The following is a 57,671-nucleotide window of genomic DNA, read 5'->3' on the forward strand; positions in this document are numbered from 1 at the left end:
AGCAGTTGGAAACATTGTTTGGTACAACGCGCAAACAGGCGGAACAGCGATTGCAACAACCACAGCGTTGACAAGCGGCAGTTATTTTGCAGCGATTTTTGATCCAGCAACAAACTGTGAAAGTGCAACAAGATTAGAAATCATAATTAATGTATCTGATCCAGGGACACCTACAACAACAGACAATACGCAAGATTTCTGTTTAGTTGATGCGCCAACAGTTGCCAATATTCAAGTAAATGCACCAGCAGCTGGAAATATAGTTTGGTACACAGCTTCAACAGGTGGAACAGCAATAGCTTCAACAACAGCATTAGCAAACGGCAGTTATTTTGCATCAATTTTTGATCCAGCAACAAACTGCGAAAGCGCTTCAAGATTAGAAGTTGCAGTTACTGTTTCTGATCCAGGAACACCAACAACTACGGATAATACGCAAGATTTCTGTTTGATTACCGCACCAACGATTGCTAGCATCCAAGTAAATGAAGCAAATGTGGTTTGGTACAGCACTTCAACAGGCGGAACAGCAATTGCTTCAACAACAGCTTTAGCGAGCGGTGATTATTATGCAGCAATAAAAGATCCAGTAACAAATTGTGAAAGTTCAGTTCGTTTGTTGGTTACGGTTACGGTATCTGATCCGGGAACTCCGTCTACAGCAGACAATACACAAGATTTCTGTTTAGTTGATGCGCCGACAGTTTCTAATATTCAAATAAATGCTCCAGTAGTTGGAAACATTGTTTGGTACAATGCGCAAACAGGCGGAACAGCGATTGCTTCAACAACAGCGTTGACAAGCGGCAGTTATTTTGCAGCGATTTTTGATCCAGCAACAAACTGTGAAAGTGCAACAAGATTAGAAATCGTAATTAATGTATCTGATCCAGGGACACCTACAACAACAGACAATACGCAAGATTTCTGTTTAGTAAATGCACCAACTTTTGCAAGTATACAGGTGAATGAAGCAAATGTAGTTTGGTACACAGCTTCAACTGGAGGAACAGCAATTGCATCAACAACAGCCTTAACAAGCGGTACTTATTTTGGAGCAATAAAAGATCCAGCAACAAATTGTGAAAGCGCAACGCGTTTACAAGTTGCAGTTTCAGTAACGGATCCAGCGACACCAACAACGACTAATAATGCTCAAGTTTTCTGTTCTGGAAATGCGCCAACAGTGGCAAGTATCCAAGTAAATGAAGCAAATGTTGTTTGGTACAATGTTGCAACAGGCGGAACGGCAATTTCAGCAACTACAGCTTTAACGACAGGTGTTTATTATGGAGCTATAAAAGATCCAGTTACAGGTTGTGAAAGCAGTGTAAGATTACTAGTTAATGTAACAGTAGGAAATACAATAAATCCAACTACAAATAATGCTTCACAGAATTTCTGCTCTACTGCGGCACCAACTATTGCAAGTATTCAAGTAAATGAAGTAAATGTGGTTTGGTACAATGCTGCAACAGGCGGAACTGCAATTCCATCAACAACTGCATTGACTACAGGAATTTACTACGGAAATATTATAGATGCTGCGACAGGCTGTGAAAGTTCAACTCGTTTGCAAGTAACGGTTACGGTAACTAGTCCAAGTCCGACGCCAACTACAAATAATGCGACGCAAAACTTCTGTACGCTGAATTCACCTACAGTTGCAAATATTCAAGTAAATCAAGCAAATGTGGTTTGGTACAGCACAGCAACTGGAGGAACAGCTATTCCAGCAACAACAGCATTAGTTACAGGAACGTACTACGGCGCTGTTTCGAGTGCAATAGGATGTGAGAATCCAGTTCGTTTGGCAGTTGTGGTAAATGTAAATACTCCGGGAGTAGTTACTACACCACGAACAAACCAAACATTCTGTTTATCAAAATTGCCAACAATTGCGAATATCTTGGTTAATGAGCCAAATGTAGTTTGGTATTCTACTGCAACAGGAGGAACACCTTTAGCTGCAAACACGCAACTGGTGGCTGGAACTTATTATGCGGCAGCGCTTAATAATACCACAAATGGATGTGAAAGCGCAACGAGACTAGGAGTAACAATTGCATTTGAAAACGATGCTTTGGTTCCAATAACATCAAGCGATGATACTCCATGTGTTTTCCAAGGTGTGACTTATTCAATTGCAAATGGCAAATCAAATTATGTGTGGTCAGTTACCAACGGAACAATTATCTCTGGCGGAGGAACTGCTGACGGAAATGTAACCATTTCATGGTCTGATATTGGTTCTGGTCAAGTAAAAGTTACCTACATCAACACTTGCGATGAAACAACAACCAAAACATTGAATGTAACGGTAGCAACTTGTTCAGATTTAACAATTACAAATACAGTAAGTAATCCAACTCCAAATTTTGGTGAGCAGATAACATTTACAGTAACAGTAAATAATGTTGGACAAGGAAACTTTATAAATACACTTGTAAGCGACTTATTGCCTAACGGCTATGAATTGATCAGTTCAAGCACAACTCAAGGAACATTTGACCCAACAACACAGCTTTGGACAATCCCAACGCTAAATGCAGGTCAGAGCGTAGTGCTTACAATTGTTGCCGAAGTTGTTCATGGAAGCGACTATCTATCTGTTGCAACTATTGAAATTTCAACTCCTTTAGATGTTTCTGCAGCAAACAACACGGCTTCAGTTTCTGTTGACCCAATTTGTTTGACAGTTTATAATGAGTTTACGCCAAATAATGATGGAGCGAATGACTTATTCAGAATTGACTGTATCGAATCTTATCCAAACAATGAGTTGAAAGTTTACAACAGATATGGTGCATTAGTTTACAGCAAACAGCATTATGAAAATGATTGGAACGGAACTGCCAATGTATCAGGAGTTATTAGTAGAGGAGATATGCTGCCAACAGGTACTTATTTTTATGTGATAGACATTGGAGACGGAACGGTTAAAAAAGGATGGTTATCTATAATGAGATAAGCAGACGATGTTAATCATCTAATTAATTAAACTAAATAAGTATCGTTATGAAACTATATATAAAATCACTGAAGAAAACATATTTTCTCTTAATATGTTCTTTTATTACATTCTGTGCCAGTGCACAGCAAGACCCTGAGTACACGCAGTATATGTATAATACTATGGCGGTAAATCCAGCTTATGCTGGGTCTACCGGTACTTTAGAAGCAACACTTTTGTACCGTTCTCAATGGATTGGAATTGATGGAGCTCCAGAAACTCAGTCTTTTTCTATTCATGCACCACTTCGAAATGAGAAAGTTGGTTTGGGACTTAGCGTCGTTAACGACAAAATTGGCCCATCAAACGAACTTTATCTTGACGGAAACTTTTCTTATTCAATTCCGTTAGGATATGAAAAAAGATTGGCTTTTGGTTTAAAAGCAGGTATGAGAATGTTAAACGTAGATTGGTCAAAAGGGAGATACTATGATCCAAATGATGTTTTGCTAAATCAAAATATCGATAATCAAGCAAAACTGGCAGTTGGAGCGGGAATCTATTATTATACTGATAAATGGTACGTAGGAGCATCAGTTCCAAGTTTTATCCAGAACACATATTACGATGATGTTCAGGAATCTATTGACTACGATCGTTTGCACTATTATTTCATGGGAGGTTATGTTTTTGATTTGAATCCAAATTTAAAATTCAAACCTGCATTTTTAGTCAAAGCAGTAAGCGGAGCTCCTCTTACTGCTGATATCTCGGCGAATTTTATGATTGCTGAAAAATTTGTGATCGGTGGATCTTACAGAACGGATGATTCTGTAAGCATCTTGGCTGGTTTCCAAATTTCTAAAAGTTTTTATGTCGGATACGCTTTCGATTACACCGTTAGTGATCTGAATAAATACAACGACGGATCGCATGAAATTATCTTGCGTTATCAGTTCAATAAAGGCGAAAGTAAAATCAAATCTCCTCGATTCTTCTAAATCAAAAACCTATGAAAAAAATCTATATCCTAAGTTTAGTCTTGAGCATTACGTTTAGTTTTGCTCAAAAGACTAATTTAAAAAAGGCCGATGCCTTGTTTAGAAATTATGCTTACGCAGATGCTTCAAAGGCATACGAAGAAATTTTGCAGAACAGTAAAAATCCTTCGGCACAAACTTTAAAGAATGCTGCCGACTCGTATTATTTTATTTCTGATGAAAGAAATGCCTTAAAATGGTATAAAAAATTGTACGAAGCGCAAGGCAATAATTTGACTGATATTTATTATCTGCGTTACATTCAGACGCTAAAAGGCGTAATGGATTATGATGATGCAGATAAAATGACAAAAGAATACTTGACTAAAAAAGGTGATCAAAAAGAAGTCAACCGATATCTTGCTCAAAAGAAGCAAATGGATAGTTTGTCTAAAGCAAAATCACTTTACGTGGTCAAAAATCTGGACATTAATACCAGTAAATCTGATTTTGGAGCAACTTATTTTCAAGACCGAATCGTATTTACTTCTGCCAGAGACACCACAAAGTTTAGTGAAAAGTTATATACATGGAACAATCAGCCTTTCTTAAATCTTTATTTGGCAGAAAGAAATCCTGCTGATGGAAGTTTGTTTAACGAAAAACTGTTTCTGCCAAATGTAATGACTAAATATCACGAAGCAACTGCATCTTTTGATGCCAGCGGAAAAACAATTTATTATTCTACAAACATTGTCAAAAAGAACAAATTGGTTATTGATGAAAGTAAAACCAATAATTTTCAGATTGTTAAAGGCGATATTGTAAATAATAAGTTAGAAAATCCACAGCAGGTTTTCTTTGATAATAAAGATTATTCTGTTGGGCATCCTGCTTTAAGCGAAGATGGAAAATGGCTTTTCTTTGCATCAGATATGCCGGGCGGAGCAGGTGAAACTGATTTATATTATGTGAAAATTGCTGCCGATGGTACAATGAGTTCTCCGGTAAATCTTGGCCCAAAAATCAATACGCTTGGAAATGAGGTTTTTCCATTCTTCCGAAACGGAAAACTTTATTTTTCTTCTGATGGACATTATGGTTATGGAGATTTAGATGTCTATGAAAGTAACCTTTTAGCTGACGGAACTTTTTCGGCACCAATAAATTTAGGTCCGCCAATTAACAGCAATAAAGATGATTTTTCTTTTATAATTGACAATGCAGATACTTATGGTTATGTTTCATCAAACAGAGCTGGCGGAAAAGGTGACGATGATATTTATTCTTTTGTTAAAGGAAAACCGGTTTGCAATCAGAGTATTTCGGGTATGGCAATAGATAAAAAGACAAGATTGCCTCTTACAGATGTTTCTATTATGGCTTATAATTCATATTCCGAAGTTCTTGCTGAAACAAAAACAAATTTTGAAGGTAAATATGCAATTGAAGTGCCTTGCGGAAAAATTGTCAAAATGATTGCTGCAAAACCAAATTATGCCAGCGACGAAAAAACCGTTGAAACTACAAAGGAAAATGGAGGCGAAATTAAAGACGTCAATTTTGAATTGAGTAATTATGATGATTTGGTAGTTAAAAATAAAGGCGTTGAAAAAGTAGATGTAAAACCAATCTACTTTGATTACGACAAGTATGATATTACGCCATTGGCAGTTGAAGAGCTGATAAAAGTAGTCTTTATCATGCAAAAATTTCCAAAAATCAAAATTAAAATTGAGTCGCATACAGACTCTCGCGGAAAGGATTCCTATAACCTAAAGCTTTCAGACAACAGAGCTAAATCAACTCGTGATTATATTATTTCTCAAGGGATTGACGCCTCTCGCATTGAAAGTGCAATAGGTTATGGCGAAAGCCGATTGATTAACAAATGTAAAAATGGTGTGAAATGTACCGAAGAAGAACATTTGTTAAATAGACGTTCTGACTTTATCATTATCCAAAAATAGTTTTATATTTGCGCGCTAATTATTTGATTATCAGTGTAAAAATATAAAACGTAGAAACCATTTGGAAGTTGGTTTTGTTTAATTCTTTTTTAAAGAATAGTGGACAAGAAGAAAATCAGGCTGCAATTCGTTGTCGCCTGATTTTTGATTTTTTAAAACTTTTGCTTTTTGATGTTTTTCAGCGAAAATAATTCTAATTTTGATCTTTCAGTTATTCTAAATTTATAGGCATTATTTTAATATCATATGAGCATTCAAGAAACAATTCAAACTTTAAGAGACGAACTTAACCAGCACAATTACAATTATTATGTGCTTGATAATGCGACAATTTCAGATTATGATTTTGATATTAAATTAAAAGAACTTCAGGATTTAGAAAACAAACACCCCGAATTTTTTGATGAATATTCACCATCGCAACGTGTAGGAGGAGCAATTACTAAAAATTTTAAAACAATTGCACATCGCTATCGTATGTATTCTTTGGATAATTCCTATTCTAAAGAAGATTTATTGGATTGGGAAAACAGAATTCAGAAGGTTTTAGGAAACGTAAAATTAGAATATACGTGTGAACTAAAATATGACGGCGCATCAATAAGTATTACTTACGAAAACGGAAAACTGGTTCAAGCTTTAACACGCGGAGACGGTTTTCAAGGTGATGAGGTTACGAATAATATTAAAACAATTAAGTCAGTTCCGCTTCAGTTAAAAGGAAATTATCCCGAAACATTTGATATTCGCGGGGAAATTATTTTGCCATTTGCGGGTTTCGAAAAAATGAATCAGGAATTGATCGAAATAGGCGAAACTCCCTATTCAAATCCTAGAAATACAGCTTCAGGAAGTTTAAAATTGCAAGACAGTACTGAAGTTGCTAAACGTCCGTTAGAATGTTTATTGTATTTTGTAACTGGAAATAATTTACCATTCTCTACTCAATATGAAGGACTAGAAGCAGCCAGAAAATGGGGATTTAAGGTTCCTAAAGAAGCAAAATTGGTTGGCAGTATGAATGAAGTCTTTGATTTTATTGATTATTGGGACACGCATCGTCATAATTTGCCTTATGAAACGGATGGTGTTGTGATAAAAGTTAATAGCATTCAGCATCAGGAAGAATTAGGCTATACAGCAAAATCACCACGCTGGGCAATTGCATATAAATTTAAATCAGAGCAAGTTTCAACCAAGTTAAAATCAATATCTTATCAAGTTGGGCGCACAGGAGCAATAACTCCGGTTGCAAATCTTGAGCCTGTGCAATTGGCAGGAACTATCGTAAAAAGAGCTTCTTTGCACAATGCAGACCAAATTGAAAAGCTAGATATCAGAATAAACGACACTGTTTTTGTTGAAAAAGGAGGAGAAATTATTCCGAAAATTATTGAAGTCGATTTAACTAAACGACCAGAAAATTCAGAAAAAACAGAATATATCACGCATTGCCCAGAATGTCAGACAGAGTTAGTAAGAAATGAAGGCGAAGCAAATCATTATTGTCCAAATTTCTATGGCTGTCCTCCGCAGATCATTGGCCGTGTACAGCATTATATTTCAAGAAAAGCAATGGATATTGAAGGGCTTGGAGGCGAAACTGTTGCGTTGCTTTTCAAAAATAATTTAGTACACAATTACGCCGATTTATATGAACTGAAGGTGGAAGATATTTTGCACTTGGAAAGAATGGCGCAAAAATCGGCAGAGAACTTAGTAAACGGAGTGGAAAAATCTAAAGAAATTCCTTTTGAAAGTGTTTTGTTTGCACTCGGAATTCGTTTTGTAGGCGAGACTGTTGCTAAAAAATTAGCCAAACATTATAAAAATATAGATGCTTTAAGTCAAGCTTCATTAATGGATTTGATTTTAGTTGATGAAATTGGAGAACGAATTGCAAAAAGTGTGATTGAGTTTTTTGAAAATGAAGAAAATAAAATAATAATTGAACGCTTAAAAAATTACGGTGTTCAATTTGAAATAGTTGAAAAAATTAACCCCAACGCTACAGAAAAATTCATCGGAAAAACATTTGTCGTTTCAGGAGTTTTTACTCAGTTTTCGCGAGATGAATTAAAGAAAACAATCGAAGATAATGGTGGAAAGGTAGGAAGTTCAATTTCTGCAAAAACTGATTTTGTTGTCGCAGGTGATAATATGGGGCCAGCGAAATTAGAAAAGGCTAATAAATTAAATATTCCTATATTGTCGGAGGAAGATTTTATAATTAAATTAAATGAAAGCGAATAAACCGTCTTTGATTTTATTCTTTGTAGCATTATTGTTTACAATTATTTTAGATAGCACAAAACAAGATATTTTGGCTATTTATGCAAAAGCCGTTGTATTGCCAGCAATTTTCTTTTATTTTATTATCAGCAGTGATTTTAAAATTGGAAAAACAGAAGGTTTTATTTTTTTCTTTTGCTTCGTGGGCCAGGTTTTTGACTTGATGGACGTCGAAATTTCAGAGATAGGTGGCGTGCTGAGCTTTTTAGTTGTTTACTTATTGATTATAAAGCTTTTTGTAATAGACCACGAAAAAATTAAATTAAGAAGAAAAGATGTTCTTCCAGTTTCTATCGTGGTCATATTTATTGTCTACTTGCTCGTTTCAGTGTTAAGCCTTCAGTTTGATAACATGAAAAAGTTTAATTTGCTCTATACTTTTTATGGAATAGTATTGAGTGTCATGAGTTATTATTCATTTGTAAGTTATATTACAAAAGGAACTCATTTGGCTCTTTTAATGTCGTTAATGGCTGTAAGTTATATCTTCTCGGATATTTTTTACATTTTCAATAATTACTTTTCATATTCAGTAGTTTTGGTTTTAATTCGTGATGTAACACAAATTTTAGCCTACTATTTTATGGTAGAATACTTTCTTGAAAAAACAAAAATGCAAAAGAAAATGTTATACAATAATTGATTTTCCTTGGTTTGTATGGTTTTTATTTTTGTCAAAATAAAAGTCAATACGTCCTAAATTGATTCCATAACAACCAACTTGATTAACTAAAACATTTTCACCAACTTTATTTTTTACAATAGTTGGTTTGTCAAGAAAAGTGTGCGTATGTCCGCCAATAATCAAATCAATATCTTGTGTTTGTTCAGCAAATTTTAAATCACTGATTTTTGTTGGTTCATCTTTATAATTGTAGCCAAGATGCGACAAGCAGATAACCAAATCACATTTTTCCTCTTTCTTTAATAGTTGAGTCATATCCTGAGCAATTTCTACAGGATTATTATATACAGTTTCCTTGTACATTTTTTTGTCTACTAAACCATCAAGCTCAATTCCTACACCAAAAACACCTACTTTAATTCCGTTTTTGTTGAAAATTTTATAAGGCTTTACATGTCCATTCATGACTGTGTTTTTAAAGTCATAATTAGAGTTGATAAAATCAAATTTTGCATGAGGTAATTGTGCATATAAACCATCTAAACCATTGTCAAAATCATGATTTCCAATTGTTGAAGCGTCATATTTCATCATGCTCATCAATTTAAATTCCAATTCTCCTCCGTAATAATTGAAATAAGGAGTTCCCTGAAAAATATCCCCTGCATCTAATAAAAGTACATTTGGATTTTCCTGACGGATAGTTTCAATAAGTGCTGCACGTCGAGATACGCCACCTTTATTTGCATTGCGAGGATCATCAGCAGGAAAAGGATCAATATGGCTGTGAACATCATTGGTATGCAAAATAGTCAAGTGCTTAATATCGTTAGTTTCAAAACTGCTCAACGACAAACCTAAACTTAATAGGGCAGTACTGGCAGCAGTTTTTTCGATAAATTCTCTTCTTTTCATGGGATATATTTTTTTGCGTAAACGCGGGTAATTTTAGTTTTAATGTTATTCTTCTGTAATTCTGATGTCTTTTGGAACCGGAATAGTGTCTACTTCTTTGAAATAATCAATTAATACATCTCGAAGTTTGTAATTTAGATCATATTTCTCAACGCTTTTACCAAAGAAGTTCATGTTGTCTCCTCGATTAGCAAGGTAATCGTTAGTGGCAACGTAATAAATTTTATTTAGATCAAGAGGTTTTCCTTGAACCATTATATTTTTAGCTGTTTTGTCTTTTGCAATTGTAAATGTCATTCCTGACAGTGGTTGAGGTTTTTTCTCCTTAATAATATAAGCAGTTATTTCTTGAATTTGCTCTCCTTTTAAACCTAGAACAACTAGATTGTTTTCAAAAGGCATAATTTCAAAAGCAGTTCTAGTAGTTACATTTCCTTTTGGTAGAATAGCACGGATACCTCCATGATTTAAAAGACATAAATCAATAGTTTTGTTTTCGCGCTTTTTGAAAACTAAATTTCCTCTTTGCACACAAACGTCCGCCATTAGACAGCCAATTGTTGTTTGCCATTTTCCAACACTTTTATCAAGAGTTTCAGGACAATAGGCTAAAACACTGTCTAAATCCTTATTGATATGGTCGCGATAAGGCTTTATAAAACTTTCGATTTCAGGAGTTTCTGCCCCTTTTTCAGTTATCGGAATTTGTTTTCCTTCTATCTTAGTTAAATTGTAGTTTTTCGGACTACAGGAATAAATAAAAAAAAGTGTTAAGAATATAACAAAAAGTTTTAAAAATCCGTTATACTTTTTTAGTTTTACCATTTTAAATGCGACTTAAATAATTAATTTTGTAATCTGGTAAAAATACTATGTTTTTAAATTATATAAAGGAATTATTTGTAAAAAAATCATTAAAAAATAATCTGAATAATGTCAAAAACGAAGTCTTTACTAGTAACGTACAAACAATTGGTTTATTGATAGATGAGAGCAATTTTCGCCATTCTAAAGAATTGGTAAAAGAGCTTGAACTGTATGGAATCGATGCTGAGAACATAAAAGTTGTTGCTTTCAGAAGTAAATTAAAGAAGAAAAAAACGTATTCAAGACCTACTTTTGGTAAAAAAGACATTAATTGGAAGGGAGAGGTTACAGCAGATTTTCTAAATGATTTTACTGAAACAGAATTTGATCTTTTGATTAGTTATTACAACAGCGAAAAAGCAATTTTGATGATGTTGACAAGCAAATCAAAAGCGAAGTTTAAAGTAGGATTTTCATCAGTAGATAAAAATTTAAACCGATGGATGATCGATACGGAAATGGAAAACTATAAAGTATTTGTTTCCGAATTATTTAGGTATTTAAAAAGTATAAAATAAATTATAATCAAAATATGCAATCATTAATAGGAACTGGTGTTGCGCTTGTAACTCCATTTAAAAAAGACTTCTCAGTTGATATCGAAGCTTTGCAACGTATCGTTAATTTTTCGATTGACGGAGGAGTTGAATATCTTGTAGTTATGGGAACAACAGCAGAAAACGCTACCTTGACTCAAGACGAAAAAGAGTTGGTTATCAATACAGTAATCGACGTAAATAAAGGAAGATTGCCTCTAGTTCTTGGAGTGGGAGGAAATAATACAATGGAGATTGTAAAAGAATTAAAAACTAGAGATTTTTCAGCTTTTGATGCTATTCTTTCCGTTTCTCCTTATTATAATAAACCAACTCAAGAAGGAATTTATCAGCACTTTAAAGCAATTGCTGAAGCTTCGCCAATTCCAGTGATTTTATATAATGTTCCAGGAAGAACTTCAAGCAACATGCTTCCTTCAACAGTAATTCGTTTGGCTAATGATTTTGAAAATGTTGTAGCAATAAAAGAAGCTGCTGGCGATATGGCTCAAGCTTTACAATTAATTAAAAATGCACCAAAAGATTTTCTTGTAATTTCTGGAGACGATATGATTGCATTGCCAATTGTTTTGGCAGGTGGAGCAGGAGTTATCTCGGTTATTGGACAAGGTTATCCGAAAGAATTCTCAGAAATGATTCGTTTAGGTTTGAACAGAAAAGTAAATGAAGCATTTAAAACACAATATTTCTTGGCAGATTGTATCGATATGATTTTTGAACAAGGAAACCCTGCAGGAATAAAACAAGTTTTTCAAGCCCTTGGAATTGCTGACAATACCGTGCGTTTACCACTAGTATCTGTTGATGAATCTTTGGCTTCAAGATTAAATGATTTTGTAAAAAGCAGTATCAAAGTAGAGTAAGACTGACGCGATTTTATTATACAAAAAAAAATATTTTGTAGTAGCTAAATTAATAACTAAATTTGCCACCGGAACTTCGGTGTGATTTTGCTTTGGCATAATTGTCTAAGAAATCATAATAAAAGTAAGAAAATGAAAAAAATAGTATCTCTATTAATTGTTGTTGTCCTTTTTTGTTCTTGTAGTGATTACCAAAAGGTATTAAAAAATGAAGATGTTGCAGCAAAATTTGAAATGGCAACAAAAATGTATGATGCAGGCAAATATTCAAAAGCGATTCGTCTTTTTGAGCAGTTAGCACCATCATATAGAGGTAAGCCTCAAGCTGAAAAGCTTTTTTATATGTTTTCACAATCTTACTATAAAACACATCAGTATTATTTAGCTGGTTATCAATTTGAAAGTTTTGTTTCGGGTTATCCACGAAGTGAAAAAGTACAGGAAGCAGCATTTTTAGGCGCATACAGCTATTCAAAATTAGCTCCTGTTTATAGTTTAGATCAGGCAGATACAGTAAAAGCTTTGGAGAAATTACAAGCATTTATTGATAATTATCCTAATTCTGAATACATAACTCAGGCTAATGATGCTGTAAAGGTTTTAAATGGAAAATTGGAGAAAAAAGCATACGAAAATGCTAAAGGTTATAATACAATTTCAGATTATAAATCAGCTTTAGTTGCATTTGATAATTTTATTGCTGATTTTCCTGGAACATCGTTAAAAGAAGATGCGCTGTTTTACAAATATGATTCGGCATATAAATTAGCGATAAACAGTATTCCTCAAAAAATGGAAGAACGTTTAAATGTAGCAAAAGTATCTTATGCTAACTTAATTAAGTTTAAAAGCGATACAAAATACAAAAAAGAGGCAGACGAAATGAATGCCCGTGTTGAGACAGATTTACAAAAATATACTAAAACAAACTAAGTCATGGATTTAAAAAAGACGAATGCTCCTGTAAACACAATAACATACAACAAAACAGTTATTGAAGAGCCAACAGGAAATGTGTATGAAGCTATTACCATTATGGCTAAGAGAGCAAATCAAATCAATTCTGAAATTAAAAAAGAATTGACTGAGAAATTAGAAGAGTTTGCTACTTATAATGATAGTCTTGAAGAAGTTTTTGAAAATAAAGAACAAATTGAAGTTTCTAAATTTTACGAAAAATTACCAAAACCACACGCTTTAGCTGTTCAAGAATGGTTAGACGGTAAAACTTACCACAGAGGTTCAAACAAATAATATAGTATAAATGTCAGTTTTAAACGGGAAAAAAATTTTACTGGGAGTGTCTGGTGGAATTGCAGCCTATAAAACAGCCTCATTAGTACGACTTTTTATAAAAGCAGGTGCACATGTCCAAGTGATAATGACACCTGCTTCTAAGGATTTTGTAACGCCACTTACGTTATCTACTTTATCAAAAAATCCTGTACATTCCAGTTTCTTTAATGAAGAGGATCAAGATGCTGTCTGGAACAATCATGTTGATCTGGCACTTTGGGCTGATTTAATGCTAATTGCTCCGGCAACTGCAAACACGTTGTCTAAAATGACAACAGGAAACTGCGATAATCTTTTAATAGCAACTTATTTATCAGCTAAATGTCCTGTTTATTTTGCTCCGGCAATGGATTTGGATATGTACAAACATCCTTCAACTTTATCAAGTTTTGCTGCTTTAAAACAGTTTGGAAACGTAATGATTCCTGCTGAAAATGGAGAACTTGCAAGCGGTTTGTCCGGCGAAGGCCGAATGGCTGAGCCTGAGAATATCATCGCTTTTCTTGAAGCCGATTTAGAAAGCAAACTTCCATTAAAAGGAAAAAAAATGCTTATTACTGCCGGCCCAACATATGAGGCAATAGATCCAGTGCGTTTCATTGGAAATCATTCTTCTGGAAAGATGGGTTTTGATATTGCAAATGAAGCTGCAAACCTAGGCGCAGAAGTTGTTTTAATTTCTGGTCCAACGCATTTTAAAACTAAAAATAGTTTAGTTGAAGTAGTAAATGTGGTTTCGGCACAAGAAATGTACGATGCTTGTCACTTGTATTTTAATGATGTTGATGTAGCTATTGCGGCAGCAGCTGTAGCTGATTATAGACCTAAAGTTGTAGCACTTCAGAAAATTAAAAAAGCAGCTGATGAGTTTTCAATTGAGCTTGAAAAAACAAAAGATATTTTGGCATCATTAGGAGCAATAAAGAAAGAGCAGTTTTTAATTGGTTTTGCTTTGGAAACTCAAAATGAAATTGAAAATGCCAAGCTGAAAATTCAGAAAAAAAACTTAGATTTGATTGTTCTTAATTCCTTGCAGGATGAAGGTGCAGGTTTTAAAAAAGAAACCAATAAAGTTACTTTTATTGACAAAGATTTTAAAATCGAACTAATGGAATTAAAATCAAAAGAGTCTGTTGCTGTTGATATTTTAAACAAAGTGATTTTGCATTTTGCAAAATAATAATCTTCTATTTGAGTTTAAGATAAAGTAGCAATAGCAATTTTACATCAACACAAATCTTTTTTTATGAATAAAGCAGTTACAGTTTTAATGTTTTTAATTTTTGGCTTTACTCAAGCACAGCAGTTAAATTGTATTGTTACCATAAATACAGAAAGACTTCCCAATCCGAATCAACAGGTTTTTAAAACACTTCAGACTTCATTGTCAGAATTTGTGAATAAAACAGATTGGACTGGTTCTGTACTAAAACAAAATGAGCGTATAAACTGTTCAATGTATATTACATTGTCTTCAAATAATTCAGATCAGTTTAGCGGAACTATTCAGGTACAATCTTCACGATTGATTTTTAATTCAACTTATTCTTCTCCTGTCTTAAATTATAATGACAAAGATTTTAGTTTTAGATACACAGAATATGAACCCTTGTTGTTTAATCCCACTACTTTTGAATCTAATTTAGTTTCTGTTGTTTCTTTTTACAGTTACTTGATTTTGGGAATGGATGCTGATACATTTCAGTTAGGAGCGGGTAATCAATATCTTCAAACGGCTCAAAATATTGCCAATGTAGCACAGCAAGGTGGCTTTAAAGGCTGGAGCCAAGCTGACGGAATTCAGAATCGTTATTATTTAATAACTGATATGATTTCGCCAATGTATAGCGATTTACGTCAGGTAACGTATATGTACCACTCAGGATTAGATACTATGAGCGATGATTTGAAAGGATCAAAGGAAAAAATTAAAGCGTCTTTAATGTTGATTGGGAAATTCAATAGTGTCAAACCAAACGCTTTTTTGACCAGAGTCTTTTTTGACGCAAAATCAGATGAAATTACTTCAATTTTTTCTGGCGGACCAAGTATTACGGTTTCAGATTTAACCGATGTTTTAAATAAAGTTTCGCCATTGAATAGTACAAAATGGTCGCAAATTAAGTTTTAGTTGATTTTTTAGTCTTACTTTTACTTTCTCTCATTAACTTTTATCTACAAATTATTTTATGATTACTTCTCTGTCGATTAAAAACTATGCTTTGATTGAAAAACTTTCTATTGATTTTTCAAAAGGATTTTCAATAATTACAGGTGAAACGGGAGCAGGTAAATCGATTATATTAGGTGCTTTGGGCTTAGTTTTAGGCAAAAGAGCCGATTTGACTTCTTTAAAAAATAAAGAGGAAAAATGCATAATTGAAGCACAATTTGAAATTTCAAAATACAATCTAAAAGATTTTTTTGAGGCAAATGACTTAGATTATGAAGACGAAACCATTATACGACGTGAAATTCTGCCTTCAGGAAAATCTCGTGCTTTTATCAATGATAGTCCCGTAAATCTTCAGGAATTACAGGATTTGAGCCTGTTTTTAATTGACATTCATTCGCAACAACAAACTCAAGAATTGTCTGATGAAAGTGTTCAGTTTAAGATAATTGATGCCATTGCAAACAATGGAGATGTTATTTTAGATTACCAAAAGTTGTTAAAAACATATAAAGCAGATAAATCAAAGCTAAATGCATTGCTGAAAAAACAGTCTGATTCTGGAAAAGAGCAGGAATACAATACTTTTTTATTGAATGAGTTGGTTTCTGCTAAACTGAAATCAGGAGAACAAGCCGAACTAGAAGCTGATTTTGAAAAATTAAATAACATTGAGGTTATTAAAGAATCAATTGATAAGTCTTTAGTGATTGCTAATGAAGAGCAATTTGGTGTTTTGCATAATCTGAATGAAGTGAAAACTGCACTTCAAAAAATTGCTCCATTTTCAACCGAATATCAAAATCTTTTTGAAAGAATTATTAGTTTGGCAATTGAATTTGATGATGTTTCGAAAGAATTGCAAAATTGTTCAGAGAAATTATTGAATGATCCTGCTCAACTAGAAATGATCAGCCAAAAATTGCAATTGATTTATAATCTTCAAAAGAAACACCAAGTAGCTACTGTTGACGAATTAATTCAAATTGAAGCCGAATTGAGTAATACGGTTTTAGAATTAGGTAATATTGAAGAAGAAATAGCTTCATTATCTAAAATAATTGATCAAAAAGTAATTGAATTAGATGTTTTTTCTAAAACAATTCATCAAAATAGATCGAACGCAATTCCGGTTTTATCTAATAAATTGATTTCTATTTTAGAAACTTTAGGAATGCCGAATGTGCGTTTTAATATCGAACTTTTGCCATCAGAAACGTATTTCTCAAATGGTAAAGATGAACTTCAGTTTTTGTTTTCTGCAAATAAAGGAACCGACTTTGGATTGCTTAAGAAAGTAGCGTCAGGCGGGGAGATGTCTCGTATTATGCTGGCTGTAAAAGCAATTTTGGCACAATATTCAAAACTTCCAACATTGATTTTTGACGAAATTGATACAGGAGTTTCTGGTGAAATCGCTATTAGAATGGGCGAAATCATGAAAGAAATGAGTACATCGATGCAAATATTTGCAATAACGCATTTACCTCAAATTGCGGCAAAAGGAGATTCTCATTTTAAAGTTTTCAAATCGACTGTCGATGACGACACACAATCAGAATTAAAGCTTCTGTCTCAGGACGAAAGAGTTATCGAAATTGCTCAAATGTTATCGGGTGCAGTTGTTTCTGATTCGGCTTTAAATCATGCTAAAGCCTTGTTGAACTAAAGAAATACTTTATATTTGTCATCTAAAAACGAATTAAACAAAGCTAAATAAGTTAATTAATTGTCTGAATTGGCGATTGCTATATTAACGAATAAACAAGAAAATATGATTATAGAACCTAGAATGAGAGGCTTTATTTGCTTGACAGCACACCCAGATGGTGCCGAGCAAAATGTTAAAAATCAAATAGAATATGTAAAATCAAAAGGATCAATTGCTGGTGCTAAAAAAGTATTGGTTATTGGAGCTTCAACAGGTTTCGGATTGGCTTCAAGAATCACAAGTGCTTTTGGATCTGATGCATCAACAATTGGAGTGTTTTTTGAAAAACCACCAGTTGAAGGAAAAACAGCTTCACCAGGTTGGTATAATTCTGCAGCATTTGAAAAAGAAGCTCACAAAGCAGGTCTATATGCAAAAAGTATCAATGGAGATGCTTTTTCAAACGAAATAAAAAGAGAAACGCTTGATTTAATTAAAGCTGATTTAGGACAAGTAGATCTTGTAATCTACAGTTTGGCTTCTCCAGTGCGTACAAATCCTGTTACGGGAGTTACGCATCGTTCAGTTTTAAAACCAATTGGACAAACATTTACCAATAAAACTGTTGATTTTCACACAGGAAAAGTTTCTGAAGTTTCAATCGCTCCTGCAAATGAAGAAGATATTGAAAATACAGTTGCTGTAATGGGAGGTGAAGATTGGGCAATGTGGATTGATGCTTTAAAAGCTGAAAATCTATTAGCTGACGGCGCTACAACAGTTGCCTATTCTTATATTGGGCCATCATTGACAGAAGCGGTTTACCGTAAAGGTACTATTGGACGTGCAAAAGATCATTTAGAAGCTACTGCATTTACAATTACTGATAGTTTAAAATCTATTGGAGGAAAAGCTTATGTTTCAGTAAATAAAGCATTAGTGACTCAGGCAAGTTCTGCAATTCCTGTAATTCCATTGTATATTTCTCTTTTATATAAAATTATGAAAGAAGAAGGAATTCACGAAGGATGTATCGAGCAGATTCAGCGTTTGTTCCAAGATAGATTATATAACGGTTCAGAAGTTCCTGTTGATGAAAAAGGAAGAATCAGAATTGATGACTGGGAAATGAGAGATGATGTTCAGGAAAAAGTGGCTAAACTTTGGTTAGAAGCTACAACTGAAACATTGCCAGAAATTGGTGATTTAGCTGGATACAGAAACGATTTCCTTAATTTATTCGGATTTGAATTTGCTGGGGTTGACTATCAGGCTGAGGCAAATGAAGTAGTTGATATTGAAAGTATCAAATAAGGATATTGAAAAATATAAAATGAAAACCATCAATCAAAAGTTGATGGTTTTTTTATGAATATAGCCTATCTTTGTTAAAATTTTGAAATTTAAAAAATTGCCATTCTAATACCGCATATCCCATTATGATTTTTTCTTTAATTATACCCGTGTATAATCGTCCAGATGAAGTTGATGAACTTTTAGAAAGTCTCGCAAAATCTGATTATAATGAACCTTTTGAAATTGTTCTTGTTGAAGACGGTTCTTCGATTCCGTGCAAGGATGTTGTGATGAATTATCAGGGAAAGCTGAATATTTCATATTATTTTAAAGAGAATTCAGGTCCAGGAGATTCGAGAAATTTTGGAATGCAGAAAGCGCGCGGTGATTATTTTATCATTTTTGACTCAGATTGCATCATTCCTTCCAATTATTTAACGGAAGTTAGAAAAGCGTTAAATAACGAATATGTAGATTGTTTTGGTGGTCCAGATAAAGCATTAGACAGCTTTTCAAGCATTCAGAAGGCGATTAATTTCGCAATGACGTCATTCTTGACAACTGGTGGTATTCGAGGCGGCTCTGAAAAAATTAATAAGTTTCAGCCAAGAAGTTTCAATATGGGAATTTCTAAAAAAGCTTTTCAGATTTCAAAAGGTTTTGGCAATATTCACCCTGGAGAAGATCCAGATTTATCGATCCGTTTATGGAATTTAGGTTTTGAAACTCGTTTGTTTTCAGAAGCTTACGTGTATCATAAACGCAGAATCGATTGGGAGAAATTTTCAATTCAGGTTCATAAATTTGGAATCGCAAGACCAATACTAAATAGCTGGTATCCAGAACATAATAAATTGACTTTCTTTTTTCCGACATTCTTCCTGTTCGGATTATTATTAGCTTTTTTATTGTTAATTTTCAATATTGATATTTTATTACAATTATATTTTGTATATTTCGTTATAATTTTTCTTACAGCAAGTATTCAAAATAAAAGCATTAAAATTGGGTATCTTTCTGTAATTGCAGTTTGGAAACAATTTTATGGTTACGGAACGGGATTTTTTGAATCATTTGTAAAAATTATTCTCTTAAAGAAAAAACCGCAAGAAGCGTTTCCTCGTATGTTTTTTAAAGTTTAAAATGACAAAAGTTATTGGCTTAACGGGCGGAATTGGCAGTGGCAAAACAACTATTGCGAATTATTTCAAAGAAATGGGAGTTCCCGTTTATATTGCCGATGATGCAGCAAGAGCTGTTATGCATTCTGAAACAGTTATTGAGAAAGTAAAGAAAACATTTGGAGAATCACTTTTTGAAAATAATGTTTTAAACAGAGCAAAACTGGCTGAAATTGTATTTAACAATGCTGATCAATTAGCAAAACTGAACGCAATTGTTCATCCCGCAGTAAAAGAAGATTTTGAATCTTGGATTTTACAGCATAAAAATGAAGAATATGTAATTTATGAAGCTGCAATTTTATTCGAAAGCGGCAGATACAAAGACTGTGATTTTATAATTTTGGTAACCGCTCCAGAAGAAGTCAGAATAGAAAGAGTCTTAAAACGCGATAATACCACAAGAGCGCAAGTTTTAAGCAGGATGCAGATGCAATGGAAAGATGAAGATCGCATTTTGAAGAGTAATTTTATTATTAATAACGTAAATCTTAAAATTGCTAAGGAAGAAGTTGTTAAAATTCTTAAAATTTTAAATATTAAACAAAATCAGTCTTAAATGTTAATATTTGGTTAATGTATTATTTAGTATATTGTTAAAATATTAATTTTGTTTCGATGAATAAATTATTTTTTAGAATACTTGTTTTGCTTATGAGTTTGTCCTTAATCGGGATAATTCTGGTTCAAGTATTTTGGTTCAATTCTTCGTTTAAAAATAATGACGAACAATTTAAATACCACGTTACTCAAGTAATTGGAAATGTTGCTGATAAACTAGAGCAGCAAGAAGAGTATAGTTTTTATGATAAATACAATCGTATAAAAGACAGTACTGGTAAAATTCCTAAAAAAGAAGATTTACTGGAGGTTTTATACGTTCAGAGAAATACAAAAACAAATAAAACAATCGTATATTCTAACACGCTAACTTCTGAAGATTACGACATTAGCGGATCGCTTTTTAATAAAAAGTTCAGCAGTGAAAGATTTAAAAATTTTAGTTCGAAACGTGTAACTGAAGTTTATAATAACAATAACAGTATTGATAATAATTCTTTAGGACAGACTATTATTCCTGATTTGAAAATTGAAAAATCAGGCAGTTTAGATATCTTAAACAAAGTGCAACAGCAAATTCAATACAAAGATATCGCTTCGCTGACTCCTATTGAAGGTAGAATTACAAAAGACAAACTTTACAAGCTATTAAAGAAAGAATTAGAAGAATATGGCGTAAAAACCAAATTCGAATTTGGTGTTCTTAATAGTGGTTTGCCAACAAAAGTCAAATCGGATGGGTTTCATTACGATAAAGATGCGAGTTATCATGTGCCAATATATACTGATAACGAAGGAAATAGTAAATATGAGTTATTCATTACATTTCCACATAAAAAGAAATTTTTATTGTCAGAGTTGTTGAGCATTACAATATTATCGATTGTATTTACGCTTATTATAATAATAGCATATACAAGTGCTTTGAATCAGTTGTTGCGTCAAAAACATATATCTGAAATTAAAACAGATTTTATAAATAATATGACGCATGAGTTTAAAACTCCAATAGCGACTATAAATTTAGCGCTTGATGCGATAAAAAGCCCAAAGGTCATTGAAGACAAAGAAAAAGTCTATCGTTATCTTCAGATGATTAGGGATGAAAATAAGAGAATGCATGCTCAGGTTGAGAATGTTCTTCGAATTTCGAAATTAGAAAAAAGAGAATTAGATATTACAAAAGAACCAACAGCAATTCATGATATTATTGATGATGCAATTGAACACGTAAATCTAATTTTAGAAGATAGAAACGGAACGGTGGTGAAACATTTGAACGCTTCAAGAACAACATGTTTGGTTAATGAAGTGCATTTTACAAATGTTTTGGTTAATATTTTAGAAAACGCAATAAAATATTCACCGGATATTCCTGAAATCGAAATTTTTACAGAAAATGTTAAAGACATGATTCTGATAAAAGTAAAAGATAATGGTCTTGGTATGAGTAAGGTAGCCCAAAAACGAGTTTTTGAGAAATTTTACAGAGAACATACAGGAGACTTACATAATGTAAAAGGACACGGACTGGGTCTTGCTTATGTAAAACGAATCGTAGAAGATCACAATGGTCAAGTATATGTAGAAAGCGAAAAAGGAAAAGGTAGCACCTTTATAATAAAAATACCATTAATAAATTAAAATATGGAAAATAATAACAAAAGAATACTTTTAGTAGAAGATGACCTAAATTTCGGGGCAGTTCTTAAAGATTATCTAATGTTAAATGACTTTGAAGTTACTTTAGCTAAAAACGGTATGGAAGGTTTCGAAAAATTCAAGAAAGATGTATATGATTTATGTATTCTTGATGTAATGATGCCTTATAAAGATGGTTATACTTTAGCCAAAGAAATTAGAGAAAAAAACAGTGAAGTGCCAATTATTTTCTTGACAGCAAAATCTATGAAAGAGGATGTTTTGAAAGGATATAAAGCGGGTGCTGACGATTATTTAAATAAACCTTTTGATTCTGAGGTTTTATTGATGAAAATTAAAGCGATTATTCAAAGAAAATCTGCTGACAATAAAGCAGAGCAGGTTCAATTTGAATTTAACATCGGTAAATTCCATCTGAATTCAAAACTTAGATTCTTGACTTTTCAAGATGAAGAGCCAATCAAATTGTCTCCAAAAGAAAATGAATTGCTAAAAATGCTGATTCTTCATGAAAATGACTTAATGCCTAGAGAATTAGCTTTAACAAAAATTTGGAGAGATGACAACTATTTTACTTCAAGAAGTATGGACGTTTACATCGCTAAGCTTAGAAAATATCTAAAAGCAGATGAAGATGTTGAAATCTTAAACATTCACGGAGAAGGTTTCAGATTAGTTGTAAAAAGCAAAGTAACTGAATAACAAATTCACTTGAAATAATATAAAAGCTCTGAGAAATCAGGGCTTTTTTTATTCTTGTTCAGAAAAAGATTGCGCAATCTTGTCATTTCGACGAAGGAGAAATCTTCGCAAGTAACTCCGCAATCAAAATTGCCAATCTTTGTAGAGCTTCTCGTGGAGATTTCTCCTTCGTCGAAATGACAATATTGCGTAAAAGTAAGTTTAAAAATAAGTTTATGAATATTTTTGCTTCCAATGCAATTCCAAAGCAAAACAAGTTTTCTCGCCTTTTGTAATGCTAAATGTTGCAGTTGTGTGATCGTCGTCTTCGCTTTCATGAATTACAACTTTATCTTTTAACGACAGCTCTTTCATAAAATTCATTTCGAAGCTTTTGACTTCTTGTTTCATGATTCGTTTAGGATCAACATGATCAAGGCACCATTCCAGATATTTTACATTGTTTACGTGATTTACAATATCTAAATCAGATAAATAAACTGTTTTTTCAAAAACAGCTTCTTTTTCATGATTGATGTTTATTTTAGAAAAACCTTCTTCTGTAGCTCTTTTTTCAGGAAATAATTCGAAATGTTCATAAGGCAAAGCCAAAGCTTCTGGACGGCGTGCTTGCGTGTTGAAAACAGCCCAATAGGTTTCGCAACCAACAATCTTTTTGCCGTTTACATACATTTCTAATGCACGTACTGAACGAGAATTTTCCAGACTATTAATCCATGTTTTTACGGTTACAACGTCTTGCCATTTTGGTAAAGCATGAACTTCAACGCGCATTCGGCTTAAAACCCATGCCTGATGAAATTCCTGCATATCATAAAAACTAATTCCGCCAACTTCTGAATGTGCCGCTGCGGTTAATTGTAAAATATTACACAAATCGGTATATTTTAAAAAACCTGTTGGTGTGCATTGTGTGAAATTGATTTCCCAGTCTTTGCTTAAAACTGAAGTGAAATTTGGAGATATTGGCATAAGATCGTATTCCTTTTATTATTGATTTTAAATTATTGTAAAATTAATGAATTTTTAAACCAATAATGAATTGAAACATCTTTGCGTTGTCATAAAATGAAATAAATTCCGGTGAAGTATTGATATCTAGTTTTGAATCAAGATAACAAATTGCAACAAATGCCGATAATCTTTTGGCTAGTTTGTAGTCAGTATTAAAACCAATTCTGAAATTGTTTCCTTTTTGATTTCCGAAACTTCTTCCATCTGATTCGAATTTAAGTTTTGCTCCTCCAAAACCAATATAAGGCTCAATATTCAGTTTTTCGGTTATTTTTATTTCGTAGGCTATATCTGCGTACACGGTATGAAATTCTGATCTTTTGATATTTCCTGCCAAGGTAATATCAGTAATGGAATATGGAATAAAATCATAGCCCGCACCGAGTTTGAAATCATAAATTCGTAAAAAACTGAAATTAGTTCCAACTCCTAGCTTTGCATCGTTAGCTTTTGCTAAATAATTGTCTCCAAAATTTGACGGAATTATTGCGTTTATTCGAATATCGTGATTGAATTTTACTGGTTTTTTATTTTCAGTTTCTTGACTGTATGATAATTGTAAAAAAAATAAAAAAAATAAAAAAAATAAAACTTTAAACTTCATAATTAATAAGTTATAGAATGAATTACTTTTTCGGAATTGATCGCAATAGTGGCTTTATGATCAGTTGCGACAGGTTTTGTCGGATTTGAATAATCGAGGATTTTATAACTTAAATTTATATTTTGATTTTTTATTACGTCAAAGTGAGTATTAAGTACTTGGTATTTATCTTTTTTAGTGTTTAAGTCAATATAGGAATTAGATTGCAAGCCTTCAATTTGAATGTCTGTTACTTGCTTGTTATTTGTGGTTTTATTCAGAAGAATGTCTAATTGTGTAATATCTTTTGTTTCATACAAAACGACTTGATTTAAATCTAATTTGTAATTGCTGAAATTTTTCTTCAGGCCGTATATTGTCTTAGATTGGAGTTCGTTATTTTGATATTGATTAATGGAAGTTACTATAGAAATACTATCGTTTTTGGGAGCTGGAAAGATCAGCGTAAATTTTCCGTCTGCACCTGAGTTGGCATAGCTTATTAAATCACTGGTTCCAAAAGTTCCACCAGTACTGGTTGTAATTTCAATTTTTTTATTTGAAACAGGGTTGTTGTTTTTATCAATTAATTGACCTTGAACTACGATTCTGGTTTCTCCATCGTATTGAATTTCGCAAGCATAGCATAGTGATGCTGTAATAAACAGAAGTAGGATTTTTTTCATTTAGAATCAATTTGAAGGAAGTTTAAATATAGATATAATTATGTAAGAAAATTATATTTTTAATTTTAAATTTATGTAATCAAATATTTTCTGTCTTTCTGTAGCGTAATCAAACCACTTTGTATTTTCGTTTCTTTTGAACCATGTCAATTGTCTTTTGGAAAATCTTCTTGTGTTTTTTTTGATTTCTTCAATTGCAAATTGCAAGGTGAATTCTCCATCAAAATGACTAAATAATTCTCTATAACCTACCGTTTGAAGCGCATTCAAGCCTTTATTAGGATATAATGCTTTTGCTTCATCAAGTAAACCTTCGTTCATCATAATATCAACGCGCTGATTGATTCTGCTGTAGATGATTTCTCTCTCGGCATCTAAACCTATTAAAATAGGAGTGAAGTCTCTGTTGTTTTTCTTTTGGTTTAGAAATGATGAATAGGGTTTTTGAGCCCCTAGACATACTTCTACAAAACGCATCATTCGCTGTGGATTTTGTAAAGTCTGAGGATTTTCGGCTGTTATTTTTTGATAATATTCGGGATCTAAATTTTTCAATTGTTCCTGAAGATACTCGATTCCGAGTTTTTCGTAATTCGAGTTTACTTCTAAACGAACTTTTGGATCGATTTCTGGAAATTCGTCAAAACCTTTTAAAACAGCGTCAACATATAAGCCTGAACCGCCAATAAGAATTACGAAATCATTGGTTTGAAATAGTTCTTCGATTTTGGCTAAAGCTTCTTTTTCGTAATCGCCAACGGTGTAGTTTTCGAAGATGGATTTATTTTGAATAAAATGATGTTTAGCCGAATTTAATTCTTCCTTATTAGGAACTGCGGTTCCAATGGTCATTTCTTTGAAAAACTGTCGACTGTCGCAAGAAACGATCTCGCATTTAAAATGTTGTGCCAAAGCAATGCTTAAGGCTGTTTTGCCTATAGCTGTTGGTCCGACGATGGTTATTAGGTATTTCATATTTTTTAGCCCAGATGGAAATGGAAACCCCGGACTTATATTTGTTTGTTTTTTTTGGTGTAAAAGAGCGACCAACGGAAGCTCCTTTTATGCCTTTAAAAAACAACAAAGATAAGGAGGAGTTGCAATGTACAGCTGGATTAGCTTCATATAATTATTTATTTGGCAATTCAGTTCCGCATTCGTAGCAATATTTCGCATTATCAAAATGAACTTGCGACTGACACTTTCGGCATATTTTTTTAGTTCCTACAACACTGTTTCTTAGACTGCTTTTAGCAAATTCTGCAGTCACAATTCCAGTGGGAACCGCAATTATTCCATAACCTAAAATCATTACTAAGGAAGCGATAAATTGTCCTAAAGGTGATTGAGGAGAAATGTCTCCATAACCAACGGTTGTTAAGGTTACAATTGTCCAGTAAATTCCCATTGGGATACTGGTGAATCCAGATTCTTTGCCTTCGACTAAGTACATAACAGTGCCAATAATCACAGTGCTAATGAGTACAAAATAAATGAAAACCAGAATTTTTTCTTTACTGGCTTCAATAGCTTCTTTAAGTTGTAATGATTGATGAGAAATTTGTGGAATATGTAAAATTTTGAATAATCGCATAAAACGCAACGCTCTTACAATCGATAAAATGCTTGCGCCTGGAAAAAATATAGATAGATACATAGGCAGGACGGCCAATAAATCGATGATTCCGTAAAAGCTGAAAATATATTTAACGGGTTTTTGAATTGAGATTATTCGGAGTATATATTCGATGGTAAAAAAGACCGTGATGATCCATTCGCAGATCATTAATTGATCATGGTATTTGGAGCTAATTCCTTCTACGGTATCGAGCATAATTAGTAAAACACTCAATAAAATCAAGCCTAATAATACTAAATCAAACATTCTTCCTAAAATGGTATTTGTACCATAAAGAATGATTTTGATTTTCTCTCTGAATATTTCGTATTGCGATTTTTGGTTTTTCATATCAATAAAGATAATGAAAGTTTCGATGTGTTAAAAATGAAGAATTTTTAACGATTTACTTTTTCGAATGTAATTTTGAATGATGTTCTTGACGTCGCGATTGTGTTGCATTGGCGTCAAAATATTTTTAAGGATTTCGATATTAGTAATTTGATAATTAAGATCGTAATAAGCGTAACCTTTATAGATCCCATCTTCAATTAACACTGCGCTTCGTTCATTTACATTTCGGCCTCTGTCAAGAAGAATCATGCTTTTGTTGTCAAAACTATTTTCTGAAATGAATTGTTGTACTCTTAAATTATAAGTCTCGGGCGTCACTTCGCCAATGCAGGCGCCGTCACATTCTTTAATTTTATATTGAAAGCACTCTTTTTTCGTTTGATACAATCCTGTGAGTTTTTGGCACAAATGATATTTTGCGGTATACTTGAAAAGAGCGTTTTTGCCTTCCTGAAAAGAAGCAAATGAGGTTATTTCTTTTTTTCGGCCGTCTGCTTTTTCAAGTTTTAAATTTATATATCCATTAGCATCCTTTTCTGCATACAATGCAAAGGGAAAAAATGTTTTTTTCTGTGAACGATTGTGTCTTGGTCTGTTTATTTTTATTTCTTCACTTTCTTTTAAAAGTGCAATTAATTCGCTTCCAGTTTCATCATACGTTATGGTAAAAACTTCAGCCTGAATCTTTTTACTTTTAGTTGTAATGCCTGTAAAATGCTGATTAACTCTCTTTTTTATGTTTTGGCTTTTGCCAATGTATATTAAAGTGCCGCCTTCGTTATAGATATAATAAACGCCGGTTTTTGTTGGCATTTGATTTATTAGGTCAAGGAATTTTGGCGAAATTCCTTTTTCGACTTCAAGTTTTATAAAATCTTTTACGATTGTTTTTTCGACGTCTTTTTCCAAAAGCATTTTAAAAAGCTTTGTGGTAGCCATTGCATCACCGCTCGCACGATGTCTATCAGCCATTGGGATTCCGAGTGCGCGGACTAATTTTCCTAAACTATAAGAAGGCTGTTCTGGAATTAGTTTTTTAGCCAATTCTACTGTACAAAGCGTTTTTGCTTCGAAATCGTAGCCTAAACGTCTGAACTCTGTACGAAGAATTCTGTAATCAAAAGAGGCGTTGTGAGCGACAATAACGCAGTCTGAAGTTATTTCTATAATTCGTTTGGCAACTTCGAAAAATTTTGGTGCCGACTGCAACATAGCATTATTTATTCCGGTAAGCTTTACAACAAAAGGCTGAATCGGAATTTCGGGATTGACAAGGCTAATGAACTGGTCAACTACTTCATGTCCATCAAATTTATAGATGGCGATTTCAGTAATTCCTTCTTCATTAAATTGTCCTCCAGTGGTTTCTATGTCTAATATCGCGTACAAATTCAGTAATCAGTGTTCAGTTTTTAGTATTCAGTTTTTCTGTAGTGGCGAACAGCAGCGCGTCTTACAATAGATGATTTTTGAGAATTATCTTCCTCCAAAAATACTGCTTCCAATGCGAACCATCGTGCTTCCGCATTCTATCGCTAATTGATAATCTCCAGACATTCCCATTGATATAGTGTTCAGGCTGCAGTTTTCAGTTTTCAATTCTTTTATCGAATCAAAAATCGATTTTAAATGTGTAAATTCTTTTTTAATCTGGTTTTGATCTTCTGTAAAAGTTGCCATTCCCATTAAACCTAAGATACGAATATTTTTCAACTCTTTAAACTCCACAGAAGTTAAAAGTTCATTTAATTCATTTTCGTCCAAACCAAACTTAGATTCTTCTTCAGCAATATATATTTGAAGAAGGCAATCTATTGTTCTATTGTTTTTTAAAGCTTGTTTGTTTATTTCCTGCAATAATTTCAAACTGTCAACGCCATGAATCAAATTCACAAATGGTGCCATAAATTTGACTTTATTCGACTGTACATGACCAATCATATTCCATTGAATGTCTTTTGGCATTTGTTCCCATTTCTCCGTCATTTCCTGGATTTTGTTTTCTCCAAAAATACGCTGGCCGGCTTCATAGGCTTGCAATAAGTCTGAAACAGGTTTTGTTTTTGAAACGGCAACAAGAGTTACATGTTCAGGTAAACTTGCTTTAATTGTATTTAAGTTTGATGCTATTGACATTTTTCTATTTTTTCTTGAATTCTCAATATTATCAATTTTTCGTCAATGATAATTTTTTCGTCTTTGAACTTCTTAAACTCACTAAAGATCTCTACTATTCCTTCGTCAGAATAGGTTTCGAATGAGTTTATGATGTAATTATCGTTTTTATTTTTTATTTCTAGATAAAAAACCGCACCACGTAATCCTTTTCGCGAGCCAATACTCTTTATCTGAATATAAGTTTCTTTTATATCTATTGATTTTATCCATTTCGTATTAAATGTTTCACCATTTAAAATAATCCTATTTTCCTGAAAGGTTATTAAATCAACATTCGTTTTACTCCTGCTAATGATGATAAAGCAACAGATTGCCAAAAGAAATAACTCAATTATTATTGTATAAAATTTTGAGAGATTAAAAAATATAATTAGAGATGAATAAATAAGAAATTCAATAAGGAATGATAAATTTCTTAAAGTAAAAAGACGCTGATTGAAATTTATATATTCGCTCTCAAATGTTGTCATATTTAAAAATTCTTAAACAAACTGCTTCGAAATTTTCTCTGCTTTTTTACTTTCGCTATAATCATAAAAACCTTCACCAGATTTTACTCCCAATTTTCCAGCTCTAACCATATTTACTAATAATGGGCAAGGAGCGTATTTTGGATTTTTGAAACCTTCGTACATTACATTTAGAATCGCAAGACAAACATCAAGACCAATAAAATCAGCTAATTGAAGCGGTCCCATTGGATGTCCCATTCCTAATTTCATTACTGTATCAATTTCATAAACGCCTGCCACTTTATTGTATAACGTTTCGATTGCCTCGTTTAGCATTGGCATTAAAATTCTGTTTGCTACGAAACCAGGATAATCGTTTACTTCAACAGGAACTTTACCTAACTTTTCAGATAGATCCATGATGATTTTAGTTACTTCATCGCTTGTGTTATATCCACGAATGATTTCAACCAATTTCATAATCGGCACGGGATTCATAAAATGCATTCCAATAACACGTTCAGGATGTGCTACTACAGATCCTATTTGTGTAATAGAAATCGAAGAGGTATTGGTTGCTAAAATAGTATTATGAGAACAAGCTTCGTTTAATTGTTTAAAAATATTCAGTTTCAGTTCTACATTTTCAGTTGCAGCCTCGACAACCAAATCAACGCCAACAACTCCGTCTTTAATATCAGTATAGGTAATAATGTTGGTAATTGTTTTTGCAACATCTTCTTGCGTAATTGTTCCTTTTGCAAGCATTCGCTCTAAATTGGCAGCAATAGTTGCCATTCCCTTATCTAATGATTTTTCTGAAACATCAATTAGTTTTACAACAAAACCACTTTGTGCAAAAGTATGAGCAATTCCGTTACCCATTGTTCCAGCACCAATTACAGCTATAGTTTTCATTTTATTTTTTGATATTTATATTTATGATTTTAGCCACGAAATCACCAATTAAATGTGAGTTCGTGGCTAATTATATTTTTTGAATTTCTATTTATTTATCGAAACAATCAATAATTTGATACGCCACGCGCAAAGCATCTGTCGCTTGTTCAAGCGTTACAACTGGAGTTGTATTTGTGTTGATTGCGTGCGCAAACGATTCTAATTCGTCTAAGATAGCATTGTTTTGTTCAACATCTGGATTAGTGAAATAGATTTGTTTTTTTACACCTTCGGCATTTTGAAGGATCATATCAAAATCTCCAGGAACCTCAGGAGCATCTTTCATACGAACCACTTCGCATCTTTTTTCTAAAAAGTCAACCGAAATGTAGGCATCTCTTTGAAAGAAACGTGTTTTACGCATGTTTTTCATCGAAATTCGGCTTGCTGTTAAATTAGCAACACAGCCATTTTCAAATTCAATTCGGGCGTTTGCAATATCCGGAGTATCACTAATTACAGAAACGCCACTTGCATTAATATTTTTTACTTTTGAATTGACAACACTTAAAATGGCATCAATATCATGAATCATTAAATCCAAAACTACAGGAACATCTGTACCACGCGGATTAAATTCGGCCAAACGATGCGTTTCAATAAACATCGGGTTTTCGATCATTTCTTTTGTGGCAATAAAAGCAGGATTAAAACGCTCAACATGGCCAACTTGCCCTTTTACATTGTATTCTTTAGCTAAAGCAATAATTTCTTCAGCCTCTTCAACAGTGTTTGCAATTGGTTTTTCAATAAAGATATGTTTTCCTGATTTGATCGCAACTTTTGCACATTTGTAATGTGAAAGCGTTGGAGTAACAATGTCAATCACGTCGACAGCGTGAATAAGTTTTGCGATTGTGCTGAAGTTTTTATAGCCAAATTCTTTTGAAATTCTTTCGGCATTTTCTTGATTTTCGTCGTAAAATCCAACTAATTCGTATTTGTCAGATTGTTGTAATAAGCGTAAATGTATTTTACCAAGATGACCAGCACCTAAAACTCCTACTTTTAACATGAGAATGTATTTTAAACAAAAATAGAATTTATTTGTTGAAAGTAAAAATGAATTTAGGGAATTGTGAGTTGTGAGTTGTGAATTGCAAATTATGGCTTTCGACTTTCGACTGTATTAATTTAATATTTAAAAATCAATATTTGAAATCCTGTTTTCTTTCTTATTTTTGCGAAAACAAAACCGACCCATTTTGAAAGACACTGCCAAACATCAAGGACTTCGTAATCAATTAGTAACAACTTTAGAGCAAAAAGGAATTACTGATAGAGCGGTTCTAGATGCTATTAAAAAAATCCCGAGACACCTTTTTTTAAATTCAAGTTTTGAAGATTTCGCATATCAGGATAAGGCATTTCCTATTGGCGCTGGACAGACCATTTCACAACCTTATACAGTTGCTTTTCAGTCGCAATTGCTTGAAGTGAAGAAAGATCACAAAGTTTTAGAGATAGGAACCGGTTCTGGTTATCAAACCGCTGTTTTGTTTATGCTTGGTGCAAAAGTGTATACCGTAGAAAGACAAAATGAATTGTTTAAAACAACATCGAATTTATTTCCGAAATTAAATATTCGCCCAAAACATGTGACTTTTGGAGACGGCTATAAAGGATTACCAAATTTTGCGCCATTTGATAGTATTATAGTTACAGCAGGTGCACCATTTATTCCACAGCCTTTAATGGCACAATTAAAAATAGGAGGAAGGCTTGTTATTCCGCTTGGAGAAGATGTTCAGATTATGACTTTGTTGATTAGAAAGAATGAGACTCAATTTGAAAAACATGAATTTGGAGAGTTTCGATTTGTTCCTTTATTAGAAGATAAAAATTAAATAATAAGCCCAGTTAACGCTGGGCTTTTTTTATTGCGTAAGGATTGTGATATATCTTTCTAAACTTTCCTTTTGTGTTTGGGCAATAAACAATAAAAAATCTTCTTTGTCTTTTTTTGTCTGAGCAACTTCCAGAGATTGGTAATAACGCATCCGGTTTTCGTAATCACCTCTTATATTCGCAATTAAATAGCCTTTTTGCATCAAAATCAAATTCATAATTAGTCTTGAAGTTCTCCCGTTTCCATCAATAAAAGGATGAATTGTTACCAATCGTTCGTGCATTTCGGCGGCCAGAATAACGGGATGAAGCTTGTTTTTGTTAATTTCATACCAAGTAAAATATTCTTCCATTTCCTGTTGAACTAACAAAGGCTGTGGAGGCATGTGAGTACTTCCCTGAATCATAACCTGAACTTTTCGATAACGTCCTGCATCTTCAGGAATTATTCCTCTAAGGATTAAATTATGAATGGATAAAAGATCACGTTCGTTTAATGAATTGTTTTTACTCATTAAATCTTTAATAAAACCAATTGCTTCCTGATGATTTATCGCTTCGAGATGTTCGCGCATACTTTTTCCAGAAATTGTCAAACCTTCATTTATCACCATATCAGTTTCACGAAGCGTCATTGTGTTTCCTTCAATTCTATTGCTTTCAAAAGTATATTCAAGTTCTAAAGCTTGTTTGATTTTAAAACTGTCAAATTGCCTGTAAGAGTCTAATTTTTCTTTTAAAAGGTCAATTTCCTTTAAGATTTTTTCTAAAGAAGTGGATAGTTTAAGGTTTGATATTGTTTTATTGTATTTGATTTCATCTTCAGCTACTTTTAGAGCTTTTAATGCCAAATCATCATCACCAATTTCATAAAGAATTTTTTCTTTAAGCCAAGCAATCATTAAAGTTTCATAATCAATTTCTAAAAGTTGAGCCAATTTAGAAATTTGGTCTTTAGTAGGTTTTCTTGTTCCCGATTCAAATTTGCTGATTAAAGCCTGATCGATTCCCACAAGTTGGGCAACTTCGCGGGTTTTTAAACCTTTTTGCTCTCTGGCATTTTTTAAAAGTGATTTCATTTAATGAAAATTTTAGTCTTGACAAATTTAGTCAATTTTGTGATTATAAAAAAAAGCAACAGTTTTATGTTGCTTTTCAGATATATTATTTTGGAGGTAAAGAACCATCTTTTCGCATTTCTTTGACAACGGCTTGCATTATAGCATCAACGGTTTGTCCTAGATCTGTCACATATTGCGATTCTGTAGTTCCTGTCCAGATTAGTTTATTTTGTTTTAATGAAAAAATATTGGTTTCAACCATATACGATGTTGTTTCTTGATAATATCCTGGATCGTAAAAATTTGGTGAATACATGCCGTACCAATTTCCAAAACCATAACCGTACATTCCCGTGTACATTCCGTCAAAACCGCCATAATACATTCCAGTGTAAGTGCCAGGAACATAATTAGTTTCTTTTTCTTTGCTAACTAAACGCATTGTAACGACACCGTCAAAATTTTCATCTTGCAGTATTTTTAATTTTTGCTCTTTATTTAATTGATCCGTTACGGTTAAGTATTGATAAGATGTTTTAAATACAGGGTTACTCGAAGCAATTCTGTTTTCGGTAATTCTTCTGGAAGCTTCGTCTTTTACCAAAGCAACGACCAAAACTTTTTTAAATTCTTCTTGAGCAACGGTAATATCAGGATCTCTCCAACTGTTTACAATAGAAGTATTACTGCCGCATCCAGAAAGTGACAGTATAGTAATTAACAAGATTAGATACTTTTTCATATTTTACGGTTATATTGTTTGTAGTAAAAATAACGATAAAATATTTATAAAATGATCATTTTTAGAAAATTAAAGCTCGTTTTTTAATTGTAAGCTTTTTTAATTCTATCTAAATCACGTTTTGTATCCTGCTCTTTTAGAGATTCACGTTTGTCGTAGTTTTTCTTTCCTTTACAAAGACCAATTTGTAGTTTAGCAAGTCCTTTTTCGTTGGTAAATAATTTTAACGGAACAATGGTAAGTCCTTTTGCCTGAACGCTTTTATGTAGTGTTTTTAATTCTTTTTTATTTAAAAGCAATTTTCTTTCACTGCGAGATTTATGGTTGAATTGATTTCCAAAAGAATATTCTTCGATATAAGTATTGATGGCAAAAAGTTCCATGCCACTAAACTCGCAAAAACTTTCTGTAATATTTGCTTTTCCTAGACGAATTGATTTGATTTCAGTACCTGCTAAAACAATTCCAGCAGTATAGGTATCGATTATCTCATAATCAAATCGAGCTCTTTTATTTAGTATGTTAACTGATTTTATCATAATTGCAAATGTAAAACAAAATTGAAAAATTTTAATGCGATCTAAGATAATTAAACATTTTTTTTAATCTATGATTTTAATCAGTTTTAAAGAAAAAGCTTACGATTAAGTTTGTTGAATAATTCTAAACAAACTAAAATATGAAAAAGATTTTAACATTCGTAAGTATTGCCTTAATCGGATTATCCGCAAAAGCTCAAGACTCAAATCAAGGTTTAAAAGGAGCATGGTTTGCAACTTCTCAATTTGGGTATCAACAAACCAAAAATGCAGATGTGAAAAATACCAATTTATCAGTTTTACCAATTGTTGGAACATTTATTACTCCATCTGTTGCGGTTGGAGCTGCAGTTGGTTACATCAACATAAAGTCAGATTCAAATGCAGGAACAGCATCGAAAACAGATTTGATTGTGATTGAACCATTAGCAAGAAAATATTGGAATGTTGCAGGTTCTTTGTATTTCTTTGGGCAATTAGCCTTACCAGTTATTACCGGAAAAGAAAAAGAGAGTGAATTAAAAGTAAATCAAGTAGGATTGGCACTTTCAGGAGGTTTTGATTATTTTGTTACTAAAAACTTCTCAGTAGAGTTTTCTTATGATTTAGCAAACTTCACTTCTACAACTCTAAAACCAGAGAATGGAGAGAAAACAACTGTAACCAATTTTTCATTAGCTCATGTAGCAAATGTTGACGCAACTTATACTGGAGCATTAGGTGGAAGTAATCCAAATTTAACTTCTCCAATTTCAGTTGGATTTAAATTCTTATTCTAATATTCATTATTTGATCAATGTCAAATTCTATTTTGTAATTTCGCAAAAAAGAAAGACCGTACTTTTTTACAGTACGGTCTTTTTATATAATTTAAAAAGTGATAAAATGGAAAGCAAATCAAAAGATCCTTTACACGGATTAACACTTCAGAAAATAGTCGAGACTTTAGTCCATTATTATGGTTTTGATACACTTGGAGAATTAATTCCGATCAAATGTTTTATTTCAAATCCGACTATAAAATCATCGCTTACTTTTTTAAGAAAAACAGATTGGGCTCGTAAAAAAGTGGAAGAACTGTACATCAAGTCAATTCCTAAATTTAGTTGATGCTTATAGTTTATAAGAAATCATTACACCACCGCGGTATGGAAGCCATTCTCCGCTTTTATTCCAATCTTTAGCTTTGTCATATCTTCCAGGGCTATCATTATAATAACCATGATAAAAACCTTGGTGCCATCCGCCACCAACGAAAACATCCAATAAAAATTTATCACTTAGTTTGATGTTGTAGCCAACAGTTGCTCCGAGACGATAACCAAATCCATGTTCATAATAATTACTGTCCCAATAAGTCCATTTTTGAATTCTATAAATGTCTGGCCCAGCATGTCCGCCAATATAAAATCCGTCATACTTTTCTTTAAAATGATACCGAATCTCGGGAGTAAAAGTATAAAACTCCATTGGGGTATGACCGTTGAAGGACTTCCAGAATGACGCCATTACGTCAAAACTAAAAGTCGTTTTTTCTCCAATACTGGTTTCGATACCAACATTTGGAACCGCTAAAAGTGCGGTAGCGCCATTAAATTTAATAAAAGTTTGACTTTGTGATTGAATTGAAAAGAAGATAATGGCTAATAAAAATATTTTTTTCATAAAGGTGTTTTTAGAACGAAATAGTTAAAAGTGGCTAATTTCGCGTGCAAATATAGTGTATTAACATATTTTTCGTTCTATTTATATTTGTTTTAACAAACGTTGATTTTTTGTTAAAAATTAACAAATATCTACTTTTCTAATAATGAGTATATTACCTTGTCTAAAAAGCGCCCTTCATAAAATTCAGATTCTTTAAAATGAGCTTCTTTAACAAATCCACATTTTTGTAATACTTTTTCAGAGGCGAAGTTTTCCGGATCAATTACAGCTTCTATAGAATGTAATTTTAAATCTTTGAATCCGTAAGTGATCAATCTATTTACCGCTTCTGGTATAATTCCCTTTCCATGAAATTCAGGTAAAAGCATATAGCCAATTTCTGCTCGGTAGTTTTCGGGTTGCATTCTGTAATAACCTATAATGCCTAGGAGTTTTGGGTCGTCTTTTAAAGTAATTGCCCAATTGATGCCAATATTATTGTCAATATTAGTATTAATTGTTGCAATATGGGCCAAAGCATCTTCATTGTTTTTTGCCAATGGACGCGGAATATATTTCATGGTCTCTGGATTCGAGCGCAATTCAAAAACTTCGTTTACATCATCGTTTGTCATTCTTCTTAGTAATAAACGCTCTGTTTCGATTACTGGAAACGGTTGAAAATTAAATTCTAACATCTTATAAAATTTTAATACTAAATTGAGAATGAAAAGTTTGATCGATTTCTAAGATTACAATCCCTTCTTTTTCAAATAAATTCCCTGAATTATTAGAAGTATCAGAATATCCAAACCAAGGTTCAATACAAACGAATGGCGCCTGATCTTTAGTCCAAAGTCCCAAACTTGGAAAATCTTCAAAATCAACTTCAATATACGGTTTTGAGTTTTCTAGTATTGTAAGTGAATTTGATTCTAAAGTTTTAAAAACCAAAGCATCATTTTCAAAAAGCTTATAGTTTAACGGAACTACATTATTTATAGTTTTTAAATTTTCCGTTTTATTTGAAATCAGATCGTTTTCCAAAAGATTGAATTTCAACGATTCTTCTTTTTCAAATTTAAAAGAATAGCTTTCGAAATTTTCTGGAAGAGCAATTGCGGGATGGGCTCCAATTGAAAAAGGCATTTTTTCATCATTTTTATTGATTACTATGTATTCTATATTTAAAGATGCGCCTTCAATTGTGTAAATAAGCTGCAATTCAAATTCAAAAGGATATTTTTTTAAGGTCTCTTCGTTCGATTCTAAAGAAAATACAGCGCTGTTTCCTGTTTTTTCAATTAATTGAAATTCCATATCTCTTGCAAAACCATGTCTTGGCAATTGATATTCTTTTCCATTAACGGTATAAGTGTTATTCTTTAAAGTACCAACAATTGGAAAAAGAATTGGAGAGTGTTTTCCCCAGAAATCTGGATTTCCTTCCCAGATATATTCTTTGTTTTGATTGTTTTTTAAAGAAAATAATTCGGCTCCTGCATGCTTAATTGAGGCAGTAAGTATTGAGTTTGATATAGTTGTTGTCAAAATAATAAAATTGAAAGTGTTGATTTTAATGCTGATGTAAAGATATTTTAATAAATTTTATTTTTTCAGGAAAATCGCTCAATTTATTTTATTGATAAAATTTTGCTAAAATTAAATTTAAGCTTGGATATTTCTCTGTAAATAGCTTTTTTTTTCATTAATTTGCTACATAAACAGCTAAAAAATATGAAAAAGCAATCTTCAAAAGCCATTTTAACCGCGGCTTTATTTTTTGGAATTTCTTTTGCATGGGCACAGCAAACACCGCCGGCGCAAACAGCAAATCCAACCAACAATTATAATTACCATGATGCCTTTGCTCCGAATTTTTACACAAAAAACGGAACTGCTACAAGAACTGCAAGCGGTCAGCCAGGAGTAGAGTATTGGCAAAACAGAGCCGATTACCAAATCACGGCAAAATTAAATGCTAACACAAATGAAATCGTCGGTACAGACGAAATTACATATACAAATAATAGTCCTGATAAACTTGGGTTTCTTTGGCTGAATTTGGATCAAAACTTATTCAAGGAAGATTCTAGAGGAAATGCGGTTGTACCTTTAACAGGAAGTCGTAACGGTGCTCAAGGTCAGGTTTTTGATGGAGGAAATAAGATTAAATCTGTAAAAGTAATTTCGGGTGGAAAAAATAAAACAGAAGTTAACGCAAAATATATAGTTACAGATACTAGAATGCAGATTTTTCTTCCACAGGAATTAGCTGCAAAGGGAGCTACTGTAAAAATTAAAATCGAATTTTCTTTCATTGCTCCTTTTGAAGGATCTGACAGAATGGGAGTTTTAGAAACTAAAAACGGAAAAATTTTCACGATTGCACAATGGTATCCGCGTATGTGCGTGTATGATGATGTACGAGGATGGAATACGGCGCCATATTTAGGCGCTTCTGAGTTTTATTTGGAATATGGCGATTTTGATGTAAAACTTACTGTTCCCGGAAATCATTATGTAGTTGCTTCTGGAGAATTGTTAAATGGTCAGGAAGTATTTTCTGCTGAACAATTAAAAAGATATAAAGATGCTGGTCAAAGCGATAAAACAGTTATGATTCGTACTGCTGACGAAGTTAATTCTACAGCAAATACAAATGCAGGAACGGAGAAAACGTGGCATTATAAAATTAAAAATGCACGTGATTTTTCTTGGGCATCATCACCAGCTTTTATTTTAGACGGAGCAAAAATTAATTTGCCGAGCGGTAAAAAAGCTTTGGCATTATCAGCTTATCCAGTTGAAAGCAACGGAAATGATGCGTACGGACGCTCAAGCGAGTATGTAAAAGGTGCGATTGAGCATTATTCAAAACAATGGTTTGAATATCCTTATCCTGTTGCTACAAACGTTGCAGGAAACGAAGGTGGAATGGAATATCCTGGCATTGTTTTTTGTGGATGGAAGTCTAAAAAAGCTGATTTGTGGGGAGTTACAGATCACGAATTCGGACATATTTGGTTTCCTATGATTGTGGGTTCTAACGAAAGATTATTTGCATGGATGGATGAAGGATTTAACACCTTTATTAATTCATTGAGTACGGCTTCATTCAATAATGGTGAATACAAAGAGCCGGCAACAGATTTGCACGAAGAAGCTGAATCATTCACACGTCCTGATTTAGAAACTATTATGAGTTCGCCTGATAATATGAAAGAGGCGAATATTGGTATGTTGTGTTATTTTAAACCAAGTGCTGGACTTGTTCTTTTAAGAGAACAGGTTTTAGGAAAAGAACGTTTTGATGCTGCTTTTAGAACTTATATTGAGCGTTGGGCATACAAACACCCAACTCCAGATGACTTTTTCAGATCGATGGAAAATGTAGCAGGAGAAGATTTAAGCTGGTTCTGGAGAAGCTGGTATGTTAATAACTGGCGTTTTGACCAAGGTGTAAATTCAATTAAATATGTAAAAAATGATCCTGCAAAAGGTGTTGTAATTACAGTTGAAAATTTTGATAAAATGCCTATGCCAATAGTTTTAGATGTTAAAACAAAAAGCGGTAAAGTTACTAGAGTTAATTTGCCTGTTGAAATCTGGCAACGTAACAATGATTGGTCTTTCAAACACAATTCTACTGAAGAAATTGAAAGTATAACTTTGGATCCTGAGCATGCTTTTCCAGATAATAATGAGTCAAATAATGTTTGGACTGCTGGGAAAGGAAAAATTGAAAAAGATGTAGTTTTAGATGGATATTTAGGAACATATACTGCTACAAAAACATCTTTGACAGTTGATTTTACAGAAAAAAACAGTGTTTTGAATGCTGAATTAACAAACTATCCTAAGTTCTCTGTAAAAGCTGTGTCTGGAGAAAATGATACATTTGAATCAAAAAGAGCAGGAGTTAAGTTTAAATTTAATGAAGCTAAAACTGCTGTAGATATGATTTTATCTGACGGAAAAGTAATTCCGTTTACTAAAAAGTAAAATATAAAATTATAAATAATTTAAAACCCGATAGTCAAATTTGATTATCGGGTTTGTTTTTTTGTTTCAGGTTTCAATTTTAAAGTTTCAGGTTTCAGGTTTGTTTAACCGGATTTTAAATCTTAGAACCTTAGTAACTTAGAATCTCAGCACCTTCAAAAATAACTTTTCATTAAAAAAATGTTAGAATTTTTATTTTTTGTTTTGAAAATAAAAAAAAGATGTACTTTTGCACCGATGAATAAAATAAGTTTACATATAACTTCTTTGTCACGGACAAACTCACCGATTACTTCTCCCGAAGTACGGACGCTATCTCTATAGTGTTCACTGAGTTTTATAGCCGTATATTTATTCATATCCATTTTTCATTTTGAAATCACATAATTTGTCCATTGGACAAACATATCCTAAAAGTATTTATTATTTTGTAAATTTTCTTGATCAATCTTTTGATTTAGAGAATGTTACTTCTATTTTGCTTAATTTTATTGGATTCAATTCTGGATTTCAAACGAAACAATATGTTTTAATTTTTAACTCTAACTTCAATTATTGAAATGAAGATCTCTATTGTTGTTACCCAGGAAGAACACTTTAAATTCGCACAAGAAATCTGCGATACGATAGAATCATCGGCCTTGTTAAGAGGTACTGGGATTGCTAAAAGAACTCCTGAGTACATTCAGAAAAAAATGTCGAATGGTGATGCGATGATTGCTCTGGCAGATGGGAAATTTGCAGGTTTTTGTTATATCGAAAGCTGGCAACACGGAAAATTCGTGGCACATTCGGGGTTAATTGTACATCCTGATTATAGAAGTTTAGGATTGGCAAAAAAGATAAAATCAAAAGTTTTTGACTATTCTTTGAAGAGATATCCAGATGCTAAAATATTCGGTATTACAACTGGTTTGGCTGTAATGAAGATCAACTCTGATTTAGGTTATAAACCTGTCCCATTCTCAGAATTAACAACAGATCCAAGTTTTTGGGCGGGATGTAAAACCTGTACTAACTTCCCAATTTTGCAAAGCAAAGAGAATAAAATGTGTCTTTGTACCGGAATGTTGTACGACCCAAAAGAAAAACAAAAAACACCGCCGAGACATCCTTTTAATGAGGCTGTTTTAAGCAGACTTAAAAAAATCAAACAGGCTTTATTCTTAAACAAATTATTGTCATTTGTTTTTTTATTCAAAATTTAATCAAAAAGAAATCTCAAACTGCTACATACGAAAGTATTAGCCTAAATTATAAAAAATGAAAAAAGTAGTATTAGCTTATAGCGGAGGATTAGATACCTCGTATTGTTTGAAATATTTAAAAAATGAAAAAGGATACGAAGTTCACACTGTACTTGTAGATACAGGAGGATTCTCTGCTGAAGAATTAACAGCTATTGAAAAAAGAGCTTATGAGTTAGGGAGTGCACAACACGCTAACTTGACCATTTTAGATAAATATTACGATAAAGCTATAAAATATCTGATTTTCGGAAACGTATTAAAAAACAATACGTATCCGTTATCAGTAAGTGCAGAGCGTGTTTTTCAAGCAATTGAAGCTATAAAATATGCGAAAAAAGTTGGAGCAACTGCAATCGCTCACGGAAGTACAGGTGCAGGAAACGATCAAATTCGTTTTGATTTGATTTTCCAAACTATTGCTCCAGAAATCGAAATCATTACGCCAATTAGAGATTTAAAATTGTCAAGACAAGAAGAAGTTGATTATTTAGCTCAAAACGGAGTTCACTATTCTTGGGAAAAAGCACAATATTCTATTAATAAAGGACTTTGGGGAACAAGTGTTGGAGGAAAAGAAACTTTAACTTCAGGACAGCCGTTGCCAAGTGAAGCGTATCCTTCGCAATTGCAAAAAGAAGGTGAAGAAAAAGTAACACTTCATTTTGAACAAGGAGAATTAGTTGGTTTAAATGGAAAAACTGATAAGCCTTCAAATAATATTGTCGCTCTTGAAAAACTAGCAAGTGCTTACGCAATTGGTAGAGATATTCACGTAGGTGATACGATTATCGGAATTAAAGGTAGAGTTGGTTTTGAAGCTGCTGCACCATTAATTATAATAAAAGCACACCATTTATTAGAGAAACATACTCTTGGAAAATGGCAGCAATACTGGAAAGAGCAGTTAGGAAACTGGTACGGAATGTTATTCCACGAAGGTCAGTTTTTAGATCCTGTTATGAGAAATATTGAAACTTTCTTGCAAGACACTCAAAAAACAGTAAACGGAACGGTAACAGTTTCATTAAAACCATATCATTTCTCACTTGACGGAATCGAATCTAAAAACGATTTGATGAACACAGGTTTTGGTCAATACGGAGAAATGAACAATGCATGGACATCTGACGATGCAAAAGGATTTATCAAAATCCTTGGAAATGCACAAAACATATTTTCATCTGTAAATCAATTAGATCATGATTAATGTCGGAATTATTGGTGGTTCAGGCTACACGGCCGGAGAACTCATCAGAATTTTAATGTATCATCCAAAAGTAAACATTGATTTTGTTTATAGCACCACAAATGCTGGAAAACCACTTTCTGTAGCGCACCACGATTTGATGGGCGATATCGAAATGAATTTCACAGCTGAAATCAATCCAAACGTGAATGTTGTTTTCTTGTGTTTAGGTCATGGAAAATCAATTTCATTTTTGAAAGAAAATCAGTTTGCAAGTCATACCAAAATCATTGATTTAGGAAATGATTTCAGATTGAATAAAGATGCGCATTTTGAAGGAAAAGATTTCATTTACGGATTGCCAGAAATCAATAAAACTGAAATTAAAAAAGCAAATTATATCGCAAATCCAGGTTGTTTCGCAACGGCTATTCAATTGGCTTTATTGCCTTTAGCAAAACATAATTTGTTGAATAATGATGTTCATATTAATGCAACAACCGGAAGCACAGGAGCAGGAGTTAGTCTTTCAGAAACTTCTCATTTCAGCTGGAGAAATAACAATTTCTCGCATTACAAAGCTTTTGAACATCAGCATTTAGGAGAAATTGGAGAAAGTTTAGTTCAGTTGCAAGATGATTTTGACAGCGAATTGCTTTTTATTCCGAATAGAGGCGATTTTCCAAGAGGGATTTTTGCGACTTTATATACACTTTCAGATGATAGTTTGGAACAATTGGTTGCAAAATATGAGGATTTCTATAAAAATGAACCTTTCGTAACTGTTACTACGACAAACATCAACATGAAACAAGTGGTGCAAACGAATAAATGTATCATTAGTTTATTGAAAAAAGGAAACCGGGTTTTAATAACATCGATTATAGATAACTTAACCAAAGGTGCTTCAGGACAAGCGATTCAAAACATGAATTTAATGTTCGGTTTAGAAGAAAGCACAGGTTTGCATTTGAAACCAAGCGGATTTTAGAAAAATTTGTTTCAGGTTTGAAGTTTCAAGTTTCACGTTCTGTGCATAACTTGAAACCTGAAACCTGAAACTTTAAACAAAAAACACATGAACTTATTCAACGTTTACCCATTATACGACATTACTCCAGTAAAAGCAGTAGATTGCACAATTATTGACGACAAAGGAGTAGAATATTTAGATTTATACAGCGGACATGGTGTGATTTCTATCGGACACACACAGCCGGATTATGTAGCAAAACTAAAAAACCAATTAGACAATTTAGGATTTTATTCGAATGCAATTCAAAACCCTTTACAGGTGGAACTGGCTCAGAAATTAGGAAAACTTTCTGGTCTTGAAGATTACGAATTGTTTTTATGCAGTTCTGGTGCCGAAGCCAATGAAAATGCTTTAAAATTAGCTTCTTTCCATAACGGAAAATCAAGAGTTGTAGCTTTTGATAATTCTTTTCACGGAAGAACTTCTGCAGCAGTTGCCGTTACGGATAATAAAAAAATTGTTGCGCCAATTAACGCACAGCAAGTAGTTACTTTTTTACCATTAAACCAAATCGAATTAGTTGAAGCTGAATTGGCTAAAGGAGATGTTACAGCTGTAATTATCGAAGGGATTCAAGGAGTTGGAGGTTTAGACCAAGGAACAACTGAGTTTTTCCAAGCTTTAGAAAAGGCATGTAAAAAACACGATGTTGTTTTGATTTTAGATGAAGTACAATCTGGTTACGGAAGAAGCGGAAAATTCTTCGCATTCCAACATCACGGAATCAACGCTGATATTATTTCAGTTGCAAAAGGAATGGGGAATGGTTTTCCGGTTGGAGCGATTTTAATCTCGCCAAAATTTGAAGCAAGTTTCGGATTATTAGGAACAACTTTTGGCGGAAGCCACTTGTCTTGTGCAGCAGGAATTGCAGTTTTAGATGTAATTGAAAAACTTGATTTACAAAAGAATGTAAATGAAGTTTATGAATATTTCTTAGAGAAAATCAAAGAAGTTGACGGAATCAAACAAGTAAAAGGAAAAGGCTTAATGCTTGGAGTTGAGTTTGATTTTGATGTAGCAGCTTTAAGAAAGAAATTAATCATCGAAAAACACATTTTTACAGGAAGTGCTAACAATAAAAATCTATTAAGAATTTTACCTCCGTTAACTGTGAAAAAAACTGATATCGATACGTTTATAAAAGCTTTAAAAGAAAGTTTAGAAGAACTTCAAAATTAGTTCTGATAAACAACCAAAAAAACAACCAACTATAAATTATGAATCCATTATCAATTGAAAAACGCAATGCGGTTTTGCGGTCTATGGCAAAGCTGGTCGAGCAGGAGCGGAATGAGATAATCCTAACCAATCAGGAAGATCTAGCCGATTATGACGGCTCAGATTTAGCGATGGAAGAACGCTTAAAAGTAGATGATAAAAAAGTCGACGAAATGATTTTATCATTAAACCAATTGGCTTCTCAGGAAGACCCGGTTGGCGTTGAGCGTTTTCATTTTACTCATGATAATGGAATAAAAGTGGTGAATAAAACAGCCGCTTTCGGAACAATTTTAATCATTTATGAATCTCGTCCGGATGTTACAATTGAAGCGGGCGGAATCGCTTTTAAATCTGGAAATAAGATTTTATTAAAAGGAGGAAAAGAATCTCTAAAATCGAATTTGAAAATCGTAAGTCTTTGGCATAAAGCTTTAGATGAAAACGGAGTTTCAAAAGATTGGGTGGAATATCTGAATTACAACAGAACTGAAACTCAGGCTTTTTTAGAAAAACCAAGTCAAAAAGTTGATTTAATAGTTCCAAGAGGAGGCGAGAAATTAATTGAGTTTGTAAAAGCGCACGCAACTTGTCCGGTAATTGTAAGCGGACGCGGGAATAATTTCGTTTACGTTCATGAAAAAGCAGATACAGATTTGGCTTTAAAAGTAATTTTAAATGCTAAAACAGCTAAAATTTCAGCTTGTAATGCTTTGGATAAAGTTTTAATCGATTCCAAATTGCCAAACTTTGAAGGTTTTGCGTCAATGTTAATCGAAGCTTTAATAGAATCAAAAGTAGAAGTTATTGTAGATAAATCTTTAGAGAATTTTGAAAATACGAAAACACTTCAAAATGAAGATATTTGGTACGAAGAGTTTTTAGATTATAAAATTGTTATTGGAACAATTGATTCTCAGGAACATGCTATTGATATGATTAATAAATACTGCGGCGGACATTCTGCTGCAATTATTACCAGAGATAACGAGATCGCACAACAGTTTATGGAATCGATAGATGCTGCAGCTGTTTATCAAAATGCATCAACTCGTTTTACAGATGGTGGACAATTTGGTTTAGGCGGAGAATTAGCAATAAGTACTGATAAATTACATCAACGTGGTCCAATTGGCCTTCAGCATCTCGTAACTAATAAATGGTACGTGTACGGAGAAGGACAAATTAGGTAATTGAGATAATATGAAAATTGAGGCAATTAGATAATTAGAAAATTCTAAAAAAAAACTTAGAATCTCAGCATCTTAGAACCTTAGTATCTTTAAATAAAATGACAAAAAAAAGGATTTTATTAAAAATAGGAAGTAATACTTTAACCAAAGAAACCAATCATATTTCGCGGGGAAAGATTGAAGACCTCGGAATACAGATTGCAGCTTTAAACGACGAATATGAATTTATCATAGTGAGTTCAGGAGCAATTGCAGCAGCAAAACAATTTGTAAAGCTTGACAATCAAGATAAAGATGTTTTTGTAAAGCAGGCTTTGGCTTCTATTGGGCAGCCTCATTTAATGCGGATTTACAATGAAAATTTTAAGGATTTAGGCTTAAATACTTCGCAATGTTTGCTTTCTTATTCTGATTTCGAAAAAGAGCAAACCAAGAAGAACATTGTAAATACGATTAATGTATTGGTTAAAAACAATTACATTCCGATTATTAATGAAAATGATACCGTTGCGACAGATGAGATTCGGTTTGGAGATAACGATAAATTAGCGGCTTTAACGGCAGTTCTTTTAAATGTTGATATTCTGATAATTGCCACCAATACAAACGGAATTTATACAAAAGAATCTATTCACGATGAAATTCCGGAAACAATCAAATTAGTGCATGATTTGAAAACATTGGAAAAAGAAATCGGCGAATCAAAATCATCACACGGAACAGGAGGAATGCAGTCTAAAATTGAAGCAGCCGGAATCGCAAAAGCAGCGAATATTGAAACCTGGATTGTAAATGGTTTAAATGATAATTTTATTTTAAAGGCATTAAAGGACGAAATTCCGTTTACGAAAATAATCTAATGAGTCAATTAGAAAATTAGTTAATTAGATAATGCACAATTATCCAATTTTCTAATTATCACATTATCTAAATAAAAAAGAAAACAAATGAATTATATTTCAATAAAAGACATTAACTCATTATCAAAATGGGTAAAACAAGCGATCAAAATCAAAAAGAATCCGCTTAAAAATCAAAGCTTAGGAAAGAATAAAACTCTTGGAATGTTGTTTTTCAATCCAAGTTTAAGAACGCGTTTGAGTACTCAAAAAGCGGCTTTAAATTTAGGAATGAACGTTATGGTAATGAACTTTACTAACGAAGGCTGGACTTTAGAATTTGAAGATGGAGCAGTGATGAATTCTGGTGCTTCAGAACATATTAAAGAAGCGGCAGAAGTAGTTTCTCAATACTGTGATATTATTGCAATTCGTGCGTTTGCTGGTTTGGTTGACAAAGAAAAAGATTATCAGGAAACTGTAATTTCAGGATTCTTGAAATATGCTACAGTGCCAATCGTAAATATGGAAAGTGCGGTTCGTCATCCATTACAGTCTTTGGCAGATGCGATTACAATGGAAGAACACAAAACGAAACACAAACCAAAAGTGGTGCTTTCGTGGGCGCCACATCCAAAAGCGTTGCCTCAAGCAGTTGCGAATTCATTTGTAGAAATGATGCAAATGCAAAAAGATATGGATTTTGTAATCACACATCCTGAAGGTTACGAACTGAGTCCAGAAATCACGCAAGACTGTAAAATCGAATACGATCAAAACAAAGCTTTCGAAAATGCTGATTTCGTTTACGTAAAAAACTGGAGCAACTTCAACGATTATGGAAAAGTAACCAACAGCGATCCAAATTGGACAGTAACTGCTGAAAAAATGGCTTTAACCAACAATGGAAAATTCATGCACTGTCTTCCTGTTCGTCGTAATGTAATTGTAAGCGACGAAGTTCTTGACGGAGAAAATTCAATCGTAATTGAACAAGCGAATAACAGAACGTATTCAGCACAATTAGTTTTACAAAAGATTTTGAAGAAATTGTAAATTTAGGTGCAAAGGCTCAAAGTGGCAAAGGTTCAGAGGTTTTACAGCCTTGAAAAAAACCTTTGAACCTTTGCACCTCTGCCTCTTTGAACCTTAAAAGAAATGAACGTATCAGTAATAAAAATAGGTGGAAACATCATCGATAATCCAGTAGAATTAGAACAATTTTTAACCGATTTTTCTAAAATTGAAGGCTATAAAGTTTTAGTTCACGGCGGTGGAAAATCGGCTACAAAAATGGCGCAGAGTATTGGTTTAGTTCCACAAATGATTGACGGACGCCGAATTACAGATGCTCCAATGCTTGATGTTGTGGTAATGATTTACGCTGGACAGATCAATAAACATATTGTAGCGCAGTTACAGGCAAAAGACAATAACGCGATTGGTTTTTCAGGAGCTGATGGAAATTTAATTCAGTCAACAAAAAGAAATCATCCAACAATCGATTACGGATTTGTAGGCGATGTAAAACAAGTCAACACCAAATTACTGGCAACTTTATTAGAAGCTGGAGTTGTTCCCGTTTTCTGTGCGATTACACACGACAAAAACGGACAATTGTTAAACACAAATGCTGATACCATTGCAAGTGAATTATCAATTGCATTATCAGAAGTGTTTGATGTGACGCTAACGTATTGTTTTGAAAAACAAGGTGTTTTGCAAGATTCTGAAGATGATTCATCGGTAATAACAGAAATCAACGAAGTATTATACAATAAATTAAAAGAAGAAAAAGTAATCCATTCCGGAATGATACCAAAACTGGATAACTGTTTCAATAGTTTATCAAGAGGAGTTCAGAAAATCAAAATTGGACATCATAAAATGCTCCAAAATTCAGATATTCCGCATACAACGATTACATTATAAAAAATATTGTCACAAATTGACACTTATTTTCTCTGTTAAAAGAGAAAATAATTTTAGACATACAGGAAAAAGTTTATTTTGATTTTAAATCTGTTGCAAAAAAATAATTCGTGAAAATTCGTGCAATTAGTGGCAAAAAAAGAGAGCGCAAGAGGTATTTTAAATAAATTTGCGCAAGTAAAAATGGTCATAGGAAAGCTTAAAAACTTTGTTGCTTTGTCCCTTTGAGCCTTTGAACCTTATTAAAATGAAAAATATAGATACGCTTACCCAGGAAGCAATTAGTTTATTAAAAAGCTTAATCGAAACCCCTTCATTTTCAAGTGAAGAAGACCAAACAGCTCTTTTAATCGAAAATTGGTTCAATCAGAATGAAATTCCTTTCAAGAGAGAAAACAACAATGTGTGGGCTTTCAACAAATATTTCGACGAAAACAAACCAACACTTTTACTAAACTCACATCACGATACTGTACGTCCAAATCAAGCTTATACAAACGATCCGTTTAAAGCAATCGAAAAAGACGGAAAATTGTTCGGTTTAGGAAGTAATGATGCTGGAGGATGCTTGGTTTCATTATTAGCGACCTTTGTTCACTTTTACGAAAATCAAAATCTTTCTCACAATATTGTTATTGTGGCTTCCGCCGAAGAAGAAAGTAGCGGAAAAAACGGTTTAAACAGCGTTTTAAAAAGTTTGCCAGAATTAGATTGCGCGATTGTTGGAGAACCAACATTAATGCAATTAGCAGTTGCCGAAAAAGGTTTATTAGTTTTGGACGTAAAAGTAAAAGGAACTGCAAGCCACGCGGCACATCAAAACGATGATAATGCATTATATAAATCAATTCCAGTAATGGAATGGTTTAAAAACTATAAATTCGACAAAATCTCAGACGTTTTAGGTCCCGTAAAAATGACTGTAACGCAGATTAATGCTGGAAAACAGCATAATGTTGTGCCATCAGAATGTGATTTGGTTGTGGATATTCGAGTAACAGACCGTTACACAAACGCTGAAATTCTAGAAGTAGTGAAAGCAAATGTAAATGCCGAAGTAACGCCAAGATCAATGCACTTAAACGCTTCGTCTATTCCAGTTGCACACGGTTTGGTTCAGGCGGGAATTGCATTAGGAAGAACAACGTATGGTTCGCCAACACTTTCAGATCAATCCGTTTTAAGTTGTCAGTCCTTAAAACTAGGTCCAGGAGAAACATTGCGTTCGCATTCAGCAGACGAATTTATTTTTGTAAATGAAATTGTAGAAGGAGTCGATTTGTATATCAAAATACTAACTGATTTCTTCAAATTATAAGAAAAGAAAAACCGCCACGAATTCACGAATTATTTTTTTACTATCTAAATCAGATATTAATTCGAAAAAAAATAATCGCAAAGATTTGCAAAAAAAAATAATTCGTGAATTCGTGACGAAAAAAAACATAACCTATGAAACTTTGGGAAAAAGGAATACCAACAGATAAACAAATCGAACAATTCACAGTAGGAAACGATCGTGAACTGGATTTGGTTTTAGCAAAATACGATGCTTTAGGTTCAATCGCGCATGCCAAAATGCTTGGACAAATTGGTTTATTGACTCAGGAAGAAACAACTTCTTTAGTTGATGCTTTAAACGAAATCATTGCTGATATCGTAGTTGGAAATTTTGAAATCGAAGACAGTTTCGAAGACGTACATTCAAAAATTGAATATCTTCTAACAGTAAAACTAGGCGATGCAGGAAAAAAAATCCACACCGCGCGTTCTCGTAACGATCAAGTTTTAGTAGATGTTCATTTGTATTTAAAAGATGAATTAAAAGCAATAAAAGAGCAAGTAAAAATGCTTTTTGATTTGTTGATGGAATCGGCAGAAAAACATCAAAACGTATTATTGCCAGGATATACACATTTACAAATCGCGATGCCATCGTCATTCGGAATGTGGTTTTCTGCTTACGCCGAAAGCTTAATTGATGATATTACAATGCTAAACGCAGCTTCTAAAATTGTAGATCAGAATCCGTTAGGATCTGCTGCAGGTTACGGAAGTTCATTTCCAATCAACAGAACATTTACAACAAAAGAATTAGGTTTTGAAACTTTAAAGTATAATGCTGTCGCTGCACAAATGAGTCGTGGAAAAGCAGAAAAAACTGTTGCTTTTGCAATGACAAGCGTTGCAGGAACATTATCAAAATTTGCAATGGATGTTTGTTTGTATATGAGCCAGAATTTTGATTTTATTGGCCTTCCGGCGCATCTTACAACAGGTTCAAGCATTATGCCTCACAAAAAGAATCCAGATGTTTTTGAATTAATCAGAGGGAAATGCAACAAAATTCAGGCGCTTCCATACGAAATCACTTTAATTACTAATAATCTTCCGAGCGGATATCACAGAGATTTACAGCTTTTAAAAGAAGGTTTATTTCCAGCAATTCAGACTTTAAAATCTTGTTTGGATATTGCGATTTTTTCAATTAAAGATATCACAGTGAAAGATCATATTTTAGAAGATAAAAAATACGATTATTTGTTTACAGTTGATACTTTAAATGAAATGGTTGTAGAAGGAATGCCGTTTAGAGATGCCTACAAAGCTGTTGCAGAACAATTGGAAGCGGGAACATACAAATCTCCAAAAGAAACAAAACATACGCACGAAGGAAGTATCAATAATTTATGCCTTGATGCTATCAAAGATAAAATGAAAGCAACTTTTTAGATTTAAAAATAGGCTGTGAAAAAGTAAAAGGTCATTGATTTGTTTCAATGACCTTTTTTTATAAGAAAAATTTAGTTTTTAATAACCTTAAAGGTTTTTGTTCTATTTTCAATCTGAATTTTACAGACATAAGTTCCTTTTGCAAGACTCCCTAAATTTAATTCTAGCTTTTCATCAGGAGTGATACTTTTTGATTTTGTAAACACTTTTGAGCCATTCGAAGAAAATACATTTATAGAGGCAGTTCCATTTTCTGAATTTGAAAATTTGATATTTAAAATGCTGTCTATAACTGTTGGGTAATAATCAAGGTTTACGTCTGGACTTTTTTTTTCACCCAATCCTAAATTACTGCAACTCGATCCAATTTTGCCGTCAGAGGACACTTGAAGTGTTGCACCAGCACCACAAGTAGCGTTGGTTATAAAATTCGCGACTTCTGTTGCCTGAATTGTACTGTAAGTATAAGAAGGTTTTGCAACAGCATCGCCATAATCTGCTGAAGCTTTTAGAGAATTTACAAAGGTGATTCCAACTGTTCCACCGTCAGTGCTGATATAGTTTTTAAATGCAGTTCCAATTTTAGCAAAATCAGTTCCTTCAACATAACAAGTCGAATTTTTATCGCCTCCGCCTAAACCAATTGCCAAAGAACCTGAAACCGAAGTATTATAATAGCAATTTAAAATATGAAGTTCAGCATTTCTCGCTCTTGGCATTCTTTCTTTGCATCCTTCTGCCCAATAACAGTTTTTAAAAGTAATACTGTAATGGCCATCAGCAGGAGCATCAGATTTTGAAGAACCAACTAAATCTGAGAATCTGTGATCGTCTGCACCGCCCGAACCGCCAGATTTTGGAGCTTTCAAATAAGTAAACTTTGTCCATGAAACCGTTACATTGTCCGCACTGCCTTTATTGTCGAAATTTCCGTCCATTCCGTCTTGAAATTCGCAATGATCGACCCAAAGATTTGTTGCTTCAGAAGTTAGATTATCACGGCCGTCAACATCATAAGCGCCCGGACCTTCAAATATTAAATTTCTGATAATGATATTGTTTGATCCAGGTTTTATGCTTAAAATCCCTGAGCCTCCAGCAGTTTGATCCGTATTTACTAATCTTGCGCCCGGAAGTCCAATAATAGTTTTGTCGTTGATTAATAAACTGGTGTAAGTGAAGTTTATGGTTCCAGAAACCAAAATTACTTGTGGCGTTGTCAGTTTTAGTTTTGCTGTTAAATCTGCGTAAGTTGATACCGTAACAGGAGTTGCGTTTCCACCGCCGGTTGCATTGGCCCCAAATCCTTCAGGCGCTGTCATGTAATAGTTTTGTGCCGAAACAAAGTTCGAGCTTACTATGAGAAATAGTAAAAGCAATTTAGATTTCATTTTTTGTGGTTTGTTAAGTGGTTTTGTATTGCAAATATATAATAAAATGTAATCGATTACATAAATATAATTAATTAAAATTTAAACTATTTGTTTTTTGAGCCAATTTAGGTTTTTGGTAAATCAATTGTGAATTTTGACAGATGAAACAGCTTGTTTTTAAGGAGATTATTTTTACAAATTAAAATTTTAATGAATCAAAAAAACACTATTTTTGGCTAACACTTTTATATAGTAAGTATGAATAAATTTGACGCCGACAACACTAAGACTCTTTTTGATAAGAATTTGATTAGCGAAAATCAACACCAAGAAATACTTTCCTATCGCAGTTTGAATATTTTTTCACTAAATGCAGAGCTGAAGTTTTTTCTGTATTTATCTGTTTTGCTTTTTACTTCGGGAATTGGAGTTTTGATTTACAAAAATATCGATAGTATTGGTCATATTGCTATTCTTTCACTTTTGTTAATTGTAATTGGTGTCTGCTTTTATTACTGTTTTAAGAACGCTAAAGGCTTTCAAAAAACAGAAACCACTTTTGATCATCCCGTTTTAGAATATTTAGTTTTAGCGGCCAATATTCTTACTTGTATTTTTATTGGTTATCTGCAGTTTCAATACAAACCTTTTGGGGAACATTATGGATTAGCTACTTTGGTGCCAACAATTGTGAGTTTCTTTTGTGCCTATTATTTCGATAATAAAAGTGTCTTAGCAATTGCAATTACTGGTTTGGCAGCATATGTAGGACTTTCTGTAACACCTCAGGATTTATTAAAAAATAATGATTTTTATTCCAGTGAGAGTTTAAGTTTTTCTGCTGTTATGTTGGGTGTTTTATTGATTTTATGGACAATCTACAGTAAGCGAATTTCGCTTAAAACTCATTTTAGTTTGATCTTTTTGACTTTTGCCTTGCATATTATTAGTATAGCGGCAATAAGCAATTTAATGCATCACGATAGCTTAATTTGGATGATTTTCGCAGGTATTTTAGCTGGATCTACTTTTTACTTTTATAAAATTAGTTATGAATTTAAGGCAATGTCTTTATACGTTTTTATGATTGTATACGCCTATATTGGAGGAAATATATTTTTGTTTCGAATTTTTGAAGGTATTGACTTCTCTGATTTTTGGGAATTATTTATCTTTTTATTGCCAGCTTATTTTATTAGCTCAATTGTGATGTTCATTAAATTAATTAAAAACTTTCATAAAGAAATTGCGGAATGATAGTATACGATACTCAAATATTAGACAATGAAATTTTAGTTGATGAAGCGAATACTTTGCATAAAGGCGGCTTTATAAACAAAGAACAAAAGAAATTTATCAAACAAGAATTACCTGTTTTTAGAAGTCAAGATAATATTCTGGTTAGAATTGGGTTCTATTTGCTAGGTTGCTTATTGTATAGTTCAATATGCGGCGCCATTTCTATTGTTGGAATGAATGCAGGGGATTCTTATTTTAAAATCTGTTGTTATCTTTTTGCTGCTGTTGGTTTTGTAGGTTCAGAAATTTTGGCAAAACAGAACTTTCATAACCACGGACTCGACGACGCATTTATTTTGGGCGCTATTTTGCAAACGGGAATTGCTATAGGGATTACGACAGATGGTTACGAGTCTGTTATAGCTTTTTTTATGGCAATTGCCTCGATTGTGATGTTTTTAAGATACCTGCATTTGCTTTCAATGCTGGTTTTTTGTTTTGCTGTTACAGCATTTTTGTTTTTCCAAATGTTTGAATTTGGCGAAATCGGAAAAGCTATTTTGCCATTTACTACAATGATTTTTGCAGCCATTTTTTATTTTTTTACACGAAGACTGATCAGTAAATTAACAAAAAGTTACTATTACAATGGATTGTTGCTAGCCAATAGCTTTTGTCTGGTGTTGTTTTATCTCTCTTGTAATTATTTGGTAGTAAGAGAGCTTTCTGCCGAACTTTTAGGAACCGAAGTTAAACCAGGAACAGATATTCCGTTTGCATTTTTCTTTTATGCTTTTACGTTTATTGTTCCGATAATTTATTTAGTTCGAGCTTTAAAAACCAGAGATAAAATTATGCTTTGGATCAGCTTTTTAGCGATAGGATTTTCAATATATACGATTCGTTTTTATTATGCTGTTTTGCCTATTGAAGTCGCACTAACTCTTGGCGGACTTGTTTTATTTGCAATTGCTTATTTTTCAATAAAGAAATTAAAAGAAAAAGAAAGTGGATTAACGTTTAAGCCTGATAGAATAAATCACTCAGATGCTTTTTTAAATGCCGAAGCTTTGGTTGCTGCTTCTGCATTTGGAATGAAACCAGAAATAAAACCACAAGATTCTCCAATAGAATTCGGAGGTGGAGGTTTTAGCGGAGGCGGATCAGGCGAGAGTTTTTAAATTATTTTGCACAGATTAAAGGATTAAAAAATATTTTTTTTCGTCACGAATTACACAAATTTACACAAATCAATTCGTGAAAATTTGTGTAATTCGTGGCGACTTGACCAAGATTAGAAAATCTTTTTTAATCCTTTAATCTGCGGTAAAAAACTAAACTTTACTTTTAAGCGCCTCAGCATCAATATCGCTATGCGAAACATCGTAAACGGCTTTTCCGTTTTTGATTAAGATTAATTGTGGTGATTCATGATAAACATCAAATCGGTTTGCAATTTCGTTTGAAATATCTCTATGCGCTATTAAATCTAAAAAATAGGCATCAACAACTTCTTCAAGATCAAATTCTCTTTCAAATTGTTTCAAAGCCATTCGGCTGATACTGCATCTTGTACTGTGTTTAAAAATAACAACTGGCTTTTCGTTAGAAATCGCTTCAATTTCCATTAACTGAAGAATATCTGTTAATTCTGTCCAGTTTATTTTGCTTTTTGGAGCTTCTGAGTTCTCTGAACTTCCGAAGATTGAATTAAAAAAACTCATATTTGGCTTATTTTATGACTTTTTGACAGCTAAATCTGATAAAAATCATGATTTTTAAGTCATTTTGTCTTTGTTTTTACTATGGAATATAATTTGTCTATTCGAATACAAAGTTAGATTATTTGAGTTAAAAATTTAGCTCTATAAATCGTAACTTTAATCATATTGAATATCAAACAAATAAAATCAATCAAATCGAAAAAATATGAATATTAACAAATTTACTATTAAATCGCAGGAAGCCATTCAGTTGTCGCAGCAATTAGCGCAACGAAATGGCCAGCAGCAAATTGAAAATGAACACATTTTCAAAGCAATATTTGAAGTTGATGAAAACGTAGCGCCATTTATTCTGAAAAAATTGAATGTAAATGTGCCATTGTTTTTGCAAATTTTAGACAGTACAATTCAGAGTTTTCCAAAAGTTTCGGGAGGTGATATTATGCTTTCCAGAGACGCGAACAAAGCTTTGAACGAAGCTGAAATAATAGCACAAAAAATGAACGACGAATACGTTTCGATCGAGCATTTAATTCTAGCTATTTTTGACTCAAAAAGTAAAGTTTCTCAAATCTTAAAAGATCAAGGCGTTACTGGAAAGGGGCTTAAAGCGGCTATAGAAGAATTACGTAAAGGCGAAAGAGTAACGTCAGCTTCTGCCGAAGAAACGTATAATTCACTAAATAAATACGCTAAAAACTTAAATGAATTAGCAAGAACAGGAAAGTTAGATCCAGTTATTGGTCGTGATGAAGAAATTCGACGAGTATTGCAGATTCTGACTCGTAGAACTAAAAATAATCCAATGTTAATTGGTGAGCCTGGAGTTGGTAAAACGGCAATTGCAGAAGGTTTAGCGCACAGAATTGTAGATGGAGACGTTCCAGAAAACTTAAAAGATAAAATCGTTTTCTCTCTAGATATGGGAGCTTTGATTGCCGGAGCCAAATATAAAGGAGAATTTGAAGAACGTTTAAAATCGGTTGTAAAGGAAGTTACCGCTGCAGACGGAGATATCGTTTTGTTTATCGATGAAATTCATACGCTTGTAGGAGCGGGTGGAGGTGAAGGCGCAATGGATGCCGCGAATATCTTGAAACCAGCTTTGGCTCGTGGTGAGTTAAGAGCAATTGGAGCAACGACTTTGGATGAATATCAAAAGTATTTTGAAAAAGATAAAGCGCTTGAAAGACGTTTTCAAAAGGTTTTAATCGACGAACCTGATACAGAAAGTGCAATTTCAATCTTGCGTGGAATCAAAGAGAAATACGAAACGCATCATAAAGTTCAAATTAAAGACGAAGCGATTATTGCGGCTGTAGAACTTTCACAACGTTATATTACAAATCGTTTCTTGCCAGATAAAGCGATTGACTTAATGGACGAAGCAGCTTCTAAACTGCGTATGGAAATCAATTCAAAACCTGAAGAATTAGATGTTTTGGATCGTAAAATCATGCAATTGGAAATCGAGATTGAAGCTATTAAACGTGAGAAAGAAGAAAGCAAGCTGAAGATTTTAGGAATGGAATTGGCCAATCTTAAAGAAGAGCGAAACGAAATTTATGCAAAATGGAAACAGGAAAAAGATATCGTTGACGGAATTCAGGCTGTAAAACACGAAATAGAAGACTTTAAATACGAAGCAGAACGTGCAGAACGTGACGGCGATTACGGAAAAGTAGCTGAAATCCGTTACGGAAAAATTAAAGAA

At 33.1% G+C, this 57,671-nt stretch carries 54 protein-coding genes (1 of these 54 running past the window's edge); 34 read left to right on the plus strand and 20 right to left on the minus strand.

Annotated features, from left to right (window positions below; all coding sequences use genetic code 11):
- The 5 genes from RB619_RS02990 to RB619_RS03010 all read left to right on the plus strand — a co-directional run.
- Positions 1-2,971 (plus strand): gliding motility-associated C-terminal domain-containing protein (locus tag RB619_RS02990; protein WP_308094012.1); only part of this gene is annotated, 2,971 nt, incomplete at its 5' end.
- 47 nt (positions 2,972-3,018) lie between these two features.
- Positions 3,019-3,954: a type IX secretion system membrane protein PorP/SprF gene (locus RB619_RS02995; protein ID WP_308094014.1), complete on the plus strand. Its 936-nt coding sequence runs from the start codon at positions 3,019-3,021 to the stop codon at positions 3,952-3,954.
- 11 nt (positions 3,955-3,965) lie between these two features.
- Positions 3,966-5,903, plus strand: a complete 1,938-nt coding sequence (locus tag RB619_RS03000) for an OmpA family protein (RefSeq protein WP_308094016.1) — start codon at positions 3,966-3,968, stop codon at positions 5,901-5,903.
- A gap of 246 nt (positions 5,904-6,149) precedes the next feature.
- Positions 6,150-8,156 carry an NAD-dependent DNA ligase LigA gene (ligA, locus tag RB619_RS03005; protein WP_308094018.1) on the plus strand — a complete coding sequence of 669 codons (2,007 nt, stop codon included), beginning with the start codon at positions 6,150-6,152 and terminating at the stop codon, positions 8,154-8,156.
- On the plus strand, positions 8,143-8,838 hold the full coding sequence (locus tag RB619_RS03010) for a lysoplasmalogenase family protein (protein WP_308094021.1): 696 nt from the start codon (positions 8,143-8,145) through the stop codon (positions 8,836-8,838). The genes ligA and RB619_RS03010 overlap by 14 nt, the downstream gene beginning before the upstream one ends.
- Here RB619_RS03010 and RB619_RS03015 read toward each other — a convergent pair.
- Positions 8,824-9,735: a metallophosphatase gene (locus RB619_RS03015; RefSeq protein ID WP_308094023.1), complete on the minus strand. Its 912-nt coding sequence runs from the start codon at positions 9,733-9,735 to the stop codon at positions 8,824-8,826. The two genes, RB619_RS03010 and RB619_RS03015, sit on opposite strands and share 15 nt — an antisense overlap.
- A gap of 45 nt (positions 9,736-9,780) precedes the next feature.
- The gene (locus tag RB619_RS03020; RefSeq protein WP_308094025.1) at positions 9,781-10,560 is read right to left on the minus strand and encodes a 5'-nucleotidase; all 780 of its coding nucleotides are present in this window, start codon (positions 10,558-10,560) and stop codon (positions 9,781-9,783) included.
- 47 nt (positions 10,561-10,607) lie between these two features.
- Here RB619_RS03020 and RB619_RS03025 point away from each other — a divergent pair, with 47 nt between their 5' ends.
- The 12 genes from RB619_RS03025 (at position 10,608) to RB619_RS03080 (ending at position 22,544) form a co-directional block, all read left to right on the plus strand.
- Entirely contained in the window at positions 10,608-11,120 is a 513-nt protein-coding gene (locus RB619_RS03025; RefSeq protein WP_308094027.1) for a hypothetical protein, read from the plus strand.
- 14 nt (positions 11,121-11,134) lie between these two features.
- Positions 11,135-12,022 carry a 4-hydroxy-tetrahydrodipicolinate synthase gene (dapA, locus tag RB619_RS03030; RefSeq protein ID WP_308094029.1) on the plus strand — a complete coding sequence of 296 codons (888 nt, stop codon included), beginning with the start codon at positions 11,135-11,137 and terminating at the stop codon, positions 12,020-12,022.
- Positions 12,023-12,154: 132 nt separating this feature from the next.
- On the plus strand, positions 12,155-12,955 hold the full coding sequence (locus tag RB619_RS03035; RefSeq protein ID WP_308094032.1) for an outer membrane protein assembly factor BamD: 801 nt from the start codon (positions 12,155-12,157) through the stop codon (positions 12,953-12,955).
- 3 nt (positions 12,956-12,958) lie between these two features.
- A complete protein-coding gene (locus tag RB619_RS03040) occupies positions 12,959-13,276 on the plus strand; it encodes a DNA-directed RNA polymerase subunit omega (protein WP_007807938.1) in 318 nt (105 codons plus the stop codon).
- A gap of 10 nt (positions 13,277-13,286) precedes the next feature.
- The gene (coaBC, locus tag RB619_RS03045) at positions 13,287-14,498 is read left to right on the plus strand and encodes a bifunctional phosphopantothenoylcysteine decarboxylase/phosphopantothenate--cysteine ligase CoaBC (protein WP_308094041.1); all 1,212 of its coding nucleotides are present in this window, start codon (positions 13,287-13,289) and stop codon (positions 14,496-14,498) included.
- Positions 14,499-14,564: 66 nt separating this feature from the next.
- On the plus strand, positions 14,565-15,449 hold the full coding sequence (locus tag RB619_RS03050; protein ID WP_308094043.1) for a DUF4835 family protein: 885 nt from the start codon (positions 14,565-14,567) through the stop codon (positions 15,447-15,449).
- A 58-nt stretch (positions 15,450-15,507) separates the two neighbouring features.
- Positions 15,508-17,160: a DNA repair protein RecN gene (recN, locus tag RB619_RS03055; RefSeq protein ID WP_308094045.1), complete on the plus strand. Its 1,653-nt coding sequence runs from the start codon at positions 15,508-15,510 to the stop codon at positions 17,158-17,160.
- Between the two features lie 105 nt (positions 17,161-17,265).
- Positions 17,266-18,456, plus strand: coding sequence for an enoyl-ACP reductase FabV (fabV, locus tag RB619_RS03060; RefSeq protein WP_308094047.1), 1,191 nt, complete (start codon positions 17,266-17,268; stop codon positions 18,454-18,456).
- A 125-nt stretch (positions 18,457-18,581) separates the two neighbouring features.
- A complete protein-coding gene (locus RB619_RS03065; protein ID WP_308094054.1) occupies positions 18,582-19,580 on the plus strand; it encodes a glycosyltransferase in 999 nt (332 codons plus the stop codon).
- Position 19,581: 1 nt separating this feature from the next.
- Entirely contained in the window at positions 19,582-20,178 is a 597-nt protein-coding gene (gene coaE, locus RB619_RS03070; RefSeq protein WP_308094056.1) for a dephospho-CoA kinase, read from the plus strand.
- Between the two features lie 59 nt (positions 20,179-20,237).
- The gene (locus RB619_RS03075) at positions 20,238-21,824 is read left to right on the plus strand and encodes a HAMP domain-containing sensor histidine kinase (RefSeq protein ID WP_308094057.1); all 1,587 of its coding nucleotides are present in this window, start codon (positions 20,238-20,240) and stop codon (positions 21,822-21,824) included.
- A gap of 3 nt (positions 21,825-21,827) precedes the next feature.
- Positions 21,828-22,544, plus strand: a complete 717-nt coding sequence (locus tag RB619_RS03080) for a response regulator transcription factor (protein ID WP_026729443.1) — start codon at positions 21,828-21,830, stop codon at positions 22,542-22,544.
- A 213-nt stretch (positions 22,545-22,757) separates the two neighbouring features.
- Here RB619_RS03080 and RB619_RS03085 read toward each other — a convergent pair whose 3' ends face one another.
- The 10 genes from RB619_RS03085 to RB619_RS03130 all read right to left on the minus strand — a co-directional run bounded on the left by RB619_RS03085 (position 22,758) and on the right by RB619_RS03130 (position 31,404).
- Positions 22,758-23,516: an acyl-ACP thioesterase domain-containing protein gene (locus tag RB619_RS03085; protein ID WP_308094058.1), complete on the minus strand. Its 759-nt coding sequence runs from the start codon at positions 23,514-23,516 to the stop codon at positions 22,758-22,760.
- A 43-nt stretch (positions 23,517-23,559) separates the two neighbouring features.
- Positions 23,560-24,162 (minus strand): hypothetical protein, encoded by a 603-nt coding sequence (locus RB619_RS03090; RefSeq protein WP_308094060.1) that lies wholly within the window; start codon positions 24,160-24,162, stop codon positions 23,560-23,562.
- Positions 24,163-24,164: 2 nt separating this feature from the next.
- Positions 24,165-24,827: a hypothetical protein gene (locus tag RB619_RS03095; RefSeq protein ID WP_308094062.1), complete on the minus strand. Its 663-nt coding sequence runs from the start codon at positions 24,825-24,827 to the stop codon at positions 24,165-24,167.
- Between the two features lie 51 nt (positions 24,828-24,878).
- Positions 24,879-25,802: a tRNA (adenosine(37)-N6)-dimethylallyltransferase MiaA gene (gene miaA, locus RB619_RS03100; protein ID WP_308094064.1), complete on the minus strand. Its 924-nt coding sequence runs from the start codon at positions 25,800-25,802 to the stop codon at positions 24,879-24,881.
- A 154-nt stretch (positions 25,803-25,956) separates the two neighbouring features.
- On the minus strand, positions 25,957-26,796 hold the full coding sequence (locus RB619_RS03105; RefSeq protein ID WP_308094066.1) for an ion transporter: 840 nt from the start codon (positions 26,794-26,796) through the stop codon (positions 25,957-25,959).
- A 30-nt stretch (positions 26,797-26,826) separates the two neighbouring features.
- On the minus strand, positions 26,827-28,188 hold the full coding sequence (locus RB619_RS03110) for an exonuclease domain-containing protein (RefSeq protein WP_308094068.1): 1,362 nt from the start codon (positions 28,186-28,188) through the stop codon (positions 26,827-26,829).
- Between the two features lie 87 nt (positions 28,189-28,275).
- Positions 28,276-28,935, minus strand: coding sequence for a YggS family pyridoxal phosphate-dependent enzyme (locus RB619_RS03115; RefSeq protein WP_308094070.1), 660 nt, complete (start codon positions 28,933-28,935; stop codon positions 28,276-28,278).
- Positions 28,926-29,447: a hypothetical protein gene (locus RB619_RS03120; RefSeq protein ID WP_308094072.1), complete on the minus strand. Its 522-nt coding sequence runs from the start codon at positions 29,445-29,447 to the stop codon at positions 28,926-28,928. The genes RB619_RS03115 and RB619_RS03120 overlap by 10 nt, the downstream gene beginning before the upstream one ends.
- Before the next feature lie 12 nt (positions 29,448-29,459).
- Positions 29,460-30,347 (minus strand): 3-hydroxyacyl-CoA dehydrogenase NAD-binding domain-containing protein, encoded by an 888-nt coding sequence (locus RB619_RS03125; RefSeq protein WP_308094073.1) that lies wholly within the window; start codon positions 30,345-30,347, stop codon positions 29,460-29,462.
- A gap of 91 nt (positions 30,348-30,438) precedes the next feature.
- Positions 30,439-31,404, minus strand: coding sequence for a Gfo/Idh/MocA family oxidoreductase (locus tag RB619_RS03130; RefSeq protein WP_308094075.1), 966 nt, complete (start codon positions 31,402-31,404; stop codon positions 30,439-30,441).
- A 190-nt stretch (positions 31,405-31,594) separates the two neighbouring features.
- Between RB619_RS03130 and RB619_RS03135 the strand changes: the two genes are divergently transcribed.
- Positions 31,595-32,236, plus strand: a complete 642-nt coding sequence (locus RB619_RS03135; RefSeq protein ID WP_115886796.1) for a protein-L-isoaspartate(D-aspartate) O-methyltransferase — start codon at positions 31,595-31,597, stop codon at positions 32,234-32,236.
- Positions 32,237-32,266: 30 nt separating this feature from the next.
- On the opposite strand, the gene RB619_RS03140 is transcribed toward RB619_RS03135, so the two are convergent.
- From RB619_RS03140 to smpB, 3 genes are all read right to left on the minus strand, one after another.
- Complete coding sequence (locus tag RB619_RS03140; RefSeq protein WP_308094079.1) at positions 32,267-33,316, minus strand: Fic family protein; 1,050 nt, start codon at positions 33,314-33,316, stop codon at positions 32,267-32,269.
- 85 nt (positions 33,317-33,401) lie between these two features.
- Positions 33,402-34,040: a hypothetical protein gene (locus RB619_RS03145; protein WP_308094081.1), complete on the minus strand. Its 639-nt coding sequence runs from the start codon at positions 34,038-34,040 to the stop codon at positions 33,402-33,404.
- A gap of 83 nt (positions 34,041-34,123) precedes the next feature.
- Complete coding sequence (smpB, locus tag RB619_RS03150; RefSeq protein ID WP_026729458.1) at positions 34,124-34,579, minus strand: SsrA-binding protein SmpB; 456 nt, start codon at positions 34,577-34,579, stop codon at positions 34,124-34,126.
- Between the two features lie 140 nt (positions 34,580-34,719).
- Between smpB and RB619_RS03155 the strand changes: the two genes are divergently transcribed.
- Together RB619_RS03155 and RB619_RS03160 are read left to right on the plus strand one after the other, a co-directional pair.
- Entirely contained in the window at positions 34,720-35,358 is a 639-nt protein-coding gene (locus RB619_RS03155; RefSeq protein ID WP_308094086.1) for a hypothetical protein, read from the plus strand.
- Positions 35,359-35,464: 106 nt separating this feature from the next.
- Complete coding sequence (locus RB619_RS03160) at positions 35,465-35,689, plus strand: VF530 family protein (RefSeq protein ID WP_308094088.1); 225 nt, start codon at positions 35,465-35,467, stop codon at positions 35,687-35,689.
- Between the two features lie 3 nt (positions 35,690-35,692).
- Here the strand turns inward: RB619_RS03160 and RB619_RS03165 are convergent, their stop codons facing one another.
- The 3 genes from RB619_RS03165 to RB619_RS03175 form a co-directional block, all read right to left on the minus strand.
- Positions 35,693-36,244 carry a DUF3575 domain-containing protein gene (locus RB619_RS03165; RefSeq protein ID WP_308094090.1) on the minus strand — a complete coding sequence of 184 codons (552 nt, stop codon included), beginning with the start codon at positions 36,242-36,244 and terminating at the stop codon, positions 35,693-35,695.
- Positions 36,245-36,375: 131 nt separating this feature from the next.
- Complete coding sequence (locus RB619_RS03170; protein WP_308094093.1) at positions 36,376-36,924, minus strand: GNAT family N-acetyltransferase; 549 nt, start codon at positions 36,922-36,924, stop codon at positions 36,376-36,378.
- A 1-nt stretch (position 36,925) separates the two neighbouring features.
- A complete protein-coding gene (locus RB619_RS03175; protein WP_308094095.1) occupies positions 36,926-37,777 on the minus strand; it encodes an aldose 1-epimerase family protein in 852 nt (283 codons plus the stop codon).
- A gap of 186 nt (positions 37,778-37,963) precedes the next feature.
- On the opposite strand from RB619_RS03175, the gene RB619_RS03180 reads away from it, so the two are divergent.
- The 11 genes from RB619_RS03180 to argH all read left to right on the plus strand — a co-directional run bounded on the left by RB619_RS03180 (position 37,964) and on the right by argH (position 51,621).
- On the plus strand, positions 37,964-40,231 hold the full coding sequence (locus tag RB619_RS03180; protein WP_308094097.1) for a M1 family metallopeptidase: 2,268 nt from the start codon (positions 37,964-37,966) through the stop codon (positions 40,229-40,231).
- 560 nt (positions 40,232-40,791) lie between these two features.
- Complete coding sequence (locus RB619_RS03185) at positions 40,792-41,439, plus strand: GNAT family N-acetyltransferase (RefSeq protein ID WP_308094099.1); 648 nt, start codon at positions 40,792-40,794, stop codon at positions 41,437-41,439.
- Between the two features lie 55 nt (positions 41,440-41,494).
- The gene (locus RB619_RS03190) at positions 41,495-42,688 is read left to right on the plus strand and encodes an argininosuccinate synthase domain-containing protein (protein ID WP_308094102.1); all 1,194 of its coding nucleotides are present in this window, start codon (positions 41,495-41,497) and stop codon (positions 42,686-42,688) included.
- A complete protein-coding gene (gene argC / locus RB619_RS03195) occupies positions 42,681-43,658 on the plus strand; it encodes an N-acetyl-gamma-glutamyl-phosphate reductase (RefSeq protein ID WP_308094104.1) in 978 nt (325 codons plus the stop codon). Before RB619_RS03190 ends, argC begins: the two co-directional genes overlap by 8 nt.
- An 87-nt stretch (positions 43,659-43,745) precedes the next feature.
- Positions 43,746-44,885, plus strand: coding sequence for an aminotransferase class III-fold pyridoxal phosphate-dependent enzyme (locus RB619_RS03200; protein WP_308094106.1), 1,140 nt, complete (start codon positions 43,746-43,748; stop codon positions 44,883-44,885).
- 38 nt (positions 44,886-44,923) lie between these two features.
- On the plus strand, positions 44,924-46,117 hold the full coding sequence (locus tag RB619_RS03205) for a glutamate-5-semialdehyde dehydrogenase (RefSeq protein WP_308094109.1): 1,194 nt from the start codon (positions 44,924-44,926) through the stop codon (positions 46,115-46,117).
- A gap of 98 nt (positions 46,118-46,215) precedes the next feature.
- Positions 46,216-46,977, plus strand: a complete 762-nt coding sequence (gene proB, locus RB619_RS03210; protein ID WP_308094111.1) for a glutamate 5-kinase — start codon at positions 46,216-46,218, stop codon at positions 46,975-46,977.
- 87 nt (positions 46,978-47,064) lie between these two features.
- The gene (locus RB619_RS03215; RefSeq protein ID WP_308094114.1) at positions 47,065-48,012 is read left to right on the plus strand and encodes an N-acetylornithine carbamoyltransferase; all 948 of its coding nucleotides are present in this window, start codon (positions 47,065-47,067) and stop codon (positions 48,010-48,012) included.
- Positions 48,013-48,114: 102 nt separating this feature from the next.
- Positions 48,115-48,888: an acetylglutamate kinase gene (gene argB / locus RB619_RS03220; protein ID WP_308094117.1), complete on the plus strand. Its 774-nt coding sequence runs from the start codon at positions 48,115-48,117 to the stop codon at positions 48,886-48,888.
- Positions 48,889-49,135: 247 nt separating this feature from the next.
- The gene (locus RB619_RS03225) at positions 49,136-50,206 is read left to right on the plus strand and encodes a M20 family metallo-hydrolase (protein ID WP_308094119.1); all 1,071 of its coding nucleotides are present in this window, start codon (positions 49,136-49,138) and stop codon (positions 50,204-50,206) included.
- 134 nt (positions 50,207-50,340) lie between these two features.
- Positions 50,341-51,621, plus strand: coding sequence for an argininosuccinate lyase (gene argH, locus RB619_RS03230; protein WP_308094121.1), 1,281 nt, complete (start codon positions 50,341-50,343; stop codon positions 51,619-51,621).
- 71 nt (positions 51,622-51,692) lie between these two features.
- Here argH and RB619_RS03235 read toward each other — a convergent pair whose 3' ends face one another.
- Positions 51,693-53,012, minus strand: coding sequence for a T9SS type A sorting domain-containing protein (locus tag RB619_RS03235; RefSeq protein WP_308094123.1), 1,320 nt, complete (start codon positions 53,010-53,012; stop codon positions 51,693-51,695).
- A 240-nt stretch (positions 53,013-53,252) separates the two neighbouring features.
- On the opposite strand from RB619_RS03235, the gene RB619_RS03240 reads away from it, so the two are divergent.
- Positions 53,253-54,251: a DUF2157 domain-containing protein gene (locus tag RB619_RS03240; protein WP_308094126.1), complete on the plus strand. Its 999-nt coding sequence runs from the start codon at positions 53,253-53,255 to the stop codon at positions 54,249-54,251.
- Positions 54,248-55,414: a hypothetical protein gene (locus RB619_RS03245; protein WP_308094128.1), complete on the plus strand. Its 1,167-nt coding sequence runs from the start codon at positions 54,248-54,250 to the stop codon at positions 55,412-55,414. Before RB619_RS03240 ends, RB619_RS03245 begins: the two co-directional genes overlap by 4 nt.
- Before the next feature lie 153 nt (positions 55,415-55,567).
- Here the strand turns inward: RB619_RS03245 and ytxJ are convergent, their stop codons facing one another.
- Positions 55,568-55,957 carry a bacillithiol system redox-active protein YtxJ gene (gene ytxJ / locus RB619_RS03250; protein ID WP_308094136.1) on the minus strand — a complete coding sequence of 130 codons (390 nt, stop codon included), beginning with the start codon at positions 55,955-55,957 and terminating at the stop codon, positions 55,568-55,570.
- Between the two features lie 205 nt (positions 55,958-56,162).
- Here ytxJ and clpB point away from each other — a divergent pair, with 205 nt between their 5' ends.
- Positions 56,163-57,671, plus strand: the 5' portion of a protein-coding gene (gene clpB / locus RB619_RS03255) for an ATP-dependent chaperone ClpB (protein ID WP_308094140.1). It continues 1,089 nt past the right edge of the window; the window shows 1,509 of its 2,598 coding nt (coding positions 1-1,509); its start codon is at positions 56,163-56,165; its stop codon lies off the right edge, out of view.

The organism is Flavobacterium sp. LHD-80 (assembly GCF_030929605.1).
GTDB lineage: Bacteria > Bacteroidota > Bacteroidia > Flavobacteriales > Flavobacteriaceae > Flavobacterium.

Bases quoted from the DNA above. Each gene is read 5' to 3' on its own strand.
- ligA (WP_308094018.1), top strand. From the start codon at position 6,150: ATGAGCATTCAAGAAACAATTCAAACTTTAAGAGACGAACTTAACCAG.
- RB619_RS03145 (WP_308094081.1), bottom strand. From the start codon at position 34,040: ATGAAAAAGTATCTAATCTTGTTAATTACTATACTGTCACTTTCTGGA.
- RB619_RS03185 (WP_308094099.1), top strand. From the start codon at position 40,792: ATGAAGATCTCTATTGTTGTTACCCAGGAAGAACACTTTAAATTCGCA.
- RB619_RS03115 (WP_308094070.1), bottom strand. From the start codon at position 28,935: ATGTCAATAGCATCAAACTTAAATACAATTAAAGCAAGTTTACCTGAA.
- miaA (WP_308094064.1), bottom strand. From the start codon at position 25,802: ATGAAATACCTAATAACCATCGTCGGACCAACAGCTATAGGCAAAACA.
- RB619_RS03200 (WP_308094106.1), top strand. From the start codon at position 43,746: ATGAACTTATTCAACGTTTACCCATTATACGACATTACTCCAGTAAAA.
- RB619_RS03120 (WP_308094072.1), bottom strand. From the start codon at position 29,447: ATGACAACATTTGAGAGCGAATATATAAATTTCAATCAGCGTCTTTTT.
- RB619_RS03125 (WP_308094073.1), bottom strand. From the start codon at position 30,347: ATGAAAACTATAGCTGTAATTGGTGCTGGAACAATGGGTAACGGAATT.
- ytxJ (WP_308094136.1), bottom strand. From the start codon at position 55,957: ATGAGTTTTTTTAATTCAATCTTCGGAAGTTCAGAGAACTCAGAAGCT.
- RB619_RS03085 (WP_308094058.1), bottom strand. From the start codon at position 23,516: ATGCCAATATCTCCAAATTTCACTTCAGTTTTAAGCAAAGACTGGGAA.
- recN (WP_308094045.1), top strand. From the start codon at position 15,508: ATGATTACTTCTCTGTCGATTAAAAACTATGCTTTGATTGAAAAACTT.
- RB619_RS03075 (WP_308094057.1), top strand. From the start codon at position 20,238: ATGAATAAATTATTTTTTAGAATACTTGTTTTGCTTATGAGTTTGTCC.
- RB619_RS03170 (WP_308094093.1), bottom strand. From the start codon at position 36,924: ATGTTAGAATTTAATTTTCAACCGTTTCCAGTAATCGAAACAGAGCGT.
- RB619_RS03215 (WP_308094114.1), top strand. From the start codon at position 47,065: ATGAATTATATTTCAATAAAAGACATTAACTCATTATCAAAATGGGTA.
- smpB (WP_026729458.1), bottom strand. From the start codon at position 34,579: ATGATAAAATCAGTTAACATACTAAATAAAAGAGCTCGATTTGATTAT.
- coaE (WP_308094056.1), top strand. From the start codon at position 19,582: ATGACAAAAGTTATTGGCTTAACGGGCGGAATTGGCAGTGGCAAAACA.
- RB619_RS03155 (WP_308094086.1), top strand. From the start codon at position 34,720: ATGAAAAAGATTTTAACATTCGTAAGTATTGCCTTAATCGGATTATCC.
- argB (WP_308094117.1), top strand. From the start codon at position 48,115: ATGAACGTATCAGTAATAAAAATAGGTGGAAACATCATCGATAATCCA.
- RB619_RS03180 (WP_308094097.1), top strand. From the start codon at position 37,964: ATGAAAAAGCAATCTTCAAAAGCCATTTTAACCGCGGCTTTATTTTTT.
- coaBC (WP_308094041.1), top strand. From the start codon at position 13,287: ATGTCAGTTTTAAACGGGAAAAAAATTTTACTGGGAGTGTCTGGTGGA.
- RB619_RS03000 (WP_308094016.1), top strand. From the start codon at position 3,966: ATGAAAAAAATCTATATCCTAAGTTTAGTCTTGAGCATTACGTTTAGT.
- RB619_RS03095 (WP_308094062.1), bottom strand. From the start codon at position 24,827: ATGAAAAAAATCCTACTTCTGTTTATTACAGCATCACTATGCTATGCT.
- RB619_RS03025 (WP_308094027.1), top strand. From the start codon at position 10,608: ATGTTTTTAAATTATATAAAGGAATTATTTGTAAAAAAATCATTAAAA.
- argH (WP_308094121.1), top strand. From the start codon at position 50,341: ATGAAACTTTGGGAAAAAGGAATACCAACAGATAAACAAATCGAACAA.
- RB619_RS03040 (WP_007807938.1), top strand. From the start codon at position 12,959: ATGGATTTAAAAAAGACGAATGCTCCTGTAAACACAATAACATACAAC.
- RB619_RS03245 (WP_308094128.1), top strand. From the start codon at position 54,248: ATGATAGTATACGATACTCAAATATTAGACAATGAAATTTTAGTTGAT.
- RB619_RS03035 (WP_308094032.1), top strand. From the start codon at position 12,155: ATGAAAAAAATAGTATCTCTATTAATTGTTGTTGTCCTTTTTTGTTCT.
- argC (WP_308094104.1), top strand. From the start codon at position 42,681: ATGATTAATGTCGGAATTATTGGTGGTTCAGGCTACACGGCCGGAGAA.
- RB619_RS03165 (WP_308094090.1), bottom strand. From the start codon at position 36,244: ATGAAAAAAATATTTTTATTAGCCATTATCTTCTTTTCAATTCAATCA.
- RB619_RS03080 (WP_026729443.1), top strand. From the start codon at position 21,828: ATGGAAAATAATAACAAAAGAATACTTTTAGTAGAAGATGACCTAAAT.
- RB619_RS03190 (WP_308094102.1), top strand. From the start codon at position 41,495: ATGAAAAAAGTAGTATTAGCTTATAGCGGAGGATTAGATACCTCGTAT.
- RB619_RS03105 (WP_308094066.1), bottom strand. From the start codon at position 26,796: ATGAAAAACCAAAAATCGCAATACGAAATATTCAGAGAGAAAATCAAA.
- RB619_RS03160 (WP_308094088.1), top strand. From the start codon at position 35,465: ATGGAAAGCAAATCAAAAGATCCTTTACACGGATTAACACTTCAGAAA.
- RB619_RS03065 (WP_308094054.1), top strand. From the start codon at position 18,582: ATGATTTTTTCTTTAATTATACCCGTGTATAATCGTCCAGATGAAGTT.
- RB619_RS03235 (WP_308094123.1), bottom strand. From the start codon at position 53,012: ATGAAATCTAAATTGCTTTTACTATTTCTCATAGTAAGCTCGAACTTT.
- RB619_RS03090 (WP_308094060.1), bottom strand. From the start codon at position 24,162: ATGAAGTTTAAAGTTTTATTTTTTTTATTTTTTTTATTTTTTTTACAA.
- RB619_RS03050 (WP_308094043.1), top strand. From the start codon at position 14,565: ATGAATAAAGCAGTTACAGTTTTAATGTTTTTAATTTTTGGCTTTACT.
- RB619_RS03225 (WP_308094119.1), top strand. From the start codon at position 49,136: ATGAAAAATATAGATACGCTTACCCAGGAAGCAATTAGTTTATTAAAA.
- RB619_RS03130 (WP_308094075.1), bottom strand. From the start codon at position 31,404: ATGTTAAAAGTAGGAGTTTTAGGTGCTGGTCATCTTGGTAAAATACAT.
- RB619_RS03140 (WP_308094079.1), bottom strand. From the start codon at position 33,316: ATGAAATCACTTTTAAAAAATGCCAGAGAGCAAAAAGGTTTAAAAACC.
- dapA (WP_308094029.1), top strand. From the start codon at position 11,135: ATGCAATCATTAATAGGAACTGGTGTTGCGCTTGTAACTCCATTTAAA.
- RB619_RS03020 (WP_308094025.1), bottom strand. From the start codon at position 10,560: ATGGTAAAACTAAAAAAGTATAACGGATTTTTAAAACTTTTTGTTATA.
- fabV (WP_308094047.1), top strand. From the start codon at position 17,266: ATGATTATAGAACCTAGAATGAGAGGCTTTATTTGCTTGACAGCACAC.
- RB619_RS03205 (WP_308094109.1), top strand. From the start codon at position 44,924: ATGAATCCATTATCAATTGAAAAACGCAATGCGGTTTTGCGGTCTATG.
- proB (WP_308094111.1), top strand. From the start codon at position 46,216: ATGACAAAAAAAAGGATTTTATTAAAAATAGGAAGTAATACTTTAACC.
- RB619_RS03015 (WP_308094023.1), bottom strand. From the start codon at position 9,735: ATGAAAAGAAGAGAATTTATCGAAAAAACTGCTGCCAGTACTGCCCTA.
- RB619_RS02995 (WP_308094014.1), top strand. From the start codon at position 3,019: ATGAAACTATATATAAAATCACTGAAGAAAACATATTTTCTCTTAATA.
- RB619_RS03240 (WP_308094126.1), top strand. From the start codon at position 53,253: ATGAATAAATTTGACGCCGACAACACTAAGACTCTTTTTGATAAGAAT.
- RB619_RS03010 (WP_308094021.1), top strand. From the start codon at position 8,143: ATGAAAGCGAATAAACCGTCTTTGATTTTATTCTTTGTAGCATTATTG.